Source organism: Mesorhizobium sp. M1396, assembly GCF_040317725.1.
Classification (GTDB): domain Bacteria; phylum Pseudomonadota; class Alphaproteobacteria; order Rhizobiales; family Rhizobiaceae; genus Mesorhizobium.
The window spans coordinates 56,519-110,880 of sequence record NZ_JAMYLA010000006.1 but is presented as its reverse complement, the minus strand read 5'-3'; the positions used below and the strand labels follow the sequence as shown (position 1 = coordinate 110,880).

Below are 54,362 nucleotides of genomic sequence, written 5' to 3'. Positions count from 1 at the left end.
GCGACATGGCTCCGAAACTCATTTGAATACAAATAAAATAGAGAAGGCCTGCCGGGCGGGTTGCGCGGCAGGCCTTCAGCACATGGTACACACGATCTACTTTGCTCCAGCTCATGATCCGACGCCATTGCGAGTACCGGTCTTGGTGTCGGAAGCTTCAGGCCAGCCGATATCCTTCTGCAGTTCGATCGGCAGGGAGCGGATGGCGCGTTCGGTCTGGTAGCGGGCACGGGCCGCGCTGAATTCGGTCGCGATGCGACCAAGAGACGACAGGATAGACATTTCACTCTCCTTTGGCGGCTGGCGGCTGGCGGGTGCCAGACAGCGAGTTGGTTACGTCGGGTCTGTTTCAACTTCATTTCGTGCCGAATGCAGGTCTGTGTCGTGGTGGTCATGGCCGCTCATGGCAGCTACCTGCTTCGATGGAGTTGACTATCTTCTCAATCTGATGTTCAATCAAACGAAATGGAATGATGTTTTGCATCAGAAAAATTGAAGGTCGGTTCCCATGAACGCCCCGCTCAATCATCCACTGCCATTGCTCGATCTCGACGTTTTGCGCACTTTCGTGGCGATTGCCGAGACCGGCAGCTTCACCACTGCCGCCAATGCGGTCTTCCGCACGCCGTCGGCCGTTTCCATGCAGATCAAGAAGCTGGAGGACATCCTTGGCCGCTCGGTGTTCGCGCGCGATGCCCGCTCGGTGTCGCTGACCACGGACGGTGAAATGCTGCTCGGCTATGCCCGCCGGCTGCTGTCGATCAACCGCGAGGTGGTGTCGAAGTTCATCATTCCCGAGATTGTCGGTGTGGTGCGGCTCGGTTCGCCGGACGACTACGGCGAGCGTGTGCTGCCGCATGTGCTGAAGCGCTTCGCGCAGTCGCATCCGTCGATCGCCGTCGACGTCACCATCGACCAGAGCAGCAATCTGCGCCGGCGAATGGACGACCGCGCGCTCGACATCACGCTGCTCACCAATTCCTACAAGACCAGCGCGCTCGGCGCCGAGGTGCTGCTCACAGAGCCGATCGTCTGGGCCGGCGCCAAGGGCGGCTGCGCGCATCTGCGCGAGCCCTTGCCGGTATCGCTGTGGGAAGAGGGCTGCGCCTGGCGCGCCGGAGCGCTTGATGCGCTTGGCCGCGAAGGCCGCAACTACCGCATCGCCTATATGAGCGCGCACACGGCCGGCCAGCGCGCCGCGATCATGTCCGATCTCGCAGTGGCGCCACTGCCGAAGTCGTTCCTCGGCAACGACATGGTCGAACTCTGCCCGAAGGACGGCATGCCCGACATCGGCACCTACAATCTGGCGATGGTGGTGGCACCGGATGCCAGCGCGCCGGTGAAGGCCGTTGCCGACCACATCCGCGCGACCTTCGAAGTGTTCCGGGAAACCGGCAAGTTCTGATCCGCCAGCAGCGCCGGGTCCAAGGAGAAAAGCGCTATTGCGCCGCCTCGGCGGAGGGCGCCTCGAACCTTGTTTCCGTATCTTGCCTGACCGGCAAGCGGCTCTCGCTGAGAAACGCGACGATGTGTTGGCGGGCGCGGCGTGCTTCCGGCATATCGATCAACGGCCAGACGTGGAACATGCCTTCCTCATAGACGACATCGACTTCGATGCCGGCGGCACGCGCTTTCTCGGCGAAGATAAGATTGTCGGGACTGAGCAGGTCGTGCGAGCCGGTCAGGAGCAGCGTTTTCGGCAGCACCGACAGATCGCCATAGACCGGGCTGATATGCCAGTCGCTGCGGTCGATGCCGGCGCTGTACATCCGGATCGCTTCCAGGCCGCCGGGAATGCCGAGCCACGGGTCGTTGCGTTCGGCCTCGAACAGCTTTGGATTGGAGAGCGACATATCGAGGCCCGGTGAAATCAGCACATGCCGCGACGGCGGCGGCAAGCCCTTTTCGGCAGCCATCATGGTCAGCACCACGGCCATATTGCCGCCTGCGGAATCGCCCATGAAGACGATGTCTTCGGCCTCCGTCTCGTCGAGCATCTGACGGTAGACGTCGCCGACCATGCCGAACATGGCATGGAAGTCGTGTTCGGGGGCGATGGGATAGATCGGTACCGTGATGCCGTAGCCCAGCCGATCGGCCATGTCGGCAATCAGATGCCAATGATAGGGCGTGATTTCAAAGACATAGGCGCCGCCGTGCAGATACAAAATCCGCTTCTGCTCGCCGGCCCTGGGGGCGATTTCATAGACGGGGAAGCCATCGACCGTATGCATCCCGATGTCGAGACGCTGATGCAATGAGGCAGGCGGCTGGTGGTTCTCGGTCTTGCGCGCGGCAACGATCCAGCGCTGCAGGTTCTCCGGGCTGGCAAACGCCTGCTTGCGGCTGTGCCTGAGGACAAACGACACCACGTGGCTTTTCAAACTTGGCATACACGGATACACGAACTTCGGCTAAAGCCGACTAAGAGAACCCCGCTATCTCCGAAGATCGTGCCGTGGCGGAAAATGTCAAGATTTGCGCTGTGTCTACACGGTGGTGTGATCCGCGCCGCAGTGGTCAGCGGCGCGGCAGAAGTGCGGCACGCAGCCGGTTGCCGGTGGTCGCCGGGGACATGCGATATCCCCGGCGCATGCCAAGCAATTTGCATTTGCCGGCGAAGGTCATCAGCGCGGCGTACCCAGAAGCAGCGAGGTAAGCGCGGCTTGCGGATCGTTCAGTGGCGATGCCGGCCAACCAATATCCTTCTGGACATGCGCCGGCAGGCTGTTCAGCGCGCGGATCGCCTTGTTCCTGGCGTGGGTCGGCCTGATGGTCACACCGAAGCGACCGAGATTTCCGAACATCGACATTTTCATCTCCCTTGAAGAACGGCAGCGGCCGAGGATTATCTTCGGCCGCCGTTCGATGCCCGGGTAAATGCACCTGCCATGTATCGGATGGATTTCGCGAAAACAGTGTTTCGGTTTCCGGATCTGGCGATCCGGAAACATTTGCATACAAATGAGTTTGGAAGGCGGCGGTCTGGGCGCGTCCGCTTATTCCCGCCCGCGCCTTGCCGCGTGGCCTTCGCGCGAGCGCCGGCGCGGCGCGGCGTCGCCGGCAACGCCATCCTCGCTGACCGTCTTGCGCGGCGGCAGTTTCACCGCCGCGGACAGTTTCGGGAACGGATCGACCTTGTTGGGCAGCGCCATGGCGTAGACGAAATGCTCCTGGAATTTCGGTTCGAGCGCCGTCTCGATCTTCTCGATCTTGCTGACCGTGTCCTCGATCTCGCGGCGATAGCCGCGATTGAGCAGCGCCATGCGCGCGCCGGCGCCGGCGGCGTTGCCGACCGCCGAAACCTTGTCGAGGTCGCAGTCCGGGATCAGGCCCAGCACCATGGCGTATTTCGGATCGATGAAGGAGCCGAAGGCGCCGGCGAAATGGATGCGGTCGACATGGTCGGTGTTCTGCTTTTCCATCAGCAGCTTGGTGCCGGCATAAAGCGCCGCCTTGGCGAGCTGAATGGCGCGGACGTCGGTCTGGGTGATGGTGATCTTCGGCCCATCTTCCTTCAATACGGCGGAGCCTTCCTTCAGCACGTAGGAGAAGGTGCGGCCGTTGGCGGTGATACGCGGCGAGCGAGCCGAAAGTCCCCCGTCGATAACGCCGTCCTCGGAAATGATGCCGGCGAGATACATCTCGGCCACCACTTCGATGATGCCGGAGCCGCAGATGCCGGTGACGCCGGTCGCCTGGACGCTGTCGAGGAAGCCGGGCTCGTCGGACCACAGCTCCGAGCCGATGACGCGGTACTTCGGCTCAAGCGTGTCGGGATCGATGCGCACGCGCTCGATGGCGCCGGGTGCTGCGCGCTGGCCGCCGGATATTTCAGCGCCCTCGAAGGCCGGGCCGGTCGGAGAAGAAGCAGCCACGACCCGCGCACGGTTGCCGAGCACGATCTCGGCATTGGTGCCGACATCGACGATCAGCATCATCTCGTCCTGGCGGTGCGGGCCTTCCGACAGCGTGACGGCCGCCGCATCGGCGCCGACGTGGCCGGCTATACAAGGCAGCATGTAGAGCCTGGCGCCCTGGTTTAGCTTCAGGCCGATATCGGATGCCTTGATGTGAACCGCACCCGAAACGGCCAGCGCGAAGGGAGCGCCGCCAAGCTCGGTCGGATCGATGCCGAGGAACAGATGGTGCATGATCGGATTGCCCACGAAGACGGAATCCAGGATGTCGTTGCGCTGCACATTGCCTTCGGCGCAGACCTTGTCGACCAGACCCGAGATCGCCTCACGCACGGCGACCGTCATGCCTTCGCGGCCGTCCGGGTTCATCATCACATAGGAGACACGGCTCATCAGATCCTCGCCGAAGCGGATCTGCGGGTTCGACGTGCCGGACGAAGCGGCGACGCGGCCAGACAGCAGCGACACCAGATGCATGGCGATGGTGGTCGAGCCGATGTCGCAGGCGAGGCCATAGGCTTCGTTCTTCAGGCCGGGCCACAGCGCCACGACACGCGCGGTCTCGCTGTCGGCATCCTTGTGGATGGCGGCGGTGGCGGTCCAGTTGCCCTTGCGCAGGATGCCTTGCACCTGCGGCAGCAGATAGAAATCGAAATCGAGGCTTTTCAGGCCCCAGTCGTGCATCAGCGCGATCTTCAGGCGGTCGAGGTCGCCAAGCGGCTTGTGCATGTCGGGTTCTTCGATCTCGACATAGCACATGCGGATCGCTGAATCGCGGGCGATCACCCTGGTATCGGCATCCTTGCGGATGGTCTGCGCATTGATGACGGTGTCCTGCGGCACGTCGATGACGAGGTCGCCGAGGATTTGCGCCGAGCAGGAGAGGCGGCGCCGTTCGGGCAGGCCGCGGACGCGCTCATAGCGCTCTTCCTTGGCACCCTTGGGCGTGATGTGGTCGTTGGAGGAAACGATCTTGTGCTTGGCGAAATTGCCTTCCTGCACCTCGATCTGACAGCGTCCGCACGTGGCGCGACCGCCGCAGACGCTTTCGACATAGACGCCGAGCTGGCGCGCGGCATCGAGCACCGGTGTGCCGACAGGAAACCGCCCGCGCTTGCCCGACGGCATGAACAGCACGAGCGGGTCTGTGATGTTTGCAGGTGAGTTCATTTTTTCATTACTCGACGAAGCCGGCACTGGGAAAAGATTTCACATATGCAAGGCTTGCCAGAAAGGAGGCGATGAGTGGCAAGGGGTACCACCGCAGCCAAAATATGGAGAAATTTTCCAGTCTCTGCCGGTCCAACATGCTTGCAGGAGTTGTGCTCAGCAACAAGGGTACGACAATCAGCGCGATCATTATCAAGCACGTCGCGTAGATACACAGATCAAAATACCGCAGGTATTCATGACTCTTGTAGCCGAATGCATAGGCGCCAGCCAGAACCATGAATACAGCACAAAAAGCTACCCGCAGACCTATCTTCCAGTCTGGCATTCCAAGTTTTTTTCGATCTTGATCAGTCAAGAAAACTTTGTCCTCGCGCGTTTATCCTCGACCCATGCGGGCTTCACGGCCACCACGACGACGGCCACCATTGTTGGCGCCTTCGCCCGGCCCATTGACTTGCGTCGGGGCGGCAACTGCCTGGCCGCCTTCGGTCGGCTTGTAGTCCTTGTAGGTCCTGATCCAGTTGGTGCAGTTCTCGTCGGTGCCGTTCAGCACGTTGGCGCCGCGCACGGCTTCCATTTCCTGCGGGCGCACCGGGTTCATGATGGCCGATGTCATGCCGGCACCGATCACCATCGGGATGAAGGCGGCGTTGATGCCGTGGCGATGCGGCAGGCCGAAGGAGATGTTGGACAGGCCGCAGGTGGTGTTGACCTTGAGCTCTTCACGCAGGCGGCGCAGCAGCGCGAACACCTGGCGGCCGGCATCGCCCAGCGCGCCGATGGGCATGACCAGCGGGTCGACGACAACGTCATGCGCCGGAATGCCGAAATCGGCGCAACGCTGCACGATCTTCTTGGCAACGGCGAAGCGCACGTCCGGATCCATCGAAATGCCGGTCTCGTCGTTGGAGATGGCAACGACGGGCACATTGTATTTCTTGACCAGCGGCAGGATGGCTTCGAGCTTTTCTTCCTCGCCGGTGACGGAGTTGACCAGCGGGCGGCCCTTGGCGACCTTGAGCGCGGCTTCGATCGCGGCGGTGACCGACGAGTCGATCGACAGCGGCAGGTCGACCAGCCCTTGCACGATCTCCAGCGTCTGCACCAAAAGGCCAGGTTCGGTCTCGTTCGGGTTGACCGAGGTGACACCGGCATTGACGTCGAGCATGGTGGCGCCACAGGCTGCCTGCTCGAGCGCGTCCCTGATGACGGTCTCGAAATTGCCCGCGATCATCTCGGCGGCCAGCTTCTTGCGGCCTGTCGGATTGATGCGTTCACCAATCACGCAGAACGGCTGGTCGAAGCCGATGATGATTTCTCGGGTCGCCGAGGCGACGATGGTACGGGTCATGAATTCTTCTCCGCCATGATATAAAGATTTCTTTATATCGTTGTTTGTTTTCGTTCAAGCGAATGGGGGCCTTCCGCGCCGTCAGTGCGCGGTCTTCACCATGTCCACCTGCGTTTCGGTAATGTCGTCGTGCAATATGCTTTCGAGCCGGTCGGCAACCATCTGGTCGTCACGACGGATCTCGCGTTTCCATGGCTGGCGGCCCTTCAGCACGCCCGATTCATCGACGATCTCGGCGACGTATTCCTCCTGCCGGTAGGCCATCACATGGACGCCGGAAACGCCTGATATTTCCTTCACCTCGTTGATGATGTCGATGCAGAGCTGCTTGCCTTCCTTCTTCTGGTCCTGGGCGCCTTCCAGCCGCTTGATGACCGAATCGGGGATATGGATGCCCGGCACGTTGGAGCGGATCCACTTGGCCGTCTTGGCCGAGGCGAGCGGGCCGACGCCAACCAGGATGAAGCATTTTTCGGTGTAACCTAGATCGCGCACCTTCTGCATGTAGGTGCGGAACATCGGCACGTCGAAGCAATACTGGCTCTGCACGAATTGCGCGCCGGCGGCGATCTTCTTGCCCAGCCGATGCGGGCGGAAGTCGATCGGCGGCGCGAACGGGTTGATCGCAGCACCCAGGAAAAGCTGCGGCGGCGTCGTCAGCTTGCGGCCGGACAGGAACTTGCCGTTGTCGCGCATGATGCGGCAGGTCTCGAGCAGCGACATGCAGTCGAGGTCGAACACCGGCTTGGCGCCGGGCTGGTCGCCGGCCTGCACGCCGTCGCCGGTGAGGCACAGCATGTTGGCGACGCCCATAGCGGCACCGCCCAGCACGTCGCCCTGGATGGCGATGCGGTTCTTGTCGCGGCAGGCGATCTGCATGATCGGCGCGTAGCCCATGCGGGTGAGCAGTGCGCAGATGCCGACCGAAGACATGTGGCAGTTGGCGCCCGACGCATCGACGGCGTTGATGGCGTCGACCCACCCGTCGAAGATTTTTGCGCGATTATAGACGTCCTCCGGATCGGCGCTGTCGGGCGGATTGAGCTCCGTCGTCACCGCGAACTCGCCGCGCCGAAGCACGCGCTCCAGTCGGCCGCGCGAGGTGTGGCCGGGCAGGGGCTCGAGCGGCAGGTGGATGCCGGCCGGGTTCTCGTCGCGCTGGCGTCCGATCATGCCGATGCCCCGGTGTTCGCCGCGCCATTCTTGGCGGCAGCGGCGGCTTCGCGCGCGGCGGCGGCCTGCGCGGTCACCCGCAGCCAGGCCGAGGTTTCGCGCAGAGACTGGTCGACCGGCTTCTGTACCGTCAGGATCTTGTCGCCGTGAACCATGTTCTGCGAGCCTTCCCAAGCCTTGACCCAGACGCAGGGCATGTCGGGCTCGACCTCGCAATTGCCGTTGGCGCGGACGCCGCCGCAAGGGCCGTTGCGCAGCTGCTTGGGGCAGTTCATCGGGCACGACATCCCGGTCGACGACAATATGCACTGACCGCACATGCGGCAGTCGAACATGAAGCCCTTGACGCGCTTCTCGACGAATTTGATCGGCCCTTCGACACGGCCGTAGCCGATGCCCTTCCACAAGGGATGGAGGAGCAGGAACATGTCGGCGAATTTGGCGTAGAACCATTCGAGCAATCGCGAATGCCTGATCGACCACAGCCGAACCGCGAAGGAACGCTGCACGCGCCGCTGCGGCGACACGTCGGCCGGCTTGTAGTCGGATTTCGGCGCTGCCTTCTTGACCAAAGTGGCCTGGGTAACCGCCGGGGTGGTGTCAGACATTTTCTTTGCCGCCCGCCTTGACCAGAGCGACCAGCCGCTCGCGGTCGTATTTGGTGTCGATGTCGTTGAACGCCTTCTCGACCTCGGCTTCGAGGTCGTCGCCGACCGGAATGGGATCGGCCTTGCGCCATTCGGCCAGATAATCGTCGGTGCCGCCGGCGCCGGTGCGCATGGCGCACATGTCGATCGCCTCGGTGAAGCGCAGCGGCAGTTCGCGCTTGGCGTTCTGCCGACCCTTCTTGACGATGATCTGGGCAGGGATGTCGCGCCAGTAGACGACGATCAGATCGGCCATGAATTCTCACTCCCGTAGAGCGCCCTGTGTCCACTTGGACGCACAAAGGACGCTCTACCACTTCAATCTGCTGCATCGAGCTTTCCGAAGATCGATTCCGATTTTCGGGCCGATGCAGTGTCGGAGCATTGCCGGAAGCGCGGTGGGGCCGCTTGTTATGGGACGACGCGCGCGCATTCAAAAGCGACGCATTTGGATGTCGTAAAATGAAAGGTGGGTTTATTCGTTTGCGGCGCGAGCCGGCGGCAGGTTCGACGCGTCGGAAAAGCCGGCGCGCGGCATGCGGATCCGGGAGAAGGAGGCGCTACCAGATGCCGGTTCTGAGGCCAGTCCAGAGGTAGAACCAGATCGTTGGGTGATACCATTGTTGCGACGGCAGGCCCGGGTCGATGGTGGTGAGTTTTCCGGCCAGCGCGTCGCTGACTGCCTCGACGCAGATGTCGCGCGAGAACGCGGCCTGACGAAGCGCGTAACTGGAGATGGTGTCGCCGCGTTTCGGCCGCCCGTGCACCTGTTTCAGCACGCCGCCCGTGTCGACGCCGGCATCGACCAGATGCACGGTGGTGCCGAAATTCTGCGGATCGCCTGAAGTCAGCGCCCAGTAGCCGCCATTCATGCCGCGGTATTTCGGCGTGATGCCGGCGTGATAGTTGAGCACCGGGCACGGCATCCGGGCCAACATGTCCTTCGACAACAGTCTGCAGCCGTTAAGCAGGACAACGCCAGGCCGGATCTTCTCGATCGCCTCGAGGCACTCCGGCCCATTGGCGGAAGCAACATGGATGATTTCCTGGCCTCGCCGCGGCTCGACCTCCAGCTTTTCTTCGGCAATAAGCTGGGCGGCGTGGCTGGCGAGAAGCCGTTTGCCGAGTCTGCTGAGCACCATCGTGCCAAGTTGGCTCACGGCGGAGATCCAACCCTGACGGCGAGCCCGACCACGAAGCAATTGCCTTTTGGATTCAGGCGTTTCGAGGACGACGCTGACAGGGCCGACGCGGTCGGTGATCGCGTTGACGACAGCCCAGACATGCTGGCCTCCTCCGGTGACGACCACGATCCGCGTACTGGATTCCGATGCTGCCATGGATCTTGCCCCCTCCAAGCAACCCGTTCTCGACAATGGGCGGGATGCTAAGGCGTTCGGGTTAATCCTTGGTGATCAACTCTTCGATACACGGTCAGCGTTTGAACTCGATGATGTCGAGCTTCGATTCATAGTAGGGCGCCGGGAATTCGATGCGCCATTCCTTGGCGCTGTTGCGGAAGGCATAGCCGATCTGGTCGGTTTGCGGGCCGCTGCCATAGGGTTTTGCCGGATCGCTGTTGACATAGAAGGAGCCGAGATAGATCGCACGTTTCTCGCCATCGTCGAAGAAACGGCCCTTGGTGCGCTGTGAGCCGCTGATCTTTTCCAGCCGCCAGCCCGAACCGTCATCGATCACCTTGCACTTGAACCAGCCATAGATGACGAGCGGCAAAGATCCGCCGGCCTTGATGGTGCGGCACTGCCAGTTGCCGGTCAGATCCTTGTCGGAGAAGGCCACCAGCGGCTTCGCCAGCAAGGCGTCGAGTTGTCTAACCTCGGCGGGGTCGCCCGCTTTCGCCTCGGCGAGCGCCGCCTTGCGGGTCTCGCCATATTTGTCAAGTCGCGCCTTGTCGGCGGCGGTGATGAGTTTCTGTATCTCGCCATCGGCAAGGGCGGGAAGAGTGCAGCAGAGCAAGCCGACAAGGGCGAACAGCGGGCGATGGGTCATAGGAAGCCTCCGGTTGAAGTCTGGCGCAGCGCCGGCTGGTGCATAACTTATCGGGTCGTTGGCGCCTGTCATCCGTGCTTAACAGCGTCACGGTCAAAAATCATGGTGTGACGAATGCGAATCTTGCTCACGGGATCGTCGGGTTGGCTGGGCAGCGCGCTGACGCCGCGGCTGCGCGCGCTTGGGCACGATGTCACCGGGCTCGATCCGGTGCCATCGGCGGAAACGCGGATGATCGGCTCGATCGCCGACCGCGACCTTGTCATGCGGACGGTCAGGGACAACCAGATCGACGCGATCATTCACAGCGGCGCGCTGCACAAGCCCAACATAGAGAGCCGCGCCAACAGCGATTTCGTCGCCACCAATGTGCAAGGCACGCTCAACCTGCTCGATGCGGCGGTGGCGGCCGGCGTGCAGCGCTTCATTTTCACCTCGACGACCTCGCTGATGATTTCGCAAGCGATACGCGACGGGTTCAGCGGTGGCGCGCGCAAGGCGGCATGGCTGACGGAGGCAATGTCGGCCGAGCCACGCAACATCTATGGCGTCACCAAGCTTTCGGCCGAGCATCTCTGCCGCCTCTATCACATCCAGCACGGGCTGCCGGTGGTGGTGCTGCGCACGGCCCGCTTCTTTCCCGAAGCCGACGACATGGCGCATGGGATCGAGCAGTCGGACGCCAACACCAAGGCCAACGAATTGTTGTTTCGCCGGTTGACGGTGGAGGACGCGGCCGATGCCCACATCCTTGCCCTGGAAAAGGCGCCACAGCTCGGCTTTGATATTTTCATCGTATCGGCGCCAACGCCATTTCGACCGGAAGACTGCACTGAGCTAATCGCCGATGCGCCATCCGTCGTCGCGCGCTATTTTCCGGATTTTCCGGCCCTTTACGCGCGAAAAGGCTGGACGATGTTTTCCTCCATCGACCGGGTCTACGATGCGTCGCGGGCGAGGGACAGGCTGGGTTTCGTCTGCAAGACGAGCTTTGCCGATGTGCTAACGGAACTGCGGGCGGCCTAGCCGATGACGGCGGCGGCCTGCGCCATTCCGGCCGTCAGGTCGCCATAGCCGGTGGCGCGGCGTTCGTAAACGAGACCGAGCATCTTTGCGGCCTTTTCGGCGACCTTGTCGAGATCGGGATCATCGGTCTGGGCGAGATAGATCAGCTTCTCGTAGTTGCCGAAATAGTCCTTGATCAACTCGGGGTGCTTGTCGAGGCCGAGAGGCTTCATGAAGAAGGCGTCGAACTGCCGGCACAGGAAGTCGGTCATGTAGAAGGACATCATGTCGTCGTCGGCGATCTTCGCGTAGGCATCTATGCCTTGATAGAAAGCGAAGCAATGCGGGCCGGCCATGCGCTCGACGCCGTGCTTCTCGCAGATGCGGTCGAGCAGGCCGCCGGTGCCGCAATCGGCATAGCCGACGAAGATGTTGGTGTAGCCTTCCGCTCTGGCCTTTTCGATCGCTTTGTCCATGGCCGGGGCGATGCGGTCCGGATAGAAATGGAATTCCGCAGGCAGGCAGGTCAGGTCGAGGTGATCCAGTCCGAGCTGTTCCTTGACGGCCAGAACTTCGCGCGCAATCATCCCACAGGCGATAACGAGCAGCCTGTCGTCTTGATTCGGTTTCGTTTTTTGCGTCTTGGCCATGGAACCAGTCGAGCGGCCTTCGTTGTTGTGGCGCTAATTTATCTGTTGAGGGAGACACCGTTCATGAAACTGCTACGCATCACGCCGATTGCCATCCTGGCTTGCGCCTTGACCCTTGCGGCTTGCGCGAACACCGTCCGTGGCGTCGGCAAGGACGTCAAATCGACGGCCAAGGCAGTCGAGGACACCGTTACCAAGCCCTGATCCACACACAGCCTTCCTCATCATCTGGGGACAAAAAAGCCGCGCTGCAAGGCGCGGCTTTTTTCATGGGGCATTTCGGGCCGGCCGGCTCAGGCCGAAGCGCGAACGTTGTGCTTGCGCTTCATGTAATCCTTGGCGGTCTCGACCGCCACCGCCGCGTCGCGGCAATAGGCATCGGCGCCGACGGCCTTGCCGAATTCCTCGTTCAGCGGCGCGCCGCCGACCAGCACGACATAGTCGTCGCGGATGCCCTTTTCCTTCATCGTATCGATGACGACCTTCATATAGGGCATGGTCGTGGTCAGCAGTGCCGACATGCCGATGATGTCGGGCTGGTGCTGCTCGATGGCATCGAGATATTTCTCGACCGCATTGTTGATGCCGAGGTCGATGACGTCAAAGCCCGCGCCCTCCATCATCATGCCGACGAGGTTCTTGCCGATGTCGTGGATGTCGCCCTTGACGGTGCCGATGACCATCTTGCCCTGCTTGGGCGCGCCGGTGGCGGCGAGCAGCGGACGCAGGATGAACATGCCGGCCTTCATCGCATTGGCCGACAGCAGCACTTCCGGCACGAACAGGATGCCGTCGCGAAAATCCTCGCCGACGATGCGCATACCCTCGACCAGCGCCTCGGTGAGCACCTTGTAAGGCACCCAGCCGCGCTCGAGCAGGATGTTGGTGCCTTCCTCGATTTCTTCCTTCAGCCCGTCATAGAGATCGTCGTGCATCTGCTGCACCAACTCGTCGTCGGAAAGTTCGGAAAGGATGATCTCGTCGTCGGACATTTGTATCGAGCTCCTGCCGGCATCGCGACCATGTCGCAAAGCACAAAATATTCACGGTCATTCCTAACCCGCTAGGGGCATGTATCCATAGCTGATTTGCGACTTCCCGCAAAAGGAAAGCGACCGCAACTCTCTTGGAATTCTTGTCGATTTTGCGACAGGCGTTGGCGCTGGCGGGCCGTTTCGAATAGGGTGCATGGCTACGATCTGGCAAGAAGCGGCGAGAGGCAGCCGCTATGGATTCCAGACAAGAACAGATTCAGGGAAGAACCACCATGAGCGAACACGCGGCAGTCGATCAGGAAGCGTCAAACGCGCGACGTGGGCGCGGCGCCAGCGGCGGAGCCGCTGCCCGGCGGGCAGCACGTTCGGGCGGTGGCCCGGGCACGCAGCTCACCTATATCAAGCGCAAGATCAACGTCTATGAGGTGCTGGACGAGGAAGGCCTGGCGCTGATCGAGAAAAACACCGACACGGTGCTCGAGGAGATCGGCATCATCTTCCGTGATGACGCGGAAGCGCTGCAGCTGTGGAAAGAGGCCGGCGCCGACGTCAAGGGCGAGCGCGTGCACTTTCCGAAGGGGCTCTGCCGTTCGCTGCTCAAGACCGCGCCATCCGTCTACACCCAGCATGCCCGCAATTCCGAGCGCTCGGTGCAGATCGGCGGCAATGCCACGGTCTTCGCGCCTGTCTACGGTCCGCCCTTCGTGCGCGACCTCGACGGCGTCAGGCGCTATGCGACGATCGAGGATTTCCGGAATTTCGTGAAGCTCGCCTATATGGCGCCGTCGATCCACCATTCGGGCGGCACGGTCTGTGAGCCGGTCGATGTGCCGGTCAACAAGCGCCATCTCGACATGATCTACAGCCACATCAAATATTCCGACAAGCCGTTCATGGGCTCGGTGACCGCGCCGGAGCGTGCCGAAGACACCGTCGCCATGGCCAAGATCGTGTTCGGCGACGATTTCGTCGAAAACAACACGGTGCTGACCAGCCTGATCAACGCCAACTCGCCGATGGTGTTCGACGAGACTATGCTCGGCGCGCTGAAAGTCTATGCGCGCCACAACCAGGCCTGCATCGTCACGCCGTTCATCCTTGCCGGCGCGATGAGCCCGGTGACGGTGGCCGGCACGCTGACGCAGGTTCTGGCCGAGGTGCTGGCCGGCGCTTCGTTCACGCAGCTGATCCGGCCGGGCGCGCCGGTGCTGTTCGGCACCTTCGCCTCGTCCATCTCGATGCAGTCGGGCGCGCCAACCTTCGGCACGCCGGAGCCGTCGCTGGTTTCCTATGGCGCCGCACAGCTGGCGCGCCGCCTCGGCCTGCCGTTCCGTACCGGCGGCTCGCTCTGCGCGTCCAAGGTCCCGGATGCTCAAGCGGCCTATGAAAGCGCCAACACGCTGAACTCGACCATCCTGGCCGGCACCAATTTCGTGCTGCATTCGGCCGGCTGGCTCGAGGGCGGGCTGGCGTCCTGCTACGAAAAATTCATGATGGACATCGACCAGCTCGGCATGACGCAGAAATTCTCCGAGGGGGTCGATCTATCGGAAAACGGCCAGGCGATGGATGCCATACGCCAGGTCGGTCCGGGCAGCCACTATCTCGGCTGCGACCACACCCAGGCGAATTTCCAGACCGCTTTCTACCGCTCCAACATCGCCGACAACAATTCCTACGAGCAGTGGCTGGCCGAAGGCGAGAAGACCGCGCCGCAGCGCGCCAACGAGCTTGCCCGCCGCTGGCTGGAGAGCTACGAGGCGCCGCATCTCGATCCGAGCATCGACGAGGCCTTGAAGGACTTCATCGCCAGGAAGAAGGGGTCGATGCCCGACGCCTTCACTTGAAAGGAGCCCGAGTCAGGCGGGGCTAAAGTCGCCAGCATCATCCACAAGGAAGTCTGGCGGAGCGCGTTCTCCGATCCGGTCAAGAAGGAATGATTGCGCCTGCCTGCAGCGTTGACCGCATCTCTGCGGCGCTTCTCGCCAACGGCCTTGTCCTTCGCGGCGGTTTCAATTTCGCGCCCGGCGAAGCGTCGCCAACTGGATCATCGGGCGCGCCGGCCAGAGCCGTCCTGCTGGTGGGGCAGGGGGGTGCCGCGCCCTGGCCGCATTTCCTGCGCTGGCGGGAAAAGCAACCACGGAGCATCGCCAATCCGCTCGACACGTGGTCGCGCGAAGTGATCGGTGCCGTGGCGGAGGCATTCGGGGCGCGGGCCGTTTCGCCATCGGACAAGCCCTATCTGCCGTTCCAGCAATGGGCGATGCGGGCGGAGGGGCTGAGGCCGTCACCGCTCGGCATCCTCATGCATCCGCGATACGGGCTGTGGCACGCCTATCGCGGTGCACTGCTGTTCGAGGACACGCTTCCGGTTCGCGCCGCCGAGGCAGCGCCTCACCTTTGCGATACCTGTGTCGAGAAACCATGCCTGAAATCTTGCCCAGTCTACGCCTATTCCGCGCAAGGATTTGCCTATCAGGGCTGTCTTGCGCATGTGCGGGGAACGGACGGCGAACCGTGCCGCAGCGGCGGCTGCCTCGATCGAAACGCCTGTCCCTATGGCACAACCTATCGCTATCCGCCGGAGGTCCAGGCGTTTCACATGGCGGCATTCGCGGGACTGTAAACCGACACGCAATCCTGCACGAAATGTTGACCGCCGGGTTCAGGGAACGCCTTGCCGTATCGGTTCGGCCGGATATGTATCGCGCATCTGACGAACGGAGCCGGGCGATGACGAAACAACAGCTTCACATCGAGACCAGGGATGGCGTTGCCAAGGCAGGGCTTTTCCGCTCGGCAAAGGCATCTTCGACCAAGGCCGGCGTCATTTTTTATCAGGACGCTTTCGGTCCGCGGCCGGCGCTCGACAGCATGGCCGAGCGGCTGGCGAATGAAGGTTATACGGTGCTGCTGCCGGACCTGTTCTACCGCAATGCGCCTTACGGGCCGTTCGACGCCAAGACCGCCTTCGTCGAGGAAAAGACCAAGGCGGCGCTGACGGCGCTGGTCAGCGGCACGACGCAGGAGATGACCATCAGCGACAGTGGTGCTTTCCTCGATGCTCTGGCTGCCGAGGGCGTCACCGGACCGGTCGGCACGGTCGGTTATTGCATGGGTGGCGGCCGGGCATTGAATGCCGCCGCGACCTATCCAGACAGGATAAAGGCAGCCGCGAGTTTCCATGGCGGCAATCTGGCCAGCGACGCCGCCGACAGCCCGCACCGCAAGGCAGCGTCCATCCAGGCGCGCGTTTATGTCGGCACTTCCGGTGTCGACAGAAGTTTTCCGCCGGAACAATCGGCGCGGCTGGCCGAGGCGCTCAGGGTTGCGGAAGTCGACCACGTCATCGAAAACTATGTCGGTGTGGCGCATGGCTGGTGCGTGCCAGACCACAGCGTTTTCAATGCCGCGGGCGCCGAGCGCCACTGGAAGCGATTGACGACGCTGTTCGCCGAGACACTGATCTAGGGCCGGGATTCACTGCCAGGTCACAAGGCGCCCGTCGTGGCGATACTGACCGTGCTGAAGACGGCGGCAGATGATTTTCACCTTGCCGCCGCGTATCAGGCAGCGCCTAGGTTTCTGCCTTGCGATAGGCTGCGACGACAAGCCAAATGGCGGAAAGCAGAAAGTAGAACGCGCCGAACCCAGCATAAGGGGCGATGTCTAGAATCGTCGGCGCAACAGTGCCGAGGGATAGGCTGATCATGAAGCCGCCGGCGAGGGCCGATTGCGCACCACTTAGGATCATCGCCCATTGTGCGCCATAGTAGCGCCAACGCCTTAGTCCCGTATTCAGCTGCAGCAGGCCCGAGAGGATCGCCCAAATCCCAAACACGGCCAGAACGGCATACATGCCGTTGCGGACCGCCACGATGACGGCGAGCGCCGTTATCAGGCTGACCACGACATTCAATGCTTGAGACGAGTTGGCTTTCAGGCCGCCATTTACCCTGACGTCAACCAGGTTGGCGAACGCGTCCCATGCCGGGTAGATCACGAGCAGAAACGCGGCGGGACCGGGTCGCCCGCTGAAGAGAATGGCGGCAGCAATCCAGGCGATAGAGAATATGGCGCGTCCGAAATAATAGGATCGCAACCAGTTGGGCCGGGTCGAAGATTGGCTTTGCATTGGCAGGCTCCTTGTTGTTGTCTACCTACCAGTAGGGAGGCATCCTCCCATGAGTCAACCCGGCGCTCGGACACCTCTTCGTGAGAAGCAGGAGCGATGCACATACTTGACAATCTTCCTACCAGAAGGTAGGCGAAAGTATGGAATCAAAGACTTCGACGTCCGAAAAAATTCTCGACATCGCGCAGTCGCTCATCGTCGCAGGCGGCTATAACGGGTTCAGCTATGCCGATATCTCGGCTGCGATCGGCATCAGGAAGGCGAGCATCCACCATCACTTTCCGACGAAGGCCGAACTGGTCTCGGTGCTGGTGGATCGCTACAAGCGGCAGGCTGAATCCGGTTTGGAATCTGTCCGGAAGCAGTTCTCAAGCCCTGCAGAACAACTGCGATCCTATCTGAACTACTGGCAGACATGCATTCGCGATGCCTCGCCGTCATTTTGCGTCTGCGCGATGCTCGCTGGCGAGATGCAGATGCTGCCGGAAGAGGTCGCATCGCGCATTCGTGCTCATTTCCATAACCTGGCGAGATGGCTTACGTCGGTGCTGCGGGCTGGAGTGGAGCAGGGCTTGTTCCGGTTGAACAACCGGCCGGAGGAGGAGGCCCAAATGTTGATGGCATCGGTTCATGGGGCCATGCTCTCTGCGAGGGCTTTCAGCGATCCCGGGCTGTTCACCAAAATCGTTACGCCCCAGATCACCAAACTGCTGGGACAGGATTGCTAGAGAACTGTCAGGCCAAAGTGGTCAACTGCTCAGGGTCGAAAGCCGACGTCCGGTCTTCGCTTGGTTCCTGTCCCCAAACCTCTCCGCGGCTATTCTTGCCTGTTGGCTGCCCGTCCCGTTCGCGGTATCAGGCAGCAGAAATGGCGCGGCCCCGGATGAGTGGGTCGAGCGGGAACGAATAGCCTGATGCAATTCTATGATGTCGTGATCATCGGCGCGGGTGCCGCCGGAATGATGTGCGCCGTGGAGGCGGCCAAGCGCGGCCGTTCGGTGCTGATCCTCGATCACGCGGCGATGCCGGGCGAAAAGATCCGCATCTCGGGCGGTGGCCGGTGCAACTTCACCAACATCCACGCCAGCCCGAATAATTTTCTCTCGGGCAATCCGCATTTCTGCATTTCGGCGCTCAGCCGTTACACGCAGCGCGATTTCATCGCGCTCGTCCAACGCAATCGCATCGCCTACCACGAGAAGACGCTGGGGCAATTGTTCTGCGACGGCTCCGCCCGCCAGGTCATCGACATGCTGGTCTCGGAAATGCAGGGCAGGGGCGTGGAGCTGGCCCTGTCGACCAGCGTTGCGGATGTCCGCAAAACGGCCGAGGGGTTTGTGCTCACCCTCTCCACCGGCACGGTCACTTGCCAGTCCGTTGTTGTGGCCTGCGGCGGCAAGTCGATCCCCAAGATGGGAGCGACCGGTTTCGGCTATGAGCTTGCCGAACGGTTCGGCCTAGCCATTGTCGAAACGCGGCCGGCGCTGGTGCCGCTGACATTCGACGCCAACACGCTCGAACGGCTGGCGCCGCTGGCTGGCAACGCCGTCGACGCGGAAGTCGCCTGCGGCAAGACGCGGTTTTCCGAAGCGATGCTGTTCACGCATCGCGGCGTCAGCGGACCGTCCATCCTGCAAATCTCGTCCTATTGGCGCGAGGGCGATGAAATCCGCATCGCCATGCTGCCGGGAATTGATGTGGCGGACGTTGTTCGTGCCGCCAAGCGCGACAATGGACGGCAGGCGGTGCAGACGGTGCTGGCAAATCATCTGCCGAAGCGGCTTGCCCAATCGATCACTGAACGAACCGGGATCGAGAGCAACCTCGCCGATCTCTCGGACGCCCAGATCGAGACCGTCGCCGCCGCGGTCAATGACTGGCGTATCAAGCCGGCCGGTTCAGAGGGCTACCGCACCGCCGAAGTGACGCTGGGCGGGGTCGACACCAACGGACTGGACCAGAAGACCATGCAGGCGAGATCCGTGCCGGGCCTGTTCTTCATAGGCGAAGTCGTCGATGTCACAGGTTGGCTGGGTGGCTATAATTTCCAGTGGGCATGGTCGTCGGGATGGGTGGCGGGCCAGGCTGCCTAGGACCCGTTACTTCTGCACCTTCGCCCGAGCACCCGCCCGCGCTTTCTTCTTCTTTTTGGCCCGGTTGTAGTCGATGGCGGCCCGGACAAGGTCTTTCAGGGCGCCCTCATCGAGCTTGTCGCCCTCAAGGATATCGATTGCCCGCCACACCTTGCCGCCAAAACCGTTGTTGAACAGCTTGTCGGGATCGGGCAGGCTGGCGCCGTGGAAAAAGGTGAGCTTCACCTTATCCTTGTGGGCATTGCCGACGACGATGTTCCCGTCGAGGCACCACACCGGGCTGCCCATCCACTTCCACTCCTCGACGATGTCCGGGTCGGCTGCAAGAATGGTCTTGCGGATGCCGGCGAGCGTCTCGGCGCGCCAGTCCTTGAGGCCGGCGATCAGCTGGTCGATCTGTTCGGATGGGTTCATTGGGTGCCTTCCTGTGCCTCGACGCGTTCAACCGCCGTCCTTTACCAGCGCGCCAGCTGGGTGATCTGAACGAGGTTGCCGCAGCTGTCGTTCAGCTGAGCGATGGTCGAGCCGGTTACCTCGGTCGGCGGCATGGTGAACGCGCCGCCCTTGGCCTTGATGCGCTCGTAGTCGCCCTTGATGTCGTCGGTGAAGAACATAACCGCGGGCTGCCCCTGCTTGAAGATGGCTTCCTGATAAGCCTTGGCCGCCGGGTTGTCGTTGAGGGCGAGCTGCAGCTCGGTCCCGTCAGGCTCTTCGGCCGAGGTCACGGTCAGCCAGCGATAGGGTCCATTGCTGAAATCGGCCTTCTTGGTGAAGCCGAGCACGTCGGTATAGAAGCGCAGTGCGTTCTCCTGGTTGTCCACGTGCACACTGGTCAGCTTGATCTTCATGGCTATTTCTCCTCTGTCGTATTCGGTCGCTACGGGACCCAGCCGGGCAGGGCGGCGGCCTGCTTCACCCAGTCCGCCATCCGCGCCTCGTCGAACTGGTCGTCTTCGCGGATGTCGATCCAGCGCACATCCTTGCTCTTCGCCGTGCCGCCGGGTGGGATCGGCCGCAACGACATGCCGCTGAAGAAGGTCACCTTCACGTAGTGGGTGAAGACATGAAACGTCACGAACCAGCCTTGGCCTTCGATGCCGTAGAACGGCGAATTCCATCTCACGGCCTTGCGCACGTCAGGCACGCTGCGCTGGATGAGCGCGTCGAGGCGCTCGCCGAGATCGCGCTTCCAGCCTGGCATTGCGGCGATGTATGCCTGCACGGGGGCGTCGCCGTCGCCCTTGGCGATTTGCGGGTTGCCGCCCGAGAGCAGCACCGGTGCAGCCTTGGCCTTGATGGATTGTCCCAGCGTCTTGGCCATTCTGCCCACACCTATCCGTCCGCGCGCTGCGCGTCGCGTCCCTTGGTGGCATAGGGCAGCACGAACATGTACAGGCCGCTGAACAGCAGCAAGAAGAGCGGTAACAGCGGAGAGTAGACCACCCAGGCGGGAGGCTGCCCGAATGCCATGGTGACGAAGTTGGCGATGACGGTCAGCGTAAAGATGATCGACAGCCAGCGATGAATTTGCCGAATCCACTTGTCCAATGGCACCTCCTGTCAACGGGCCGAAGCGGACCCAGCGATCCGCTTGCCGGCGGCTTTCAATCCAGCCGCGCCAGGACATCCTCCAGGGCAGCAAGGAACCTCTGCCAGCCGACGGTGGCGCCGCGGAAGTAGGGCTGCTGGTCCGACCGGAAGCCCGTCTGCTCCATGCGCAGATGGGTCCCCGTGCTCGTAGCGGTGAGCGTCCAGGTGACCACGCTCTCGAGATCCTTGGTATCCCAGGTGTAGGATAGCGTCTTGTTGGGCTCGACCGTCTGGACCCGACAGTCGACGCCGCCCCAGTCGGCGCTGAGATTGAAACGGTGGTCCACGACTGGCTTGAAGTTGTTCTTCATCAGCCACTCCTCGATCAGATGCGGTTGGGTGAGGGCGCGCCAGATCTTCTCCGGCGGATAGGGGATATCACGTTCGACGATGACGGAGCGCGTTTCGGCCGCTGTGCTGGTCATTGGTCCATTCTTTTGAGCAAATTTTCGAGGTCGTCGAACCGGCTCTGCCAGAACGCGTTCATCTGGTTCGTCCAGTCGGTTAGTGGGGAAAGTGCTGCGAGCCGGGCGCTGTAATGGGTCTGCCGTCCTTCATGGCGATCGCGCACCAGTCCGGCCTGCCTGAGAAGACCGAGATGCTTCGACACCGCGGGCTGCGAGACCCCGGATTGAGCCGTCAACGCTCCCACCGTCTGTTCGCCCTCGCGGCACAAGCGCTCGAAGATCGCACGACGCGTCGGATCGGAGAGCGTTCTGAAGAGGACATCGTGAGCGTTCGTCATTTGGGATCGATAACCCGGCGGCTATTGGTTTAACGTATAACCACCGAGATATGGATGTGTCAAGCAGGGGCGTTGATGGTCACGATCCGGCCGTTTCCGAAAAAATCTTTCCATTACCCCAAGGATTAGCCATTAGCCTTCGTCCAACAGGCAAATGATGGCGATGATGCTGGATGAGAGCGAAGCCTCCGACTCCGAACTGATCGGGCGGGCGAAGGGCGGAGACAGGGGGGCCTTCAGCACATTGCTGGAGCGCCATTACGACTTCGTCTATCGGACCGCCTATCGATGGTGCGGCAGGAAGGCGGACGCCGAAGACATCGCCCAAGAGGTCTGCGTCCGGCTCGGCAAGGCGATCCGCGACTATCGCGGCGGCGGCGCCTTCACGACATGGCTCTATTCCGTGACGATGAACGCCGCGCGAGACACGATGCGAAAGACCGCGCGTGAGGCGATCAAGACCGAGGCCTATGGCATCCATGCGCTGATCACGGGCGATGCGTCGGCCGAACCGGAAGACCCGGCCGATGCGCTTTGGGCAGCGGTTCGGCAATTGCCGGACAAGCAGTGTGATGCGGTGCTTTTGGTCTATGGCGAAGGGTTGAGCCACGCGGCCGCCGCCGAGGCGATGGCGATCTCGGAGACGACGGTTTCCTGGCACATCCATGAAGCGAAGAAACGGCTGAAGACGCTGATGCGTACGGCCGGGGAAGTGTGACCATGGTCGACGACAACGAACTCAAGAGACTGCGCGATATCGCGGCGCCGGCGCCGGGCGAGCGCGCGAAGGCCCGTGCCTTTGAAGCCGCTCTGCGCGCATACGATCAGGAAAATATTTCTGCTGTCACCCAAGGATCGGTTGGCGGGCTTCGTCTCACAGAGCGAGCACAAAAGCTCTGGAGCGAGATCATGCAAAAGAAACTCATTGCCACGCCGGCCCTTGCCGGGCTCGTCGCCCTGCCGATCGCCGGATACGCCACCTTCCATATGCTGAGGGAGCAGCCGCCTAAATTCGGCGGCGACGAGAAGATCAGCGAGACGCTGGCCGACAAGCCGGCGACCGTGAAGCCGATGACCGCCGAGCCGAAGCCGAACATCTCGGAGCTGGAGAAAGACAAGAAGGCAGACGCCGATGTGGAAAGCCGCGACGCTACCGATGCGCTTGTGGCTCCGGCTTCGCCGCCGAAATCCGAATCGACCGTTGCCGGCGGCGCGACACAGCAGAATGCACTAGGGCGTGGTGTGCCGGCCGAACCAGCACCCGCAGGAGAATTGGCGCTGGATGGCACGACCAACGCACCCAATGCCGCGCGGGTCGACCGCATGCAGAGCGCCGAATCCAAGCTGATGGTGCAACAGCAGCCTGCCACTATGCCGGCCGACCATCTGGCACCACAGGAAGAGAACCGCGACCGCGTCGAGGATTTCAAGACCAATCCGGTGCATGCCGCGCTCGAAGATCCGGTCTCGACCTTCTCGATCGATGTCGACACGGCCTCCTATTCCTTCGTGCGCGGCTCGCTGAAGCAGGGCACCCTGCCACAGGCCGACACGGTGCGCGTCGAAGAGATGATCAACTACTTCCCCTATGACTGGAAGGGTCCGGACTCGGCTTCGACGCCGTTCAACTCGACCGTCAGCGTGATACCGACGCCGTGGAACACGCACACCAGGCTGATGCACGTCGCCATCAAGGGATTTGACGTCAAGCCGGCCGAGCAGCCGAAGGCCAATCTGGTCTTCCTGATCGACGTCTCGGGCTCGATGGACGAGCCGAACAAGCTGCCGCTGCTCAAGTCGGCATTCCGGCTGCTGGTCAGCAAGCTGAAGGCGGACGACACCATCTCGATCGTCACCTATGCCGGTGATGCCGGTACGGTCCTGGAGCCGACCAAGGCGTCCGAAAAGGACAAGATTCTCAGTGCCATCGACAATTTGAGGCCAGGCGGCAGCACGGCCGGCGAGGCGGGTATCAAGGAAGCCTACAGGTTGGCGCAGAAATCCTTCGTCAAGGACGGCGTCAACCGGGTGATGCTCGCCACCGACGGCGACTTCAATGTCGGCCAAAGCGATGACGATGATCTGAAGCGGCTGATCGAGAGCGAGCGCAAGACCGGTGTCTTCCTGTCGGTGTTCGGTTTCGGCCGAGGCAATTTGAACGACCAGATGATGCAGACCATCGCCCAGAACGGCAACGGCACCGCCGCCTATATCGACACGCTGGCCGAGGCCGAGAAAGTGCTGGTCGAGGATGCTTCTTCGACGCTGTTCACCATCGCCAAGGACGTGAAGATCCAGGTCGAGTTCAACCCGAACAAGGTCTCCGAATATCGCCTGATCGGCTACGAGACCCGCGCCCTCAACCGCGAGGATTTCAACAACGACCGCGTCGATGCCGGCGATATCGGCTCGGGCCACTCGGTCACCGCGATCTACGAGATCACACCCAAGGGCGGCGGCGGGGAACAGATCGATCCGCTGCGCTATGGCCAGGCGTCGGTCAACAATGGCGGCGTCGCCAATGCGGACGAATATGCCTTCGTCAAGATCCGCTACAAGCTGCCCAACGAGGACGTCTCGAAGCTGATCACCACACCGGTGACCTCGGCCAATGAGATTTCGTCGTTTGACCAGGCCAGCACCGACCAGCGTTTCTCCGTCGCGGTCGCGGCCTTCGGCCAGAAGCTGCGCGACGAGGATGCGACCGCGAAGTTCGGTTATGACAAGATCATGGAGATCGCCACTGCCGCTCGAGGAGCCGACCCGTTTGGGTACAGGTCCGAGTTCCTCTCGCTTGTGCGCCTTGCCTCGGCGCTGGGCGGTAACCGGTAGTGGTGATGACGGCCGGTTTCTTTCAGATGGGATCGTTCTGATAGGGGAAACCGACCTACGGGCGGGTGAGGCAGGCCGGCGAGGGGTTCATTCCCTTGCCGGCCTTTTTTTTGCAATTTCCCGGGTCGTTAAATTGCGCCGCATTTCCGGTACCGGATCGCAACCCCCTCCTTGCTACACGGGACATGTCTACGGGGCTTGAGGAGCCGGAATTGCAGATCAGGACTATCGCCAACTCGATACCGCCAGCACGCGACGCCTCCGCGGTTTCATCAGCCCCATCATCCGAATCAAGGCGCATCAGCGACGATGTCGCGCAGGCGCGCGACACCGCCATGTCGGCGCTGACCAACGACCGCTTCCGCATCATGCTGGAGCAGATAACCGATCCGGTTTCATCCGGCGCGCTGATGACGATGCGCGGCGACAATGTGGTCGACTTCAAGTCGGCGCAGTCGAGCTACGCCGACAACAGCGAATAGTCGAAAACCGATGGGTCAGGCCCGGCCGCGGCGGCGCTCGCGGCGGGCTTCGCTGGTCTCGGCGGTGTTTTCCGTCGCCACCTTGTTGCGCATCGGACCGATGCGCTCGACAATCGCGGCAACAGTCGGACGATCCGCCTTGGTGTGGGCGTCGAGCGCCTTGCGCATCGCGGCAAGGTGCTGGAACGAGGTGCCGCAGCAGCCGCCGATAATCTTGGCGCCGCCATCGACGGCGAGGCGCACATAGTCGGCCATCAGTTCGGGCGTGCCGGAATAATGGATTTCGGTACCGCGGAATTCGGGAATGCCGCAATTGCCCTTGACGATAACCGTCGCCTCCGGCTTCGCTTCGGTCATGTCGAGCAGTGAGGCCAGGATATCGGAGGCGCCGACACCGCAATTGGCGCCGACACCGAGCGGTGCCTGCGAAAACCCGTCGGTGACGCCGTGGATATCCTTCGGCAGCAGGCCCATCATGGTGCGGCCGGCGGTGTCGAAGGAACCGGTGTAGGTGTAGGGGAGGCCGACGCGTATGGCAGCCTCGGCGGCGGCGCGGATCTCGTCGGGAGCCGACATCGTCTCGATCCAGGCAACTTCGGCGCCACCGGCCTTGAGGCCCTCGATCTGCTCGGCGAAGGCGTCGACCGCCTCGTCATAGGTCATGGCGCCAAGCGGCACCAGCAATTCGCCGGTCGGGCCGACCGAGCCGGCGACGATCACCTTGCGACCGGCCTTGTCGGCGACGGCGCGCGCGAGCTCGGCGGCGCGCTTGTTCAGCGCATGCGCGCGGTCCTGCGCATGGTGCAGCTTCAAGCGGTGACGGGTGCCGCCGAACGAGTTGGTGAGGATGATGTCGGCGCCGGCATCGACGAAATTCTGGTGCAGGCTGGTGATGGTGTCGGGCGCCGTCTCGTTCAGCAGCTCGGGTGCCTCACCCGCCTCCAGACCCATGGCGAACAGATTGGTGCCGGTGGCGCCATCGGCCAGCAGCACGCCCTTTTCAGTCAGCAGCGCGTCGATAGGGTTGGTGGTCGTCATCGGATTGGCTTTCATGTTTCGAATTCGAATAAGGATATAAAGAAGTCTTTATGTGTAGTCAATGAAATAGCAGTGGCGGCAGCACCCGGTCCGCCCAAAGGATCATGATCGCCGAAGCTTAAACAGTGCCTGTTGGGAACGACATGCCGGCCAATCTGTGCGCGAAGCCTGCCGCCTCGTGCGCGTTGATGTCGGCGGCGCGGATCAGATTGTCGAAATGCTGGATCAGCGTCTGGATCGGCTGGGTGGCGTTGAGCACCAGATACATGTCGCCGACATAGATGGCGGCGCGATAGGGTCCGAAGATGGTGTAGGGGATCGAATAGCGCATCCGCCCGTCATAGAGAAACAGCCGGAAGGTTGGATAGAGGTCGTCGAGCAGCGTCGCCATGTGCAGGAGCTGGGCGCGGCGGTCGGCTTCCGGGAAACGGTCCCAGACACCCAGCCCGCGTGCAAAGATCTCCAGCGTGTGGCGTGGCATGCAGACTTCCATGTCGGTTTCCGGCCGCCTGTTGTAGTCGATGCGGTATTGTGTTTCGCCTGCCTGCGCCAGGCGGCTCTTGTTGGCGATGCCCGCCTCATACTCGATCAGCGCCTCGGTGCGCAGAAGATCGGGAATGCCGGCGGGCACGTAGCGGATCTTGGTGCCGGCGGCCTCGGCATGCCATTTGGCCAGCAGCGTGCGGTCGAAGCCGTCGGGCGCTTCCTCGATCTCCAGGCTCTCGCGGATTTCGCCGGTGAGGCCCTCGTCCTGGCTGAGGCCGAGAAGCCAGTCGAGCGACACCTTGAACTCGGCGGCGATATTGAGCAGCGTTTCGGCGCGGGGCAGGCGGGTCGAGGCGCCCGACAGCAGCTGCGACAGCGCCGAGCGGTCGATGCCGACCGCCGTCGCGAAGGCCGACTGGTTGAGGTCGGAGCGTGTCAAGAGCATTTTCAGGCGCTCGCGGAAGATGGTCGATAGGTCGCGCTTATCCATATCGGCACTCCGGTCCGATTGAGGAAAAATTTGCGCTGAAGCGCCTTCACGCGGTCCTCAGGCGTAAATAAATCCCTAAGTCTGTTTACAATGTATAACATGTGCGGTCAAAAATGCGCAATCGCAACAGTTTGTGCACTTTGTCTCGTTGAGAGGAATCAATTCTCCTGACACAATGCTGTCAGGAACCAATTGGGGCTCCGGCGACTGAGGGGCAGTGGTCGATAGCATGACGAGCAAGAGCATCAGGCGACACAGAGTACCGGCCATCGAGTGGCCGACCGTGGTACTCGCCTTCTTCTGTTACGCAACTTGGCTCGCCACCGGTTTCCTGCTCTGGCCATCCTACCCCATCCTGGCGCTTGCCGTCCTCGCCTTCACCGCCGCGCTGCAATCCTCGATCATGCACGAAGCGCTGCACGGACATCCGACGCGCAACGCGCGGGTCAACGAAGCCTTCGTCTTCCTGCCGATCGGCCTGGTCTGGCCGTTCCGCCGCTTCAAGACAATCCATATGCGCCACCACGCCGACGAGCGGTTGACCGATCCGCTGGACGATCCGGAAAGCTATTACCAGGCGCTGTGGCAGCATGACGAGCTGCCGCCGACGATGAAATTCGTGCTCAAGATCAACAACACCATGGCCGGCCGGTTCGTGCTCGGCCCCTGGCTGTCCTGCATCGGCTTCTTCATCGACGACGCCAAGCAGATGATCGCCGGCGACAAGGCGATCCGCAAGGCCTGGCTGTTGCATGCGATCGGCCTTGCCATCGTGGTGCCGATCGTCCAATTCGGCTTCGGCATCCCGCTGTGGCTTTACATTCTGGTGCCGGTCTGGCTCGGCCAGTCGCTGATCTCGATCCGCACTTTCGCCGAGCATCAATGGTCGGAACATCCGGAAGGCCGCACGGTAATCGTCGAGCGCTCGCCGCTGTCGTTCCTGTTCCTCAACAACAATCTGCACTTCGTCCATCACAAGACCCCGACGGTGGCCTGGTACAAGCTGCCCAAGCTGTTTCGTGACCGCCGTGAGGAATGGCTGCGGATGAACAATGGCTATGCCTATCCGAACTATTTCGCGCTGATCAAAGCCTATGCGTTCAAGGCGAAGGAGCCGGTCGTGCACCCGGTGCTGCGGCGCCAAGCGGAGCCCGGCAGGGCGTTCAAGCCACGCGTCAGGGCGCGCAGCATCAGCGGGCTTGGCAGTGCGCCGGTTCCCGCGGAGCCGCCCAAGGAATGAGTTTTTGTGGCAGGCAGGTGCTGCGTGCTAGACTGGCTGCGGTCGGTTCCCTTCAATCCCGGGCATAGCGGTCGGATTCCGACATGAGCGAATTGGTTGCGGCGTTGCCGATGTATGACTGGCCTGAAGTGCGCGATGACGTCGACGCGCAATGGGCGCTGCTGCGCGATGCCTTCCGGCAAAAGGGTATCGACGCGCCGCAAACCATCGCGCGCCGCAATGGTGACCTGCCGCCGGTGCCGGGCGGCATTCACGATGCCCAGGGAAAACTGATTGCATCCGATCGGGCGACATTGTCGCCGGACGAACTCGACTTTCTCAAATTGTGGCTGCATCCGGCGCTGCTGTTCGCGCAGACCTGCTGGGGGCCGATGGAACTAGGCCTGTCCAGGCATGTGCAAGTGGTCGGCCAGCCGAGCTACGACGCCTATGAAGGCGGGCAGGGTGAGCTCTATTCCAGTGCCATCGTTATGCTGGCGGATGGCGCGCCGTCGGTTGCCTCGCCAGATGACGGCAGCCCGCTGATCCCGCTCGATCGCATCCGTGGCAGGCGCTTCACCTTCAACAGTCTCGATTCCATGTCCGGCCTGATCGGTCTGACGCGCGACCTGGAGGCAATGGGTGAGAGCCTTGACCTCTTTGCCTCGCGCAGCGAAAGCGGCGGGCACCGTTCCTCGATCGTCGCGATTGCCGAGGGCAAGGCCGATGTCGCGGCCATCGACTGCGAGAGCTGGGTGCTGGCGCAGCGCTTCGAGCCGGCAGCTCGGAAAGTAAGGGTCGTTGGCTGGACGGGACGGCGCAAGGGCCTGCCTTACATCACCGCCGCAACGACGCCGGAAAAGACGGCAGCCGCGCTACGCGAGGTCCTTGCCGGCCTAGCCGAGCAGCCGCTCGTCAAACGGGTAGTTTGAAAGCTGCTCGTTGCCGGCCGCGGTGATCAGGATCTGTTCCTCGATCTTGACGCCTTCGCGCCCGCCAAGCCTGCCGATGTAACTTTCCACACACAGCACCATTCCAGGTTCCAGCACGCCGTCCGGCGTATCTGATGCCCAGTCGCTGGCATGCGGCAAGGTCGGGTATTCGTCGGCCAGGCCGACGCCGTGATAGAGCACGCCATAGCGTGTCGCGAAGCAGTCACCCGGCGGCACCGCCGAACGTTGGACGAGGTCCCGGAACGAGATGCCCGGTTGCATCAGTGCCGTGTTGTGCTCGATCTGGTCGGCGGCGATGCGGAACAACTCGCGCTGCTCGTCAGACGGTTTTGCGTCGCCGCACAGCCAGGTGCGCGACAGGTCGGCGCAGAAGCCGTAGGGGCCGATCAGGTCTGTGTCGAAGGCGACGAGGTCACCGGCCTCGATCTTTCGAGACGAGCATTCCTGGAACCATGGATTGGTGCGCGGCCCTGACGTCAGCAGCCGGGTCTCGATCCATTCGCCGCCGCGCGCGATATTGCCGCGATGCAGTTCGGCCCATAGCTCATTTTCGGAAATGCCGGGCGTCAGGGCCTGTTCCATCTCGCCCATCGCTGATTCGCACGCGACGATGGCGCGGCGCATGGCGAGGATTTCGTCCGGCGACTTGATCAGCCGCGCATTCTCCATCACCGCTTCGCCATTGCCGATCGAAACACCAAGGCGTGCCAGTTCCTCGACGCCTTCAGGGTTGATGTGATCGACGGCGATGCGGCTGTTTCCGCCGCCATGTTCCCTGACCAGATCGGCGATGCCGGTGGCCCAGCGGCGGACCTTTTGCTCCGTAAGCTCGCCGCTATAGAGATACATCCACGACACCGCCGGCCGCACCTCGTCGACGACGCCGGAATGATCGGACAGGTGTTCGCAGGAGAAATAGTCGAACAGTATCACCGGCCCGTCGGTGGCGACGAAGCAATGCCGGGTCGGATTGTGCGCCACCCACAGCTGCATGTTGGTGCTGTCGGTGGCGTAGCGGATGTTGACGGGGTCGTAGAGCAGGGCGCCGGCATAGCCGCGGCGCTTCAGCTCGGCGCGGATACGGTCCAGCCGGTATTGGCGCATGGCCGGCAGGTTGGGAGCGGCAATGCCCGCCGCGGCCCATTCGGCTTCCGCCTGCGCGCCATAGCCCAGAACATGCTGGTTGAGCGAAGCCGCCTTCTGGCGGGAGGCGTCGCGCAGCGCCTCGATCGAGCCCGGCTCGAACGGCATGATCTTGCGATGCCGGCCAAAGCTGCCCTTTGGCCCCGCGCTGTCCATGGTCGAACCTCAGGTCCGCATCTTCTCGCCGCTCGGATCGAATGGTGCTTCGACATTGATGCGGGCCGGACGCCGGTGTCCGAGGATCTCGATCTCGAACAGTCCGGCACTTTCGTCCTCGGCAAGTGCTGCTGGTACATAGCCTTGCGCCATCGACTTCTGCACATAGTGGGCATAGCCGCCCGACGTAACCCAGCCGACCACGCGCCAGTCGCCGTCGACGATGCCGCGTACGGCCGAAGCGCCTTCGGCGGCCTTGGAGCCGCGTATCTCCTTGCCGCCCGTGTCGAAGCGCGGCGCGCCATAGCCATGCGGCTTTTCAACCGTGCCGTAGTCCTTGCTGACCTTGGCCCAGATCGGCTCGTCGCCCATGACGTCGGCATCGGCTGCATCGACGATGAAGGAGACGCGGCGCAGTTTCGGTCCCTCGGCGTGCTCCTTGGCGGCAGCCTCTCGGCCGATGAAATCGTTCTTCTCGAGCTTGATGAAGCGGTCCATCGCGCCTTCGAACGGCCCGTAGATCGGCCGCAGCTCGCGGAACCAGGTCGGGAAGTTCTTTTCCAGGCGCATGGAGAGCAGAGCGCGCATACCAAAATCGACGAGACCGAATTCCTCGCCGGCGTCCTTGATCGCCTGGTAGACCAGGCGCTGATAGGCAGGCGCCATCCAGATCTCGTAGCCGAGGTCGCCCGTGTAGGTGATGCGGTTGACGAGACAAGGCGCGCCGCCGACCGCCATTTCGCGGAAATCCATGAAGCGGAAGGCTTTTGTCGAGATGTCGACATCGACCAGCTTTTGCAGCAGGTCACGCGATTTCGGTCCGGCGATCGAAAGGCCGACCAATGTCTGGTCGAAGCGGTGGATGCGCACCGATCCATCCTTCGGCAGATGTTTTTCGAACCAGCGCATGTGGCATTTCTGCGCGGCCGACGAACCCCAGATCATGAAGCGGTCTTCTCCACCCCTGGGGGCGGCCTTGGCGATGGTGAAGTCGCCGATCAGCTTGCCGAATTCGTTGAGCATCGGCGTCAGCACGATGCGGCCGGTCTTCGGCATGCGGTTGGTCATCAACCGGTTGAGGAAATCCTCAGCCGCTAGCCCAGACACTTCGTATTTGGCGAAGTTGGCGATCTCGGTGACACCGACGCGCTCCCGCGTGGCGCGCACTTCCTCGCCGATCGGCCCAAAATCGTTGGAGCGATGGAAGGAGACGATATCCCTGGGCTCCTTGCCTTTCGGTGCGAACCACAGCGGTGTCTCAAGGCCCCAGGAGTCGCCCATGACGGCGTTGTTGGCTAGCATGGTGTCGTAGAGCGGCGTCGTCTGTGCGGGGCGCGCCGCCGGCAGTTCCTCATTGGGGAAGCGGATGGAGAAGCGCCGCGAATAGTTTTCACGCACCTTGGCGTTGGTGTAGCGCAGGCCGGCCCATTCGCCGAAGCGGGTGACATCCATGCCCCAGACGTCGAAGCCGGGATCGCCATGCACCATCCAGTTCGACAAAGCGAGGCCGACGCCGCCGCCCTGGCTGAAGCCGGCCATGACGGCGCAGGCGCACCAGAAATTGGTCAGGCCCTGCACCGGGCCGACCAGCGGGTTGCCGTCGAGCGCGAAGGTGAAGGGGCCGTTGATGATCTGCTTGATGCCGGCCTTCTCGATGCCGGGGAAATGCTTGAAACCGATTTCCAGCGACGGCGCGATGCGGTCGAGGTCCGGCGGCAGCAGTTCGTGGCCGAAATCCCACGGCGTGTTGATCGGCGACCACGGCTTGCAGGCCTTTTCATAGGTGCCGAGCAGGATGCCGTTGCGCTCCTGGCGGGTGTAGATCTCGCCCTTGAAGTCGAGCACGCCGATCATTTCGCGCCCGGTCGATTTGTTGAATTCCTCGACCTCCGGCATCGGCTCGGTCAGGAGATACATATGCTCCATGGCCAGCACCGGCAGTTCGACGCCGACCATGCGGCCGATCTCGCGCGCCCACAGGCCGCCGCAGTTGACGACATGCTCGGCCTTCACCGTGCCTTGCTCGGTGACGACGTTCCAGGTGCCGTCGACCTCCTGCGTCAGCTCGACGACGCGGTTGCGCAGCACGATCTCGGCCCCGAGCTTCTTCGCCGCCTTGGAGTAGGCAATGGTCGTGCCGGACGGATCGAGATGGCCTTCGACCGGATCCCACATGGCACCGACGAAATTGGTCTCGTCCATCAGCGGGAACATCGCCTTGGCTTCGGACGGGGTGATCAGCTCGGTGTCCATGCCAAGATAGCGGCCCTTGGCGTGGGCAAGGCGCAGGAAATCCATTCGTTCCGGCGTATCGGCCATCATCACGCCGCCGGTCAGGTGAAGCGAGCAGGATTGGCCTGATATTTCCTCGATCTCCTTGTAGAGCTGCACCGTATAGGCCTGCAGCTTGGCGACATTGGGGTCGCCGTTCAGCGTGTGGAAGCCGCCGGCCGCGTGCCAGGACGAGCCGGAGGTTAGCTCCGAGCGCTCGATTAGTATGATGTCGGTCCAGCCGGCCTTGGCCAGGTGATAGAGAACCGAGCAGCCAACGACACCGCCGCCGATGACAACCGCTTTTACGTGAGATTTCATGTAGATAGGTCCGTTTTTGCGTAAATTGAATCGGGTGTATGAAGGGCGGCGTGGCGACGCTTATTGTTTGACAATCAAAAATCGGTCGGCGCGCCGCCCTCGGACCGGCGCTTGGCGACGAAGGCATTGAGTTCCTCGCGGATGGCCGGGTCCATATAGGGCTCTTCGTAGGACGCAAGCCGTTCCTTCCAGACTTTGTTGGCCTTTTCGAGCGCTGTCGGCGAGCCGGCTTCCGCCCAGGTCTCGTAATTGCGCCAGTCGGACAGGATCGGCGAGTAGAAGGCGGTCTTGTAGCGGTCCTGCGTGTGCTGGGTGCCGAAGAAATGGCCGCCAGGGCCGACGGACTGGATGGCGTCGAAGCCGAGCGCCTCCTCGGAAAGGTCGAGCGGGGTCAGGAATTCGGCCACCATCTGCAGCAGGTCGATGTCCAGAATGGTCTTCTCGTAGGAGCAGCGCAGGCCCCCTTCGAGCCAGCCGGCGGCGTGCATCATCAGATTCCCGCCGCCCTGGATGGCGCCCCACAGCGAGAACACGCTTTCGTAGGCCGCCTGCGCGTCGACCGTGTTGGCGGCGCAGGTGTTGGAGGTGCGGTAGGGTATGTTGTAGCGGCGGGCAAGCTGGCCACCAACGAGCTGCGCCTTCATGTATTCCGGCGTGCCGAAGGCCGGTGAACCGGACTTCATGTCGACATTGGAGGTGAAGCCGCCATAGCCGACGGGCGCGCCCTTGCGCACCATCTGCGCGAAGGCGATGCCGGCAAGTGCTTCGGCGTTCTGCTGCACCAGCGCGCCGGCGATGGTGACCGGCGCCATGGCACCCGATAGGGTAAACGGCGTCACGACCACGACCTGGCCCTTGCTCGACATCTGGATGATGCCTTCCATCATCGGCACATCGAGCTTGAGCGGCGAATTGGTGTTGATGATGGTGAAAACGGACGGCTCTTCGAGCAGCTGCTCGTGGCTGATGCCGCGCGCGATCCTGGCGATCTCGATGCCGTCGACATTGCGCTCCTTGCCGAGCGAATAGATGTGGAACACCTTGTCGGTGAGCACGCTGAGATCGCGGATGCATTCGAGATGGCGGACGGATGGATGGATATCGGTCGGCTCGACCGGATAGCCGCCCGTGCAGTTCAGGATATTGTGCATCTGCGCGAGCTTGAGGAAATTGCGGTAGTCCTGCTGATTGCCAGGCCGGCGGCCACGATCGATGTCGGAGCAATTGGGCGCCGACGCCATCATCGAGATGATCACATTGTTGCCGCCGAAGCGCACATTGTGTGCCGGGTTCCGGGCATGGATAGTGAACTCCGACGGGCAATGCGACACCAGTTCCAGGATCATGTCGCTGTCGAAGCGCACCCGCTCGCTGCCATCGCGCACGTCGGCGCCATGCGCTTTCATGATGCGGCGGGCTTCGTCATGCAGCACGTCGACGCCGATTTCCCGCAGCACGCGCAACGAAGCGAGGTGGATCGATTCCAGCTCGTCGTCGGAGACCAGCCTGGTCGGCGTCAGCGGGTTTTTCAGCTGGCGGAAAGCCGGCTGCTCGAACGCGGCCGAGCCGCCGGCGCGCTTTCCGGCGCGGCCACCGCGACGGGCGCGATCGGTGGCCAATGCCGGTTCTGCTGGTTGTAGGGCGGCGGTCATGGTGGTCCTCGTACGATGCGATAGCGGGCGGCATAATGGACCGGCGGCTGTCCAGCCATTGCGGAGGCGGCGACCACTAGGGCGAGGGAAGCGACATACCGGAACGGCAGTTGCGCGGCCCCGATTGCATTGCCCCGTTGGCGCAAGCGGATTTCGCTGGCCGGCCTTTCTTGTCGCTGACGCCGGCTTTACGCTCTGTGCGGTGATCCTGCATGCCGTCTCATCAAAGCTCACCCGTTTCGAGGATGACGGCCAGCGGCCTTATCGGGTTTGCCAAGCTGGCGCCGGCGCTGCTGCTTGCCGTGCTGATCTCGGCCGCGGTCCAGCAGAGCACCTATGCGCTGATCCCGGTCTTCGGCGCCAGTTACGGTCTGGCGGAAGCCGTACTGGCCTCGCTGATGATGGCGCTTTCGCTGGGCAACATCCCGCTGCAGATCCCGCTCGGCCTTTCCACTCGGACTGCCGGTCGTTACCGCTGGTCCTCGACGCGGTGCTGGTGATGTTCGCGCTGTATCGCTCGTCCGTGCGCCGAGCCTCCTGACAGGCCGAGCCTCCTGACAGGCATTGTCTGGAGCAAGCAGTTTTCTCCCCCCAGGGGACTTACCACCAGATGACGTAGTCGCTAATCCTGCAGCCCCGATAGCGGTGCGCACAATGAACCTGGCGGAATCGAACGACGAGACGATGCAGTGGGCGGCGATCACGGGGGTGATCGCGACCGTCTCGGTGTTCGCTATCGCGCAGGGGCTGTCCTATCCGCTGCTGAGCTTCATCCTGCAGCGCCAGGGCGTCTCTCCGGCGATGATCGGTCTGTCGGCGGCGATGACGCCGATCGGCTTCATCGTGTCGTCGCCGCTGATCCCGGCGCTGGCGCGGCGGTTCGGGGCAGGGCGCACGGCGCTCATTTGTGCTGCTCTGTCGGCAATCGTGCTGGCGCTGATCGGCTGGACGCAGAATGTCTATCTCTGGTTTCCGCTGCGCTTCCTGATCGGCGTGGTGACCAATCCGCTCTATGTGCTGAGCGAGATCTGGGTGATCGCGCTGGCGCCGCCGACGCGGCGCGGCCGCGTCATGGGCGTTTATTCGACGATCATCTCGGCCGGTTTCGCGGCCGGGCCGCTGTGCTTGCTTGCCGTCGGCACGGAAGGCTGGCCGCCCTTCCTCGTCGGCATTTTCGCCTTCGTGCTGTGCGGCATCTGCCTGGCCTCGGTGCTGCAGCGCCTGCCAAAGGTCGACGAGGCCGGGAACCAGGTTTCGGTGCTTGGCTTCGTGCCGCTGGCCTGGCTGCTTTTGTTTGCCGTCATCGTGGCCGCCGGCTTTGAACAGGGGGCGCTGGCCTTGCTGCCGGTCTATGGCACCCATCACGGCATCACTGAAACCCGCATGTCGGCGCTGCTGTCAGTGATGATTGCCGGCAACATCGCCATGCAGGTGCCGCTTGGCCTGCTGGCGGAAAGGCTTTCCGCGCGCCTGGTGCGGCTTGTCTGTGTTGCCTTGACGGTGCTCGGCTGCGCGCTTTTGCCGCCGCTCATCGAGACGCCGCTGGTCTGGCCGATGATCTTCGTCTGGGGTGCTGTTTCCTACGGCATCTACACGATGTCGATCATCGAGCTCGGCGAGCGCTTCACAGGCTCGACACTGGTCGCCGGCAATGCAGCGTTCTCCTTGATGTGGGGCGTCGGCGGCATCGCCGTGCCGCCGCTGGCGGGCGGCGCCATGGATATTCTGGGCGCCGGCGGGCTGCCGATCACGCTCGGCCTGATGTGCCTGGCGCTGGCGATCGCGAGCCTGGCTGGCCGGCGGAAAGCCTCAATCGTGCGTTGAACATATTGAATATCGGACATGGCATATCGATGTTGGCAATGCCAAAAGCGACGCGTTTATCGGAGACCTCATGACCAAGCCCATCCAAAAACCAAGATCCGCCACCGAGACCAACGATCCCTTCCTCTGGCTGGAGGACAGGACAGCCACGCAGTCGCTCGACTGGGTGCATCGCCAGAACGAGGTCACGGTTGGCGAGCTGCAGGGTGATCCATCCTATCAGGCGTCGTTCCAGACCGCGCTCGACCTGATGACGGCCGAGGACAACATCGCGGTCGGCGCCGCACTCAAAGGCCATGTCTACAATTTTTGGCAGGACAAGACCAATGTACTCGGCCTCTGGCGCCGCACGACGGTCGCGTCCTACAAGACCGAGAAGCCCGACTGGGAAACGATCATCGACTTCGACCAGCTTGCGGCGAAGGAGGGGATCAAATGGGTGTTCAGCGGCGCCAGCCGGCTCTATCCGGACTTCAATCGCTGCCTTGTCTCGATGTCGCCCGATGGCGGGGACGCCAGCGAGATGCGCGAGTTCGACATCGAAACCAAATCCTTCGTAGAAGATGGGTTCCGCGCGCCCGCATCCAAGTCGGGTTTCAGCTGGCTGGACAAGGACACGGTCATCGTTTCGGCGGCGTTCGAGGAGGCCGACAAGACTGAGTCCGGTTATCCGCGCGTGGTCAAGCTCTGGAAGCGCGGCACGAAGCTCGAAGACGCGACACCGATCTTCGAGGCGCAGAAAGAGGATCTGGCCGTTGGCGCAGCTGTCGAGTTCGACGGCGACAAGCGCTATTTGATCCTGGCCCGGACGCTGAATTTCTTCGCTTCGCACATCTTCCTCCGGCTGCCTTCCGGTGAAAACAGACGTCTGCCTTTGCCGGACGACATGACCGACACCGCGATCTTCAGGGATCAGCTCGTCTTCGGCTTGCGCAGCCCGTGGACGGCGCCCGACGGCACGTTGTGCAAGCCTGACGGCCTCTATTCGCTGGATCTGGCGCACTGGGTCAAGACCGACGCGCTCGGCCCGGTGGAGACTTTGTTCGAGCCGGCGTATCGCGTTTCCATCGCCGGCATTGCCCGCACGCAGGACCGGCTGTTCATCAACCTGATGGACAATGTGCGCGGCAAGGTCGTCGTCTGCGAGCGGACCGATCGAGGCTGGTCGCTGAAACCGGTCGCGTTGCCCGAAAACGGCAATGTCGGCATCAGCCATGCCGAACAGTTCGGCTCGAGCGTTTCCTTCTCCTTCACCGATTTCCTGACGCCGAGCTCGATCATCTGGTCGGACGACAATGGCGAGACGCTGGCCACCGTGAAATCGCAGCCGGCGCGTTTCGATGCCTCGCCGCTGATCTCGGAACAGTTCGAGGCGCGCTCGAAGGACGGCACGATGATCCCCTATTTCGTCGTCAGGCGGCGCGACCAGAAGGGTCCGGTGCCGACGCTGCTCTATGGCTATGGCGGTTTCGAAGTGCCGCTGCTGCCGGGCTATGCCGGCGTGCGCGGCAGGCTGTGGCTGGAGAAGGGCAACGCCTATGTGCAGGCCTGCATCCGCGGCGGCGGCGAGTTCGGCCCGGCCTGGCATCAGGCAGCGCTCAAGGGCAATCGCCAGAATGGCTTCGACGATTTCGCCGCGGTTGCGCAGGATGTCGTTCGACGTGGGATTGCGACAGCAGCCTCGCTCGGCATCCAGGGCGGTTCGAATGGCGGCTTGCTGACCGGCGTTTCCTTGACGCAGCGCCCCGAGCTTTTCGGTGCCGTCATCATCGAGGTGCCGCTCCTCGACATGCTGCGCTACACCGAATTGCCGCCCGGTGCCTCCTGGATGGCCGAGTATGGCGACCCGTCGAAACCGGAAGACGCGAAGTGGCTTTCCGCCTATTCGCCCTACCAGCATGTCGATGCCGGTGCCGCCTATCCGCCGGTTCTGCTGACCACCTCGACCGCCGATGACCGGGTCCATCCCGGCCATGCGCGCAAGATGGCCGCGCGTCTGCAGGAAGCCGGTCATGCCAAGACGATGTTCTTCGAGGAGACAGAAGGCGGTCATGGCGGCCGCGGCGACCGCCGGCCGCAGGCGGCGCAGACCGCGATGAAATATGTGTTTCTACAAAGGGCGTTGAGCGGCGAAGCCTGACCTCTTTCCATGGCGCCGCCTGAGCAAAGGAGTGGTTCACCTCGACCGCCCTTTGCTCTAAGGTGTCTGCCATGGCTCTTGCTAGGCTATCAGCTCGTGCATTCCGGATCGCGGTGACACCGTCATCGCGCACGCTGCGCGCCGAGCTTTTGCGGCTGTGTGCCCGCATCGGTTATTCGCCACCTGCTTTCCTCTAACGCATTCGCCCGGCTTGGGCCGGATAGAATCCAGAGGAAAGATCACATCCATGACCTATCAGAATTATTCGCTGAAGCAGCTTCAGCAGATCGACGCCGCGCATCATCTTCACCCGTTCACCGACCACAAGGAACTGCGCGAGGCCGGCTCGCGCATCATCACCCGCGCCAACGGACCATTCATCTACGATTCCGAAGGGGCTGAAATCCTCGACGGCATGGCCGGGCTGTGGTGCGTCAACGTCGGCTATGGCCGTGACGAGCTGGCCGAGGCCGCCTATGTCCAGATGAAGGAATTGCCTTACTACAACTCCTTCTTCAAATGCTCGACGCCGACGCCCGTGCTGCTGTCCAAGAAGCTGGCGGAGATCGCACCGAAGAACGTCAGCCAGGTGTTCTACGGCTCCTCCGGCTCGGAAGCCAACGACACGGCGCTGCGCCTTGTCCGCCACTATTGGGTGCTGGAAGGCAGGCCGGAGAAGAACCGCATCATTTCGCGCAAGATGGCCTATCACGGCTCGACCGTTGCCGGCACCTCGCTCGGCGGCATGGATCCCATGCACAAGCAGCTCGGCGGCGCGGTGCCCAACATCGTCCATGTCATGATGCCCTATGCCTATGAGCTGGCGCTGCCTGGCGAGAGCGATCATGATTTCGGCCTGCGCGCGGCCGGGGCTATCGAGGACGCGATCCTCGAAGCCGGTGCTGACAAGGTTGCCGCCTTCATCGGCGAACCGGTCATGGGAGCGGGCGGCGTGAAGATACCGCCGGCCAGCTACTGGCCGGAGGTACAGCGCATCTGCCGCAAATACGATGTCCTTCTGATGCTGGACGAGGTCATCACGGGCTATGGCCGCACCGGCGAGTGGTTCGCCGCGCAGACGCTCGGCATCGAGCCGGACACGATCACCACGGCCAAGGCGCTGACCTCGGGCTATCAGCCGCTGTCGGCATTGCTGGTCGGCGACCGTATCGCCTCGACGCTGGTCGAGAAGGGCGGCGAGTTCAATCACGGCTACACCTATTCCGGCCACCCGGTGGCCTGCGCAGTGGCGCTGAAGAACCTCGAGATCATCGAGCGGGAAGGGCTGGTCGACCGTGTCCGGAACGATACCGGCCCCTATTTCGCAAAGGCGTTGCAGGAGCGCGTTGCCGGGCATGATCTCGTCGGCGAGGTGCGTTCGATCGGGCTGATGGGGGCGATCGAGATCGTCAAGGACAAGGCGACCAAGGAGCGCTTCCTGCCGGCGGGAAGTGCGGCGGTGACCGTGCGCGACCATGCGATCGCGAACGGCATGATGCTGCGCGCCACCGGCGACACGATGATCCTGTCGCCGCCGCTGATCTGGACCCGCGATACGATCGATATGGCTTGCGAGCGCATCTCGAAGGCGCTGGATCTGGCGCAAGCCGATCTGCGCAAGCGGTAGGGCTCGAGCCCCGACCGGGCGTTCCTCGGCGGGAGCGCCCGGCCTCGACAACTTGATCAAGCGATAAGGGAACGAATTTCCATCCCCAGCGCGTAATGTGTGGGGCAGCGGCTGATTCGGCCGCGACAAGGGGTTTGTTTTCATGAGAAAGACCGGCAACAGCCGACGGACGCAAGACGCGGCCAGCATCGGCGGTGACCTGATGCTGGCGCCTCTGGTGGCGATGATGCGGCTGCCGTTGATGGCGATGGATGGCGGGAGCAGCCAGCCATGGAATACGGAGACGGCGCGTGCGGTGAACGAGAAGACCGTTGCGATGGCCGAAGGCGCGTTCGCGGCGCAAATGTCTTTCCTGCAGTCGGCATCGCGGTTCTGGCCGGAGATATATTCCGGTCGCACCCCATCTCTGTTCAACGGCGTTGCGGCGGAACGCTCGATCAGCGCCGCGCTGAAGCCGGCGAGCCGTGCCGTGAAGGCGAACTTTCGCCGGCTGTCCGACAAGACCTGACTGACGTTGCAGAACTTTGATTTTGCGCATCAAGCAGCGCATGCGCTAGAACCAGTCGGTACAGGTACCGATGGGGGACACGATGGCCGGACAACCGCTCAACCATCCAGCTGAAATTCCAGCCGAACTCGACCGCTGGAACTGGGGCGCCTTCTTCCTCAACTGGATCTGGGGCATCGGCAACAGCACGTTCATCGCGCTGCTGGCGCTGATCCCATTGGTCAACATCATCATGATCATCGTGCTGGGCGCGCGCGGCAGTCGCTGGGCCTGGCGGAACCGCGCGTGGCGCGACGCGGAACAGTTTCGCAAGACGCAACGCAACTGGGCGATCGCCGGCCTTGTCGTGTGGGTGGTCGGGATCGGCGGCTGTGCGACGATGGTCGGCAGCATCCCCTACGTCCTGAAAGGCAGCGATGCCTATCACATGACGATGGACAGGCTCCGCGCCGACGACCGCGTCAAGGCCGCCCTCGGTGATGATGTGACCGACAGTTTCTGGGTCGGCGGCCATCTTAATGTGAATGCGAATGGGGCTGGTGACGCCCAGTTCAGCATTCCGGTCCACGGCGTCAAGGGCAAGGGCACCGCCTACTCAACCGCTGTCCGCACTGCCGGCACGTGGGGCCTGCGCCTGCTGGTCGTCAGGCTCGAGGGAGCCGATGCACCGATCGTGCTGATCAACGAAGATCATGTCCCGATCCCGAATGCGGCAATCGGAATATAAAACCAGACTGCGCGGATAAACCGGCGGAAACGCAAAAACCGCGCTCCATCGGGAACGCGGCTTTGCCAGATACGCATGGCGCTTCGCTACTCAAACACTTTGCGAAACCTACAGGCACTTGTCGAAACTTACGGGCTCCGGTACGCGAGACCTGATCCGGAGCGCCGGGCGGATGCGATATGTCCGCCTCGAAATCCGTTTTATAGGGACATCGTTACCGCAGAGTTATCGAGAGCTTAAGCAAATCTAAATTTACATTCTTTCTGCAGAAAGAAGTCGGAAAAAAACGTGCCAAATCCGTTGGTTACGCTGAGTTGCCGCGCAGAAAATTAATTATGCCGGAGAAATCGGCGCCGCCATGTCCCTGGGCGTTGAACAAGGCATACAACTGGGCTGCTTCGGCGCCGAGTGGCGTCACCGCGCCGGCGCTTTGCGCGGCTTCCTGGGACAATTTCAGGTCTTTCAGCATCAGTGCGGCTGCAAATCCTGGGTTGTAGTCCCTGTTGGCGGGCGAAGTCGGCACCGGGCCGGGCACCGGGCAATAGGTGGTCAGGGACCAGCATTGCCCCGACGAGGTCGAGGCGACGTCGAACAGTGCTTGATGCGAGAGGCCGAGCTTTTCCGCCAGAACGAAGGCTTCGGCGACACCGATCATCGAGATGCCGAGGATCATGTTGTTGCAGATCTTTGCCGCCTGGCCGGCACCGTCGCCGCCGCAATGGACGATGCGGCCGGCCATCGGCTTGAGGACCCGCTCGGCGGCGGCGAAGGCATCGCCGGCGCCTCCGGCCATGAAGGTCAGCGTGCCGGCCGCGGCACCCCCGGTGCCGCCCGAGACGGGCGCATCGATGGACAGCAGGCCGTGTTTGGCGGCAATGGCGTGCGCCTTGCGCGCCGATTCGACGTCGATGGTCGAGGAGTCGATGAACAACGCGCCTTTTTTCGCCTTGGGCGCTATGTCCTCATAGACCGACAGCACGTGCTTGCCGGCCGGCAGCATGGTGATCACCACATTGGCGCCCTTCACCGCGGCCGGTGCGTTGGCCATGACGACGACGCCATGCTCGCGCGCGACGGTCAAATTCTCCGGCATCAGGTCGAAGCCATGCACTTGATGCCCAGCCTTGACCAGATTGGCGGCCATTGGATTGCCCATGTTGCCGAGGCCGATAAAGGCGATGGTGGTCATAGTGGTGCTCCGAGATTGGCAGTAGACAGTAGGCAGTAGGCAGTAGGCAGTAGGCAGTAGGCAGTAGGCAGTAGGCAGTAGGGCTGTCTATTCCGGCGTAAGTCTGACAATGAGTTGGCGAAGCATTTTGCCGATGCCCTCGGTGGATGTCAGCAAATGATTAGCTTGATCATGCGTGGCAAGCCCAATGCGTTCGGCGAGCTGGAGATGTGTCTCGAACTCCTTCAGCGAGCCTTGGGCTATCCGGAGAAACTGCTGATAAGAGCCTCTATTGTCTCGACCATAACCTTCGGCGATGTTTGCAGGGATAGAGGTCGCTGAACGGCGGATTTGGCTGGTCAGCCCATACAACTCCTCTTTTGGCCATGTCTTGCTCAAGGAATAGGTGGCGACAGCCAGATCCATCGCCTGCTGCCATACGATAAGATCCTTGTACGAATTGATCTTGCCGGTCATCTCGCTGCCTACTGCCTACTGCCTACTGCCTACTGCCTACTGCCTTCCAATTAATGCCCGCGCGATGATGACGCGCATGATCTCGTTGGTGCCTTCGAGGATCTGGTGCACCCGCAGGTCCCGCACCAGCTTCTCGATGCCGTAGTCGTGCAGGTAGCCGTAACCGCCGAGCAGTTGCAGCGCGTCGTTGGCGACATTGAAACCGGTGTCGGTGACGAAACGCTTGGCCATCGCCGACCATTTGCCGGCATCCGGCGCCTTGTGGTCCAGTTTCGAGGCGGCGGCATAAAGGAAAATACGTGCCGCCTGCAGCTCCGTCTCCATGTCGGCCAACTTGAACTGCAAAGCCTGGAACTGGTTGATCTTCGAGCCGAAAGCCTTGCGCTCGGAGGTGTAGGCGAGCGCCTTGTCGAGCGCCGACTGCGCGCCGCCAAGCGAACAGGCGGCAATGTTCAACCGGCCGCCATCGAGCCCGGCCATGGCGATGCCGAAGCCGGCGCCTTCGCCGGACAGCAGATTTTCCGCCGGCACCTTGCAATCCTCGAAGATGACCTGGCGGGTCGACTGCATGTGCCAGCCCATCTTGTGCTCGTTGGCGCCGAAGGAGAGGCCTGGTGCATCTTTCGGCACGACGATGGTGGAAATGCCTTTCGGCCCCTCCGTGCCGGTGCGCACCATGACGGCGTAGACATCGCTGTCGCCGGCGCCCGAGATGAACTGCTTGGTGCCGTTGAGGACATAGTCGCCGCCGCTCTTCACCGCGCGTGTCTTGAGCGCCGCGGCATCGGAGCCGGAGCCGGGCTCGGTCAGGCAGTAGCTCGCCAGCCATTCCATCGAGGTGAGCTTCGGCAGGAAGCGCTGGCGCTGTTCGTCATTGCCGAAACGGTCGATCATCGACGCCACCATGTTGTGGATCGAGATGAAGGACGAAAAAGCCGGATCGGCATGCGACAGCGCCTCAAAAATCAGCACGGCATCGAGCCGGCCAAGTGCCGAACCGCCGACATCGTCCCTGATATAGATGCCGCCGAGCCCGAGAGGTCCGGTCTCGCGGATCACGTCGGCCGGGAAATGCTTGTTGCGGTCCCAGTCGAGCGCATTCGGTGCGACGCGGTCGGCGGCGAAGGCCTGCGCCATCTCCTGAATGGCACGCTGCTCTTCATTGAGTTCGAATTGGCTGGTGCTCGCATCGACCGCGGCGTCCATGGCGTGCTCCCTATGTGCTGGCCAGCTGCTACCTCGCTGGCCTGTCGTTTTTGGCTTTGCGCGCGCACCAATCTAGACCAATGATGCCGCCGCGCAACCCGACCCCATCAACCCGCCATTGGGGAGCGGCTGTGCACCAATGCATGTCCGGAGCAAGATGTGACGACAAAATTCGATGAACTGCTGGGACGCTTCCGCGCCTATCTCGCTTCCGTGGATAGCGCTCTGGTGCGCGATACCGTGGCGCGCATCGCCTGGGAGATGCCCGCCCGCACGCTGGAGCCGCATCCGCTTGCCTGCCTGCGCCATCTCGATCGTGCCGCCGAACTGGCGCCGCCGGATGCCAAGCCGCTGGTGCAATTGCTTGCCGAGCGTCGATTTGATTTCCGCTGGGGGCAGACCTACAGCGAGGCGGATTTCGGAGCGGAGTTCATCGACAATTACGGCTGGCTGGAAGTGTTCGGCACGCGTGGCCACTTCGCCAATGACGAGGTCGCCGCCGGCCTGCTGATCCTGGGGCCCGATATCGTCTATCCCGACCACCATCACGTCGCCGAGGAAATCTACATTCCGCTGACCGGCGGCGCCGAATGGCGGATGGGCGAGAGCGGATTTTGCATGCGTACGGCGGGCGAGGTGGTCCACCACGCTTCCAACGTCAATCACGCCATGCGCACCGGCAAGGAGCCGTTGCTGGCGCTCTACATCTGGCGCGGCGGGCCGCTGGCGCAGAAGTCCAATATCATCGGAACCGTGGCGCAGGGCAGGGGCTGATGGCCAGGGCGATCATGCTGCAAGGCACGGGCTCGGATGTCGGCAAGACGGTGCTGGTCGCCGGCCTGTGCCGCGCGGCAAAAAAGCGTGGGCTGAAGGTGCGGCCGTTCAAGCCGCAAAACATGTCGAACAATGCCGCCGTCGCCGACATTCCGGGTGACGACAATGCCGGCGGCGGCGAGATCGGCCGCGCGCAATGGCTGCAGGCGATCGCTTGCGGCGTCGCTCCTTCGGTCCATATGAACCCGGTGCTGCTCAAGCCGCAGACCGATGTCGGCGCGCAGGTCATCGTGCAGGGTAAGGTGTTCGGCGAAGCGCGGGCGCGCGACTACCAGGCGCTGAAGGGCCGGCTGATGGACGCGGTGCTGGACTCCTGGGGCAAGGTCGGCGAGGGCGCCGATCTCGTCATCGTCGAGGGCGCCGGCTCGCCGGCCGAGATCAACCTTCGCAGCCGCGACATCGCCAATATGGGCTTTGCCATGCGCGCCGATGTGCCGGTAGTGCTGGTCGGCGACATCGATCGCGGCGGCGTCATCGCGTCGGTTGCCGGCACGCATCTGATCCTTCCGGAAGAGGACCGGCGCATGATCGTCGGCTATCTCATCAACAAGTTTCGCGGTGACGTTTCGCTGTTCGACGACGGTATCAGGTCGATCGAGAAATTCACGGGATGGCGCTGTTTTGGCGTCGTGCCGTGGCTCAAGGCAGCGGCACGGCTGCCTTCGGAGGATTCGGTCGTGCTGGAACGTCTGGCGTCCGGCGAGACCCGCGCGCTGAAGGTGGCCGTGCCGATGCTTGGCCGCATCGCCAATTTCGACGATCTCGACCCGCTCAAGGCCGAACCGCAGGTCGAGGTGGTGTTCGTGCCGCCGGGAAGACCGCTGCCCGCCGATGCCGGGCTGGTGGTCATTCCAGGCTCCAAGTCGACGATCGGCGATCTCCTGAAGTTCCGCGAGAACGGTTGGGATCGCGACCTTCTTGCCCATCGCAAGCGCGGCGGCCATGTCGTCGGCATTTGCGGCGGCTTCCAGATGCTCGGCCGTACCGTGCGGGATCCCGACGGCATCGAAGGCAGCGTCACCGAGGCCGAAGGGCTCAGCTTGCTCGACATCGAAACGGTGATGGAACCGGAGAAGACGGTGCGCAATGTCAGTGCCCGCTCGGTACAATTCGACCTGCCGCTCGAAGGCTACGAAATCCATCTCGGCCGCACCACCGGTTCGGATACGCTACGGCCGTCCGCAGTCATCAATGGCATCGAGGACGGGGCTGTTTCCGCCGACGGCAAGGTGATGGGCACGTATATGCACGGGCTGTTTGGCGCGGATGCCTTTCGCGGGAAATTCCTCGAAAGCCTCGGCATAAAGGGCGGCGGCATCGACTATCGCGCCGAGGTCGAGCGGGCCTTGGACGAGGTCGCGGCCGAGTTGGAGACCCATCTCGACTGCGACGCGATCTTTGCGCTGGCGCGTTAGATCCGCCCATCACTTCGTCATTCACGGGCGGAGCAAAGAGGGTGGCGACGCGGCGCAGACCCGATGTTCCATGCCGCGACTTCAAAGCGTTGCTGCGCTACAGAATTCTGCTCCGCTGCACTGCGCGGGAACCGCCCGGGGACGGATCGGTCCTGCTCTTGCTGGGGGTTGCATCTCTACTGGAATCAAAAGCGCCCGGCTTTGGCCGGGCGCTCTCGTCCCCACTTCAAGGGAATATGTCAGGCGCCGCGCATCAAGCAGCCGCCGGCAAGCACGATGAAAGCGATAAGCACAATCCACACCGATGCGAGTGGAATAAACGCAAGAATGCCAAGCGCGGCGAGAACGCCGATGATGGCGATTACAACTGAAATGATAAAAACGATCTGGGTAGGTGCGCTAAGATTCATGTCTGGCTCCTCGCAACATGATTCGAACAGTGACAGTCTATCAGTGCACGTGATCACACACCAATCATGGCACGCAGCGGGTTCGCCGGATCGGCCAGCAGCTTCACCGCCAGTGCGAGGCACACGATCACCAGCAGCGGCTTGATCAGTCTTGCGCCGATGCGCATGGCCAGGCTGGCGCCGACGCGGGCGCCGAGGAACTGGGCAATGCCCATCATCAGGCCGATCTTCCAATAGACGACGCCGACCGCGGCGAAGACGATGAAGCCGCCGATGTTGGAGGTGAAGTTGAGCAGTTTGGTGTGCGCCGTCGCCTTGAGCACGCCGTAGCCGGCAAGTGCCACGAAGGCCAGCATGTAGAAGGAGCCGGCGCCTGGTCCGAACAGCCCGTCGTAGAAGCCAATGGCGGGCACCAGGGTCAGTCCGAACAGGAACGGTGACAGGCGCTCGGCACGATCGACATCGTTCATGTTGGGCTTGAACGCGAAGTAGAGCGCGATGGCGATCAGCACGATGGGCAAGGCAGCCCGCAGAATGTCACCGGGCACGATCGTTGCCAGCAAGGCACCGATGGCGCTCCCGACAAGGGCCAAAAGCGCCGACGGCAATTGCCGGCGCAGGTCGACATGACCCTTCGACGCGTAGTGGATGGTCGCCGAACCCGAGCCGAACATGCCTTGCAATTTGTTGGTGGCGAGCGCCTGGACCGGTGTGAAGCCGGCAAGCAGCAGCGCCGGCACGGTGATCAGCCCGCCGCCGCCGGCGATCGAATCGACAAAGCCCGCGGCAAAGGCGGCGAAGGCGAGCATGGCGACGGTCTGGATGCTAAGCTCGATCATGTGATGTATGGAGGTGTCCGGCCGGCTGAAATATCAGGCGTTCGACCACGACCGCCCTGTTTGCGCAAGACCGATTCCGCGCTACCTCTATGAAGAGGAATTGGAAAGGGACCATGATGGCGTTCGCATTGCTGGACCAGATACGTCAGATCTTCGATGGCGACCCGGGCGTGCGCAAGGTGGCGGACGATCCAGTCCTGTCGGCGGAACTGCTGATGCTGTTTCGCATGATCCTGGCCGACGGGTCGGTCAGCGAGAGCGAGATGGTTGCTTTCCGGCGCATCTGCAAGGACGCCTTCGGCATTGCCGAAACCAGCATCGACGCCGTCATCGAATATCTCAACGAGTTCGGCTACGAGACCAATGGCTCGCAGGCGATTGCACTGTTTCGCGATCTCGACATCGAGCGGCGCAAGCAATTGGCCCGCCATATGGCTGAGATCGCCAAGGCGGATTCGCAGCTGGCCGAGAGCGAGGTGCGCCTGCTGCGTCGCACGCTCGACCTGCTCGATATCAGCCCGGTCGATGCGGTGAAGCCGGAAGAGTAGGGGCGAGCCGGCCGCTCTAACCCTGTTCCTGCATTCGCCGAGCGATAGCCCGGTGCAGATCAGGAGCGGCACTGACAAGCGCCTTGGCCGCCTCGGACTGCGGGTGATCGAGCACCTCGTTCGTCTTGCCGCGCTCGACGATCTTGCCGTCATGCATGACCAGCACCTCGTCCGTGATGGCGCGGGCGACGGTCAGGTCGTGGGTGATGAAGAGATAGGCGATGCCGAGCTTCTGGTTGAGCTCGGCGAACAGGTCGAGGATCTGGGCGCGGATCGAGACATCGAGCGCCGAGACCGGCTCGTCGGCGACGACCAGTTTCGGGCGGGTGATTATGGCGCGGGCGATCGATAGGCGCTGACGCTGGCCGCCGGAAAACTCATGCGGGTATTTGTCCATGTCGCGCTGGTCGAGCCCGACTTCGTGCAGCGCATGCGCCACCATTTCGCGGCGCTCGGCGCGCGTCGGCTTCTTGTCCTGTACATGCAATGGTTCCGCGACCAGCTTTTCGACCTTCTGACGCGGGTCGAAGGAGCCATAGGGATCCTGGAAGACAACCTGCATGTTACGCCGGGCCGGCTTCAGCTCTGTCTCGCCTTTACCGGTGATGGTCTCGCCGCGAAACCGGATCGTGCCCGAGCTTGGCCGGTCCAGTGCCAGGATCATCCGGGCGAGTGTTGACTTGCCGCAGCCGGAGCGGCCGACCAACGCCACCGATTGACCCGGCGCCATCGACAAGGACACATCGTCGACGGCGCGGATACCAGGCGCGCGCCTGAACAGCGAGGTGCGCCGGCCGGCATAGTCGCGGGTCACGCCCTCGACCTGGAGCAAAGGTCGGCCCGTCTCGATACCATGCGGCCTAGCGCGCGCCGGAACATGCATCGAGGCCTGCGCCAGCTGCCGTGTGTAGGGGTGAAGCTGTTCGGACAGCGTGCGGGCCGTGTCGCCGGTTTCCATGACCTCGCCGCGGCGCAGGATGGTGATGCGGTCGGCCATCTCAGTCACCACGGCAAGGTCGTGCGAGATCAGCAGCAGCCCCATGCGGCTTTCAGCGACGAGGTCGCGCAGGAGGTCGAGTATCTGCGCCTGCAGCACCACGTCGAGCGCCGTGGTCGGCTCGTCGGCGATCAGTAGCTTCGGCTTCAGCGCGCAGGCGATGGCGATGACAACGCGCTGGCGCTGGCCGCCCGACAGTTCGTGCGGATAGCGCGACATTGGGAATTTCGCTTGCGGCAAGCCGACCCGGTCGAGCATTTTTCGTGCCCGGTCTTCGGCCTCGGCGCGGCTTGCCTTGGTGTGCCAGCGAATGCCTTCCGCGACCTGTTCGCCGATGGTCTTGACCGGATTGAGTGCCGTCATCGGCTCCTGGAACACCATGCCGATGTCGTCGCCGCGCAGCGCGCACATCTGGTCCTCGGTTGCCGCGAGGAGGTCGATGCCGTCGAACGAGACGCGTCCGGTGGCGCGCGCGGCATGGGGCAGAAGCTGCATCACCGTCAGCGCGGTCATCGACTTGCCCGAACCGGATTCGCCGACCAGCCCCATCACCTCGCCGGGCGCGACGGAAAGTTCCATGCCCTTGAGGATCGGTGTGTCGCCGATGGTCAGCGACAGGTTCTCGATGTCGAGCAGACTCATCGCTGCCGCCGCGATTTCGGATCGAGGATGTCGGCGATGCCGTCGCCCAGGAGGTTCAGCCCCAGCACGGTGACAACGATCGCCATGCCGGGAAAGATTGCCATCCATGGCGCCACCACCATGCGGGTCTGTGCGTCGAACAACATGCGGCCCCAGCTCGGCATTGGCGGCTGGGCGCCCAGGCCCAGGTAGGAAAGCCCGGCCTCCGCCAGGATGCCCAGCGCGAACTGGATGGTGCCTTGCACCAGGAGCAGCGTGGCGATGTTGGGCAGCACATGTTCGATTGATATCTGCGTGCTGCTCTTGCCGGCGGCGCGCGCGGCAAGAATGAACTCGCGCGGCCATATCGCCAGCGCGCCGGCACGGGCGACACGGGCAAAGACCGGGATGTTGAAGATGCCGATGGCGATGATGGCGTTGACGGCGCCCGGCCCGAAGATGGCGGTTATCATGATCGCCGACAGCAGCGCCGGGAAGGCGAAGACGAGATCGTTCAGCCGCATCAGCGCCTCGTCGACGAGGCCGCCGCGTGCCGCGGCAAAGGCGCCGAGCGGTACGCCGACCCCCATGCCGATGCCGACAGCGACCAACGCCACGGCAATCGAATTGCGGGCGCCGACCATGACCATCGACAGGATGTCGCGACCGAAATGGTCGGTGCCGAACCAGTGCGCCAGCGAGGGTGCCTGTGTCTTATCCGATATCACCAGCTTCGTGACGTCGTAGGGCGTCCAGCCATAGGAGACGATGGCCATTGCCAGGATCAGCAAGGTGATGACGAAACCGGCAACGAAGGCGGTATTCCTGAATGCCTTGGCCAGGATGCTGCCGAGCGTCTCCTCGGGGATGTCGATATGGAGCGTCATTGCCGGCTTCTCAGGCGCGGATCGACGACCGCATAGGAAAGGTCGACGAGGAGGTTGACGGCAATGACGGCGGCGACCAGCAGCATGACGACGCTTTCGACGACGATCAGGTCGCGCTGGGTGATTGCCTGGAATACCAGCCGGCCGAGGCCGGGCAGGTAAAAGACATTCTCGATGATGATGGTGCCGGCAAGCAGGAAGGCGAATTGCAGGCCCAGGATGGTCAGCACGGGGATCATGGCGTTGCGCAGCGCGTGTCGCCACAAGACGGCGCGATAGGGCAAGCCCTTGGCGCGGGCGGTGCGGACATAATCCTCGTTCAGCACCTCGATCAGCGCCGAGCGGGTGACGCGCGCCAGGATGGCGGCTTGCGGCAAGGCGAGAGCGACTGCCGGCAGTAGTAGCGATTTCAGCGCCAGCCAGATGCCGGCACTCCAGCCGGGAAAGCCGCCGGCCGGAACCAGCCGCAGCCAGACGGCGAAGACATAGATCAGCATCAGCGCGAACCAAAAATTCGGCACGGCGACGCCAAGCTGGGCGGCGCCCATGGAAATCGTATCACCGGCGCGTCCACGCCGGCTGGCGGAAAACAGGCCGACGGGAATGGCGATCATGGTGGAGAGCGCAAGCGCAATCAGCGCCAGCGGCAGCGAGACGGCAAGCCGCTCGCGCACCAGATCGATGACCGGCACCGAATAGGTGTAGGAGCGTCCGAAATCGAGACTGAGCAGGCCGCCGACCCAGTGGAGATAGCGCAAGGCCAGCGGCGCGTTGAGGCCCATCTGGTTGCGCAGCAATTCGACCTGATCGGCACTGGCGTTCATGCCCAGCATCAGCCGCGCCGGATCGCCGGGCAGTATCTCCAGCACGGCGAACACCACCATGGAAGCCAGCAACAGTGTGGCGAGCGCAATGGCGAGGCGCTTGAGGAGGTAGGCGGTCATGGAAGGGGGGGGACCGCTGTGCGATCGGGGGTAGAGACCAGGTGACGATAGCGTTCTACGGCGCCCCCCTCTGTCCTGCCGGACATCTCCCCCTCTAGGGGGGAGATTGGCAATTTCAGTGTTGGCGCAACAAATGCATCGTTGATGATTGGCGAAAGCAGCGACGAGAGCAAAATCTCCCCCCTAGAGGGGGAGATGCCCGGCAGGGCAGAGGGGGGCGCGAAGGAACGCAAGCGTTGCCCTTTGGCTACCAGCCTCACTCGTTCCACTTCACCTTGGTCAGGTCATTGGCCTGGATCGGTGCGTTTTCCCACAGCCCTTGCAGCTTGGCGTCCCAGACACCGACCTTAGGCAGTTCGTAGAGGAAGCCGACCACGGCGTCGTCGGCCAGGATCTTCTGTGCCTGTCCCAGCAATTCCTTGCGCTTGGCCTCGTCGGAGGTGAGGTTCAGATCGGCGATCACCTTGTCGAAGGCCGGGTTGTCGTAGTTGAAGTAATAATCCTTGCGCGAATAGATATCGATGTCGTTGGGTTCGGTGTGGGAGACGATGGTCAGGTCGTAGTCCTTCTTGGTGAACACCTGATCCAGCCACTGCGCCCATTCGACAGGAATGATTTCGAGGTCGATGCCGATGTCGCGAAGCTCGGAGGCGATGATCTCGCCGCCAAGCCGCGCGTAAGAGGGCGGCGGCAATTTCAGCGTTGCCTTGAAGCCGTTCTCCAGCCCCGCTTCCTTCAGCAGTTCCTTTGCCTTGGCGACATCATGCGGATAGCGGCCGGTGAGATCGACATAGTCCTTGTTGGCGGGCGACATGTGCGAGCCGATCGGCACGCCGAGGCTGGCGGAGGCGCCGTCGATGATCGCCTTGCGGTCGAGCGCATAGGAGATCGCCTGTCTCACCTGCAATTTGTCGAAGGGTGGCTTCTTGTTGTTGATCGACAGGATGGTTTCGCCCTCGGTCGCGCCGATCACCACCTTGAAGCGCGGGTCGTCCCTGACCTGCGCGACGCTGTCGGCGTCGAAGAACGGGAAAGCCTGGATGTCGCCCGAGAGCAGTGCCGGCACATAGGCCGCGGCATCCGGCACGATGCGGAATTCGGCCTTGTCGAGGGACGCCGGCGTGCCCCAGTAATTGTCCGATTTGACCAGGGTGATCGATGATCCCTTGGCCCAGCTCTGGAACTTGAACGGGCCGGTGCCGATCGGCTTCTCCTTGTTGGTGTCGGCTGTCTCAGGCGCCACGATCACCGCGTCGCCCCAGCCCATATTGTAGAGGAAGGAGCCCTGCGGGTTCTTCAGCGTGACCTTGACCGTTGCCGGATCGACTATTTCGATCGTATCGATAGCCGCGAACAGGCCCTTTTGCGCATTGACCGAATTGTCGGCGCGGGCGCGGTCGAGCGAGAATTTCACGTCACTGGCGTCGAAGTCGGTACCGTCGTGGAATTTCACACCGGTGTGCAGCTTGAATGTGTAGACCTTGCCATCATCGGAAATGGTCCAGCTTTCGGCCAGATCCGGCAGCACCTCGCCATTCAGCCCGATGCGGGTCAGGCCCTCGAACACGTTGGCGTAAAGAACCTCGTCGATCGCCGCGGCGGCACCCGCGGTCGGATCGAGATGCGGTGGTTCGAGCGGGATGCCGATGACGAGGTCGGTTCGCGCGGCAAACGCCTGACAGTCAGCGGCTAGTGCAAGGATCGTCGCGGCCAGAATGGTTTTCCACAATTTCATCGTGCAACTCCCCATGCGTTTCAGACACGTGCTCAAACCCGGGCGATAGAAGCGTGATTTTGCCGCGGAGTAAATTGCGTTTCGTTCTGCCCGTTGCCGTAGCTGGGAATGTTTTTGTCCTGACAGCCCTATCGGCAGGTCGAAGCTTGTCGCGATGTGGGGCTATCCCTTGGCTGTGCCGCGCAACAGCACGTTGAGCCCGATCGCCATCACCTTGGCCGATTCCACCATGTCCGATATCCCGACCCATTCGTCCGGCCGGTGGGCGAGGTCGAGAATGCCTGGACCATAGGCGATGCAATCGTAGATATGGCCGATGCGGGCAATGTGCTTCTGGTCGTAGGTGCCTGGCGAAATGACGTAGTCGGGTTCGCGGTCGAAGACCGCCATGATGCCTTGCGCCACCGCCTTGACCACCGGCGCGTCGCGCTCCGTCATCAGCGGCAGCACTTCCATCAGGTCGCGGATTTCATAGTCGAATTTGTTCCGCTCGCGCTTCAGGCGGTCGAGAATGCCGGTTACTTCACCTTTGACGGTATCGAGATCTTCCTCGAGCAGAAAGCGACGATCGATGGTCAGCCGGCAGGAATCGGGCACGTTGGGCGAGGGCAGGCCGGGCCGGAAATCCTCGGTCTGGCCGCCATGGATCGAATTGATGTTCATGGTCGAGCGCTTCGCTCCTTCGGGCACAACCGGCATGCGCGTTATCTTGCGGTCGAGCGCGGGGAACAGTTCGTCCTCGAATGCCCTGAGCACGGCACCCATATGGCGTACCGCATTGTCGCCGAGAAATGGCATCGAGCCGTGCGCGATCTCGCCCTTGGTCTCGATCTCCGCCCACCAGACTCCGCGATGACCGAGACAGATGCGGTCCTTGTTCAGCGGCTCGGGAATGATGACGTGGTCGACCCTGGGTTTCGAG

57 protein-coding genes (1 of these 57 cut by a window edge) are annotated in these 54,362 nt (G+C 62.5%); 22 read left to right on the top strand and 35 right to left on the bottom strand.

Going from position 1 to position 54,362, the window contains the following annotated elements:
- Positions 1-111: 111 nt before the first annotated feature.
- Positions 112-282, bottom strand: a complete 171-nt coding sequence (locus NKH02_RS05690) for a hypothetical protein (RefSeq protein WP_352877024.1) — start codon at positions 280-282, stop codon at positions 112-114.
- A 226-nt stretch (positions 283-508) separates the two neighbouring features.
- On the opposite strand from NKH02_RS05690, the gene NKH02_RS05685 reads away from it, so the two are divergent.
- The gene (locus NKH02_RS05685) at positions 509-1,408 is read left to right on the top strand and encodes a LysR substrate-binding domain-containing protein (RefSeq protein ID WP_013531163.1); all 900 of its coding nucleotides are present in this window, start codon (positions 509-511) and stop codon (positions 1,406-1,408) included.
- Positions 1,409-1,442: 34 nt separating this feature from the next.
- On the opposite strand, the gene NKH02_RS05680 is transcribed toward NKH02_RS05685, so the two are convergent.
- The 10 genes from NKH02_RS05680 to NKH02_RS05635 all read right to left on the bottom strand — a co-directional run bounded on the left by NKH02_RS05680 (position 1,443) and on the right by NKH02_RS05635 (position 10,277).
- Positions 1,443-2,396, bottom strand: a complete 954-nt coding sequence (locus NKH02_RS05680; protein ID WP_352877022.1) for an alpha/beta hydrolase — start codon at positions 2,394-2,396, stop codon at positions 1,443-1,445.
- 234 nt (positions 2,397-2,630) lie between these two features.
- The gene (locus tag NKH02_RS05675; protein WP_352877021.1) at positions 2,631-2,816 is read right to left on the bottom strand and encodes a hypothetical protein; all 186 of its coding nucleotides are present in this window, start codon (positions 2,814-2,816) and stop codon (positions 2,631-2,633) included.
- A 186-nt stretch (positions 2,817-3,002) separates the two neighbouring features.
- On the bottom strand, positions 3,003-5,093 hold the full coding sequence (locus NKH02_RS05670; RefSeq protein WP_352877019.1) for an ASKHA domain-containing protein: 2,091 nt from the start codon (positions 5,091-5,093) through the stop codon (positions 3,003-3,005).
- Positions 5,094-5,100: 7 nt separating this feature from the next.
- Positions 5,101-5,451, bottom strand: coding sequence for a hypothetical protein (locus NKH02_RS05665; protein ID WP_352877018.1), 351 nt, complete (start codon positions 5,449-5,451; stop codon positions 5,101-5,103).
- Between the two features lie 21 nt (positions 5,452-5,472).
- Positions 5,473-6,447: a methyltetrahydrofolate cobalamin methyltransferase gene (locus NKH02_RS05660; protein WP_352660579.1), complete on the bottom strand. Its 975-nt coding sequence runs from the start codon at positions 6,445-6,447 to the stop codon at positions 5,473-5,475.
- Between the two features lie 81 nt (positions 6,448-6,528).
- A complete protein-coding gene (locus NKH02_RS05655; RefSeq protein ID WP_352867487.1) occupies positions 6,529-7,620 on the bottom strand; it encodes a methylenetetrahydrofolate reductase in 1,092 nt (363 codons plus the stop codon).
- Positions 7,617-8,228, bottom strand: coding sequence for a methylenetetrahydrofolate reductase C-terminal domain-containing protein (locus tag NKH02_RS05650; protein WP_352867490.1), 612 nt, complete (start codon positions 8,226-8,228; stop codon positions 7,617-7,619). Before NKH02_RS05650 ends, NKH02_RS05655 begins: the two co-directional genes overlap by 4 nt.
- Positions 8,221-8,523, bottom strand: a complete 303-nt coding sequence (locus NKH02_RS05645) for a virulence factor (protein ID WP_027034742.1) — start codon at positions 8,521-8,523, stop codon at positions 8,221-8,223. Before NKH02_RS05645 ends, NKH02_RS05650 begins: the two co-directional genes overlap by 8 nt.
- A 304-nt stretch (positions 8,524-8,827) precedes the next feature.
- Positions 8,828-9,607: a formyl transferase gene (locus tag NKH02_RS05640; RefSeq protein ID WP_352877016.1), complete on the bottom strand. Its 780-nt coding sequence runs from the start codon at positions 9,605-9,607 to the stop codon at positions 8,828-8,830.
- 94 nt (positions 9,608-9,701) lie between these two features.
- Entirely contained in the window at positions 9,702-10,277 is a 576-nt protein-coding gene (locus NKH02_RS05635) for a DUF4893 domain-containing protein (RefSeq protein ID WP_352877013.1), read from the bottom strand.
- A gap of 114 nt (positions 10,278-10,391) precedes the next feature.
- On the opposite strand from NKH02_RS05635, the gene NKH02_RS05630 reads away from it, so the two are divergent.
- Entirely contained in the window at positions 10,392-11,303 is a 912-nt protein-coding gene (locus NKH02_RS05630) for an NAD-dependent epimerase/dehydratase family protein (protein ID WP_352877011.1), read from the top strand.
- Here NKH02_RS05630 and NKH02_RS05625 read toward each other — a convergent pair.
- Positions 11,300-11,932 carry a DUF1638 domain-containing protein gene (locus NKH02_RS05625; RefSeq protein WP_352877009.1) on the bottom strand — a complete coding sequence of 211 codons (633 nt, stop codon included), beginning with the start codon at positions 11,930-11,932 and terminating at the stop codon, positions 11,300-11,302. The genes NKH02_RS05630 and NKH02_RS05625 overlap by 4 nt on opposite strands.
- A gap of 63 nt (positions 11,933-11,995) precedes the next feature.
- On the opposite strand from NKH02_RS05625, the gene NKH02_RS34520 reads away from it, so the two are divergent.
- Entirely contained in the window at positions 11,996-12,136 is a 141-nt protein-coding gene (locus tag NKH02_RS34520; RefSeq protein ID WP_502910928.1) for an EncA/B family entericidin, read from the top strand.
- Between the two features lie 89 nt (positions 12,137-12,225).
- Here the strand turns inward: NKH02_RS34520 and NKH02_RS05615 are convergent, their stop codons facing one another.
- Positions 12,226-12,924, bottom strand: coding sequence for a cobalamin B12-binding domain-containing protein (locus NKH02_RS05615; RefSeq protein WP_126069400.1), 699 nt, complete (start codon positions 12,922-12,924; stop codon positions 12,226-12,228).
- A 275-nt stretch (positions 12,925-13,199) separates the two neighbouring features.
- On the opposite strand from NKH02_RS05615, the gene NKH02_RS05610 reads away from it, so the two are divergent.
- The 3 genes from NKH02_RS05610 (at position 13,200) to NKH02_RS05600 (ending at position 16,398) form a co-directional block, all read left to right on the top strand.
- On the top strand, positions 13,200-14,774 hold the full coding sequence (locus NKH02_RS05610) for a trimethylamine methyltransferase family protein (RefSeq protein WP_352867503.1): 1,575 nt from the start codon (positions 13,200-13,202) through the stop codon (positions 14,772-14,774).
- 89 nt (positions 14,775-14,863) lie between these two features.
- Positions 14,864-15,553 carry a hypothetical protein gene (locus tag NKH02_RS05605; RefSeq protein ID WP_352867505.1) on the top strand — a complete coding sequence of 230 codons (690 nt, stop codon included), beginning with the start codon at positions 14,864-14,866 and terminating at the stop codon, positions 15,551-15,553.
- Between the two features lie 107 nt (positions 15,554-15,660).
- On the top strand, positions 15,661-16,398 hold the full coding sequence (locus NKH02_RS05600; RefSeq protein WP_352877007.1) for a dienelactone hydrolase family protein: 738 nt from the start codon (positions 15,661-15,663) through the stop codon (positions 16,396-16,398).
- A gap of 106 nt (positions 16,399-16,504) precedes the next feature.
- Here NKH02_RS05600 and NKH02_RS05595 read toward each other — a convergent pair whose 3' ends face one another.
- The gene (locus tag NKH02_RS05595; protein WP_352877006.1) at positions 16,505-17,062 is read right to left on the bottom strand and encodes a DUF308 domain-containing protein; all 558 of its coding nucleotides are present in this window, start codon (positions 17,060-17,062) and stop codon (positions 16,505-16,507) included.
- A 140-nt stretch (positions 17,063-17,202) separates the two neighbouring features.
- Between NKH02_RS05595 and NKH02_RS05590 the strand changes: the two genes are divergently transcribed.
- Positions 17,203-17,790, top strand: coding sequence for a TetR/AcrR family transcriptional regulator (locus NKH02_RS05590; RefSeq protein ID WP_352867510.1), 588 nt, complete (start codon positions 17,203-17,205; stop codon positions 17,788-17,790).
- Between the two features lie 186 nt (positions 17,791-17,976).
- Complete coding sequence (locus NKH02_RS05585; protein ID WP_352877004.1) at positions 17,977-19,155, top strand: BaiN/RdsA family NAD(P)/FAD-dependent oxidoreductase; 1,179 nt, start codon at positions 17,977-17,979, stop codon at positions 19,153-19,155.
- Positions 19,156-19,161: 6 nt separating this feature from the next.
- Here NKH02_RS05585 and NKH02_RS05580 read toward each other — a convergent pair whose 3' ends face one another.
- Genes NKH02_RS05580 through NKH02_RS05555 form a run of 6 tightly spaced genes read right to left on the bottom strand, consistent with a single transcriptional unit; the run spans position 19,162 to position 21,490 of the window.
- Entirely contained in the window at positions 19,162-19,569 is a 408-nt protein-coding gene (locus NKH02_RS05580) for a DUF1801 domain-containing protein (RefSeq protein WP_352877002.1), read from the bottom strand.
- A 41-nt stretch (positions 19,570-19,610) separates the two neighbouring features.
- Positions 19,611-20,003 (bottom strand): VOC family protein, encoded by a 393-nt coding sequence (locus NKH02_RS05575; protein ID WP_352877000.1) that lies wholly within the window; start codon positions 20,001-20,003, stop codon positions 19,611-19,613.
- A gap of 29 nt (positions 20,004-20,032) precedes the next feature.
- Complete coding sequence (locus tag NKH02_RS05570; RefSeq protein ID WP_352867516.1) at positions 20,033-20,476, bottom strand: DUF1801 domain-containing protein; 444 nt, start codon at positions 20,474-20,476, stop codon at positions 20,033-20,035.
- Positions 20,477-20,487: 11 nt separating this feature from the next.
- Positions 20,488-20,709, bottom strand: coding sequence for a hypothetical protein (locus NKH02_RS05565; RefSeq protein WP_352876998.1), 222 nt, complete (start codon positions 20,707-20,709; stop codon positions 20,488-20,490).
- Between the two features lie 50 nt (positions 20,710-20,759).
- Positions 20,760-21,170 (bottom strand): SRPBCC family protein, encoded by a 411-nt coding sequence (locus NKH02_RS05560; protein WP_352876996.1) that lies wholly within the window; start codon positions 21,168-21,170, stop codon positions 20,760-20,762.
- Positions 21,167-21,490: an ArsR/SmtB family transcription factor gene (locus tag NKH02_RS05555; RefSeq protein ID WP_352876994.1), complete on the bottom strand. Its 324-nt coding sequence runs from the start codon at positions 21,488-21,490 to the stop codon at positions 21,167-21,169. The genes NKH02_RS05560 and NKH02_RS05555 overlap by 4 nt, the downstream gene beginning before the upstream one ends.
- 157 nt (positions 21,491-21,647) lie before the next feature.
- On the opposite strand from NKH02_RS05555, the gene NKH02_RS05550 reads away from it, so the two are divergent.
- The 3 genes from NKH02_RS05550 to NKH02_RS05540 all read left to right on the top strand — a co-directional run bounded on the left by NKH02_RS05550 (position 21,648) and on the right by NKH02_RS05540 (position 24,804).
- Complete coding sequence (locus NKH02_RS05550) at positions 21,648-22,208, top strand: RNA polymerase sigma factor (protein WP_352876992.1); 561 nt, start codon at positions 21,648-21,650, stop codon at positions 22,206-22,208.
- A gap of 2 nt (positions 22,209-22,210) precedes the next feature.
- Entirely contained in the window at positions 22,211-24,322 is a 2,112-nt protein-coding gene (locus NKH02_RS05545) for a vWA domain-containing protein (protein WP_352876990.1), read from the top strand.
- Positions 24,323-24,534: 212 nt separating this feature from the next.
- Positions 24,535-24,804, top strand: coding sequence for a hypothetical protein (locus NKH02_RS05540; RefSeq protein WP_352876988.1), 270 nt, complete (start codon positions 24,535-24,537; stop codon positions 24,802-24,804).
- 15 nt (positions 24,805-24,819) lie between these two features.
- On the opposite strand, the gene bmt is transcribed toward NKH02_RS05540, so the two are convergent.
- Positions 24,820-25,842, bottom strand: a complete 1,023-nt coding sequence (bmt, locus tag NKH02_RS05535) for a betaine--homocysteine S-methyltransferase (protein WP_352876986.1) — start codon at positions 25,840-25,842, stop codon at positions 24,820-24,822.
- Positions 25,843-25,960: 118 nt separating this feature from the next.
- Entirely contained in the window at positions 25,961-26,818 is an 858-nt protein-coding gene (locus NKH02_RS05530) for a helix-turn-helix domain-containing protein (protein WP_352867524.1), read from the bottom strand.
- 229 nt (positions 26,819-27,047) lie between these two features.
- On the opposite strand from NKH02_RS05530, the gene NKH02_RS05525 reads away from it, so the two are divergent.
- Positions 27,048-28,058 (top strand): fatty acid desaturase, encoded by a 1,011-nt coding sequence (locus NKH02_RS05525; protein WP_352876984.1) that lies wholly within the window; start codon positions 27,048-27,050, stop codon positions 28,056-28,058.
- Between the two features lie 83 nt (positions 28,059-28,141).
- Positions 28,142-28,969, top strand: coding sequence for a phosphate/phosphite/phosphonate ABC transporter substrate-binding protein (locus NKH02_RS05520; RefSeq protein WP_352876982.1), 828 nt, complete (start codon positions 28,142-28,144; stop codon positions 28,967-28,969).
- On the opposite strand, the gene NKH02_RS05515 is transcribed toward NKH02_RS05520, so the two are convergent.
- The 3 genes from NKH02_RS05515 to NKH02_RS05505 all read right to left on the bottom strand — a co-directional run bounded on the left by NKH02_RS05515 (position 28,934) and on the right by NKH02_RS05505 (position 34,533).
- Positions 28,934-30,289, bottom strand: a complete 1,356-nt coding sequence (locus tag NKH02_RS05515; RefSeq protein WP_352876981.1) for a M24 family metallopeptidase — start codon at positions 30,287-30,289, stop codon at positions 28,934-28,936. The genes NKH02_RS05520 and NKH02_RS05515 overlap by 36 nt on opposite strands.
- Before the next feature lie 9 nt (positions 30,290-30,298).
- Positions 30,299-32,881: a GcvT family protein gene (locus NKH02_RS05510; protein WP_352876979.1), complete on the bottom strand. Its 2,583-nt coding sequence runs from the start codon at positions 32,879-32,881 to the stop codon at positions 30,299-30,301.
- Between the two features lie 74 nt (positions 32,882-32,955).
- Complete coding sequence (locus NKH02_RS05505; RefSeq protein ID WP_352876977.1) at positions 32,956-34,533, bottom strand: trimethylamine methyltransferase family protein; 1,578 nt, start codon at positions 34,531-34,533, stop codon at positions 32,956-32,958.
- A 212-nt stretch (positions 34,534-34,745) separates the two neighbouring features.
- On the opposite strand from NKH02_RS05505, the gene NKH02_RS05500 reads away from it, so the two are divergent.
- From NKH02_RS05500 to NKH02_RS05475, 6 genes are all read left to right on the top strand, one after another.
- Positions 34,746-35,033, top strand: coding sequence for a hypothetical protein (locus tag NKH02_RS05500; RefSeq protein WP_352876975.1), 288 nt, complete (start codon positions 34,746-34,748; stop codon positions 35,031-35,033).
- 154 nt (positions 35,034-35,187) lie between these two features.
- Positions 35,188-36,357, top strand: a complete 1,170-nt coding sequence (locus NKH02_RS05495; protein ID WP_352876972.1) for an MFS transporter — start codon at positions 35,188-35,190, stop codon at positions 36,355-36,357.
- 70 nt (positions 36,358-36,427) lie between these two features.
- Positions 36,428-38,497 carry a prolyl oligopeptidase family serine peptidase gene (locus NKH02_RS05490; protein WP_352876970.1) on the top strand — a complete coding sequence of 690 codons (2,070 nt, stop codon included), beginning with the start codon at positions 36,428-36,430 and terminating at the stop codon, positions 38,495-38,497.
- Positions 38,498-38,744: 247 nt separating this feature from the next.
- Positions 38,745-40,124 (top strand): aspartate aminotransferase family protein, encoded by a 1,380-nt coding sequence (locus NKH02_RS05485; protein ID WP_352876967.1) that lies wholly within the window; start codon positions 38,745-38,747, stop codon positions 40,122-40,124.
- Positions 40,125-40,266: 142 nt separating this feature from the next.
- Positions 40,267-40,632, top strand: a complete 366-nt coding sequence (locus NKH02_RS05480) for a hypothetical protein (RefSeq protein WP_352867538.1) — start codon at positions 40,267-40,269, stop codon at positions 40,630-40,632.
- An 82-nt stretch (positions 40,633-40,714) separates the two neighbouring features.
- Positions 40,715-41,359 (top strand): cytochrome c oxidase assembly factor Coa1 family protein, encoded by a 645-nt coding sequence (locus NKH02_RS05475; protein ID WP_352876965.1) that lies wholly within the window; start codon positions 40,715-40,717, stop codon positions 41,357-41,359.
- Positions 41,360-41,663: 304 nt separating this feature from the next.
- Here NKH02_RS05475 and mmsB read toward each other — a convergent pair whose 3' ends face one another.
- From mmsB to NKH02_RS05460, 3 genes are all read right to left on the bottom strand, one after another.
- Complete coding sequence (gene mmsB / locus NKH02_RS05470) at positions 41,664-42,548, bottom strand: 3-hydroxyisobutyrate dehydrogenase (RefSeq protein ID WP_352876963.1); 885 nt, start codon at positions 42,546-42,548, stop codon at positions 41,664-41,666.
- An 87-nt stretch (positions 42,549-42,635) separates the two neighbouring features.
- Positions 42,636-43,004 (bottom strand): four helix bundle protein, encoded by a 369-nt coding sequence (locus NKH02_RS05465; protein ID WP_352867543.1) that lies wholly within the window; start codon positions 43,002-43,004, stop codon positions 42,636-42,638.
- Between the two features lie 36 nt (positions 43,005-43,040).
- Positions 43,041-44,210, bottom strand: coding sequence for an isobutyryl-CoA dehydrogenase (locus NKH02_RS05460; protein ID WP_352876961.1), 1,170 nt, complete (start codon positions 44,208-44,210; stop codon positions 43,041-43,043).
- A 159-nt stretch (positions 44,211-44,369) separates the two neighbouring features.
- Here NKH02_RS05460 and NKH02_RS05455 point away from each other — a divergent pair, with 159 nt between their 5' ends.
- Together NKH02_RS05455 and NKH02_RS05450 are read left to right on the top strand one after the other, a co-directional pair.
- The gene (locus tag NKH02_RS05455) at positions 44,370-44,984 is read left to right on the top strand and encodes a dimethylsulfonioproprionate lyase family protein (protein WP_352876958.1); all 615 of its coding nucleotides are present in this window, start codon (positions 44,370-44,372) and stop codon (positions 44,982-44,984) included.
- On the top strand, positions 44,984-46,459 hold the full coding sequence (locus NKH02_RS05450; RefSeq protein ID WP_352876956.1) for a cobyric acid synthase: 1,476 nt from the start codon (positions 44,984-44,986) through the stop codon (positions 46,457-46,459). The genes NKH02_RS05455 and NKH02_RS05450 overlap by 1 nt, the downstream gene beginning before the upstream one ends.
- 239 nt (positions 46,460-46,698) lie before the next feature.
- Here NKH02_RS05450 and NKH02_RS05445 read toward each other — a convergent pair whose 3' ends face one another.
- Together NKH02_RS05445 and NKH02_RS05440 are read right to left on the bottom strand one after the other, a co-directional pair.
- Entirely contained in the window at positions 46,699-46,869 is a 171-nt protein-coding gene (locus NKH02_RS05445) for a hypothetical protein (protein ID WP_023757712.1), read from the bottom strand.
- Positions 46,870-46,922: 53 nt separating this feature from the next.
- Positions 46,923-47,708: a TSUP family transporter gene (locus NKH02_RS05440; RefSeq protein WP_352876953.1), complete on the bottom strand. Its 786-nt coding sequence runs from the start codon at positions 47,706-47,708 to the stop codon at positions 46,923-46,925.
- A 116-nt stretch (positions 47,709-47,824) separates the two neighbouring features.
- Between NKH02_RS05440 and NKH02_RS05435 the strand changes: the two genes are divergently transcribed.
- Positions 47,825-48,256, top strand: a complete 432-nt coding sequence (locus NKH02_RS05435) for a TerB family tellurite resistance protein (RefSeq protein WP_352867686.1) — start codon at positions 47,825-47,827, stop codon at positions 48,254-48,256.
- A 16-nt stretch (positions 48,257-48,272) separates the two neighbouring features.
- Here the strand turns inward: NKH02_RS05435 and NKH02_RS05430 are convergent, their stop codons facing one another.
- From NKH02_RS05430 to NKH02_RS05410, 5 genes are all read right to left on the bottom strand, one after another.
- A complete protein-coding gene (locus NKH02_RS05430; RefSeq protein ID WP_352876950.1) occupies positions 48,273-49,895 on the bottom strand; it encodes an ABC transporter ATP-binding protein in 1,623 nt (540 codons plus the stop codon).
- Positions 49,892-50,761 carry an ABC transporter permease gene (locus tag NKH02_RS05425; RefSeq protein WP_352867554.1) on the bottom strand — a complete coding sequence of 290 codons (870 nt, stop codon included), beginning with the start codon at positions 50,759-50,761 and terminating at the stop codon, positions 49,892-49,894. Before NKH02_RS05425 ends, NKH02_RS05430 begins: the two co-directional genes overlap by 4 nt.
- Positions 50,758-51,705 (bottom strand): ABC transporter permease, encoded by a 948-nt coding sequence (locus NKH02_RS05420; RefSeq protein WP_352876948.1) that lies wholly within the window; start codon positions 51,703-51,705, stop codon positions 50,758-50,760. The genes NKH02_RS05425 and NKH02_RS05420 overlap by 4 nt, the downstream gene beginning before the upstream one ends.
- A 256-nt stretch (positions 51,706-51,961) precedes the next feature.
- Positions 51,962-53,440, bottom strand: a complete 1,479-nt coding sequence (locus NKH02_RS05415; RefSeq protein WP_352876945.1) for an ABC transporter substrate-binding protein — start codon at positions 53,438-53,440, stop codon at positions 51,962-51,964.
- A gap of 162 nt (positions 53,441-53,602) precedes the next feature.
- Positions 53,603-54,362, bottom strand: partial view of an acetylornithine deacetylase/succinyl-diaminopimelate desuccinylase family protein gene (locus NKH02_RS05410; RefSeq protein ID WP_352876943.1) — the 3' portion only. It continues 521 nt past the right edge of the window; the window shows 760 of its 1,281 coding nt (coding positions 522-1,281); its start codon lies off the right edge, out of view — the gene reads right to left on this strand; its stop codon occupies positions 53,603-53,605.

What these genes read in the sequence shown, in the direction of transcription:
- NKH02_RS05690 (WP_352877024.1), bottom strand. Translation starts at nt 282, where the DNA reads ATGTCTATCCTGTCGTCTCTTGGTCGCATCGCGACCGAATTCAGCGCG.
- NKH02_RS05685 (WP_013531163.1), top strand. Translation starts at nt 509, where the DNA reads ATGAACGCCCCGCTCAATCATCCACTGCCATTGCTCGATCTCGACGTT.
- NKH02_RS05680 (WP_352877022.1), bottom strand. Translation starts at nt 2,396, where the DNA reads ATGCCAAGTTTGAAAAGCCACGTGGTGTCGTTTGTCCTCAGGCACAGC.
- NKH02_RS05675 (WP_352877021.1), bottom strand. Translation starts at nt 2,816, where the DNA reads ATGTCGATGTTCGGAAATCTCGGTCGCTTCGGTGTGACCATCAGGCCG.
- NKH02_RS05670 (WP_352877019.1), bottom strand. Translation starts at nt 5,093, where the DNA reads ATGAACTCACCTGCAAACATCACAGACCCGCTCGTGCTGTTCATGCCG.
- NKH02_RS05660 (WP_352660579.1), bottom strand. Translation starts at nt 6,447, where the DNA reads ATGACCCGTACCATCGTCGCCTCGGCGACCCGAGAAATCATCATCGGC.
- NKH02_RS05655 (WP_352867487.1), bottom strand. Translation starts at nt 7,620, where the DNA reads ATGATCGGACGCCAGCGCGACGAGAACCCGGCCGGCATCCACCTGCCG.
- NKH02_RS05650 (WP_352867490.1), bottom strand. Translation starts at nt 8,228, where the DNA reads ATGTCTGACACCACCCCGGCGGTTACCCAGGCCACTTTGGTCAAGAAG.
- NKH02_RS05645 (WP_027034742.1), bottom strand. Translation starts at nt 8,523, where the DNA reads ATGGCCGATCTGATCGTCGTCTACTGGCGCGACATCCCTGCCCAGATC.
- NKH02_RS05640 (WP_352877016.1), bottom strand. Translation starts at nt 9,607, where the DNA reads ATGGCAGCATCGGAATCCAGTACGCGGATCGTGGTCGTCACCGGAGGA.
- NKH02_RS05635 (WP_352877013.1), bottom strand. Translation starts at nt 10,277, where the DNA reads ATGACCCATCGCCCGCTGTTCGCCCTTGTCGGCTTGCTCTGCTGCACT.
- NKH02_RS05630 (WP_352877011.1), top strand. Translation starts at nt 10,392, where the DNA reads ATGCGAATCTTGCTCACGGGATCGTCGGGTTGGCTGGGCAGCGCGCTG.
- NKH02_RS05625 (WP_352877009.1), bottom strand. Translation starts at nt 11,932, where the DNA reads ATGGCCAAGACGCAAAAAACGAAACCGAATCAAGACGACAGGCTGCTC.
- NKH02_RS34520 (WP_502910928.1), top strand. Translation starts at nt 11,996, where the DNA reads ATGAAACTGCTACGCATCACGCCGATTGCCATCCTGGCTTGCGCCTTG.
- NKH02_RS05615 (WP_126069400.1), bottom strand. Translation starts at nt 12,924, where the DNA reads ATGTCCGACGACGAGATCATCCTTTCCGAACTTTCCGACGACGAGTTG.
- NKH02_RS05610 (WP_352867503.1), top strand. Translation starts at nt 13,200, where the DNA reads ATGAGCGAACACGCGGCAGTCGATCAGGAAGCGTCAAACGCGCGACGT.
- NKH02_RS05605 (WP_352867505.1), top strand. Translation starts at nt 14,864, where the DNA reads ATGATTGCGCCTGCCTGCAGCGTTGACCGCATCTCTGCGGCGCTTCTC.
- NKH02_RS05600 (WP_352877007.1), top strand. Translation starts at nt 15,661, where the DNA reads ATGACGAAACAACAGCTTCACATCGAGACCAGGGATGGCGTTGCCAAG.
- NKH02_RS05595 (WP_352877006.1), bottom strand. Translation starts at nt 17,062, where the DNA reads ATGCAAAGCCAATCTTCGACCCGGCCCAACTGGTTGCGATCCTATTAT.
- NKH02_RS05590 (WP_352867510.1), top strand. Translation starts at nt 17,203, where the DNA reads ATGGAATCAAAGACTTCGACGTCCGAAAAAATTCTCGACATCGCGCAG.
- NKH02_RS05585 (WP_352877004.1), top strand. Translation starts at nt 17,977, where the DNA reads ATGCAATTCTATGATGTCGTGATCATCGGCGCGGGTGCCGCCGGAATG.
- NKH02_RS05580 (WP_352877002.1), bottom strand. Translation starts at nt 19,569, where the DNA reads ATGAACCCATCCGAACAGATCGACCAGCTGATCGCCGGCCTCAAGGAC.
- NKH02_RS05575 (WP_352877000.1), bottom strand. Translation starts at nt 20,003, where the DNA reads ATGAAGATCAAGCTGACCAGTGTGCACGTGGACAACCAGGAGAACGCA.
- NKH02_RS05570 (WP_352867516.1), bottom strand. Translation starts at nt 20,476, where the DNA reads ATGGCCAAGACGCTGGGACAATCCATCAAGGCCAAGGCTGCACCGGTG.
- NKH02_RS05560 (WP_352876996.1), bottom strand. Translation starts at nt 21,170, where the DNA reads ATGACCAGCACAGCGGCCGAAACGCGCTCCGTCATCGTCGAACGTGAT.
- NKH02_RS05555 (WP_352876994.1), bottom strand. Translation starts at nt 21,490, where the DNA reads ATGACGAACGCTCACGATGTCCTCTTCAGAACGCTCTCCGATCCGACG.
- NKH02_RS05550 (WP_352876992.1), top strand. Translation starts at nt 21,648, where the DNA reads ATGGCGATGATGCTGGATGAGAGCGAAGCCTCCGACTCCGAACTGATC.
- NKH02_RS05545 (WP_352876990.1), top strand. Translation starts at nt 22,211, where the DNA reads ATGGTCGACGACAACGAACTCAAGAGACTGCGCGATATCGCGGCGCCG.
- bmt (WP_352876986.1), bottom strand. Translation starts at nt 25,842, where the DNA reads ATGACGACCACCAACCCTATCGACGCGCTGCTGACTGAAAAGGGCGTG.
- NKH02_RS05530 (WP_352867524.1), bottom strand. Translation starts at nt 26,818, where the DNA reads ATGGATAAGCGCGACCTATCGACCATCTTCCGCGAGCGCCTGAAAATG.
- NKH02_RS05525 (WP_352876984.1), top strand. Translation starts at nt 27,048, where the DNA reads ATGACGAGCAAGAGCATCAGGCGACACAGAGTACCGGCCATCGAGTGG.
- NKH02_RS05520 (WP_352876982.1), top strand. Translation starts at nt 28,142, where the DNA reads ATGAGCGAATTGGTTGCGGCGTTGCCGATGTATGACTGGCCTGAAGTG.
- NKH02_RS05515 (WP_352876981.1), bottom strand. Translation starts at nt 30,289, where the DNA reads ATGGACAGCGCGGGGCCAAAGGGCAGCTTTGGCCGGCATCGCAAGATC.
- NKH02_RS05510 (WP_352876979.1), bottom strand. Translation starts at nt 32,881, where the DNA reads ATGAAATCTCACGTAAAAGCGGTTGTCATCGGCGGCGGTGTCGTTGGC.
- NKH02_RS05505 (WP_352876977.1), bottom strand. Translation starts at nt 34,533, where the DNA reads ATGACCGCCGCCCTACAACCAGCAGAACCGGCATTGGCCACCGATCGC.
- NKH02_RS05500 (WP_352876975.1), top strand. Translation starts at nt 34,746, where the DNA reads ATGCCGTCTCATCAAAGCTCACCCGTTTCGAGGATGACGGCCAGCGGC.
- NKH02_RS05495 (WP_352876972.1), top strand. Translation starts at nt 35,188, where the DNA reads ATGAACCTGGCGGAATCGAACGACGAGACGATGCAGTGGGCGGCGATC.
- NKH02_RS05490 (WP_352876970.1), top strand. Translation starts at nt 36,428, where the DNA reads ATGACCAAGCCCATCCAAAAACCAAGATCCGCCACCGAGACCAACGAT.
- NKH02_RS05485 (WP_352876967.1), top strand. Translation starts at nt 38,745, where the DNA reads ATGACCTATCAGAATTATTCGCTGAAGCAGCTTCAGCAGATCGACGCC.
- NKH02_RS05480 (WP_352867538.1), top strand. Translation starts at nt 40,267, where the DNA reads ATGAGAAAGACCGGCAACAGCCGACGGACGCAAGACGCGGCCAGCATC.
- NKH02_RS05475 (WP_352876965.1), top strand. Translation starts at nt 40,715, where the DNA reads ATGGCCGGACAACCGCTCAACCATCCAGCTGAAATTCCAGCCGAACTC.
- mmsB (WP_352876963.1), bottom strand. Translation starts at nt 42,548, where the DNA reads ATGACCACCATCGCCTTTATCGGCCTCGGCAACATGGGCAATCCAATG.
- NKH02_RS05465 (WP_352867543.1), bottom strand. Translation starts at nt 43,004, where the DNA reads ATGACCGGCAAGATCAATTCGTACAAGGATCTTATCGTATGGCAGCAG.
- NKH02_RS05460 (WP_352876961.1), bottom strand. Translation starts at nt 44,210, where the DNA reads ATGGACGCCGCGGTCGATGCGAGCACCAGCCAATTCGAACTCAATGAA.
- NKH02_RS05450 (WP_352876956.1), top strand. Translation starts at nt 44,984, where the DNA reads ATGGCCAGGGCGATCATGCTGCAAGGCACGGGCTCGGATGTCGGCAAG.
- NKH02_RS05445 (WP_023757712.1), bottom strand. Translation starts at nt 46,869, where the DNA reads ATGAATCTTAGCGCACCTACCCAGATCGTTTTTATCATTTCAGTTGTA.
- NKH02_RS05440 (WP_352876953.1), bottom strand. Translation starts at nt 47,708, where the DNA reads ATGATCGAGCTTAGCATCCAGACCGTCGCCATGCTCGCCTTCGCCGCC.
- NKH02_RS05435 (WP_352867686.1), top strand. Translation starts at nt 47,825, where the DNA reads ATGGCGTTCGCATTGCTGGACCAGATACGTCAGATCTTCGATGGCGAC.
- NKH02_RS05430 (WP_352876950.1), bottom strand. Translation starts at nt 49,895, where the DNA reads ATGAGTCTGCTCGACATCGAGAACCTGTCGCTGACCATCGGCGACACA.
- NKH02_RS05425 (WP_352867554.1), bottom strand. Translation starts at nt 50,761, where the DNA reads ATGACGCTCCATATCGACATCCCCGAGGAGACGCTCGGCAGCATCCTG.
- NKH02_RS05420 (WP_352876948.1), bottom strand. Translation starts at nt 51,705, where the DNA reads ATGACCGCCTACCTCCTCAAGCGCCTCGCCATTGCGCTCGCCACACTG.
- NKH02_RS05415 (WP_352876945.1), bottom strand. Translation starts at nt 53,440, where the DNA reads ATGAAATTGTGGAAAACCATTCTGGCCGCGACGATCCTTGCACTAGCC.